This is a genomic window from Alteriqipengyuania halimionae (assembly GCF_009827575.1).
GTDB classification, from domain to species: domain Bacteria; phylum Pseudomonadota; class Alphaproteobacteria; order Sphingomonadales; family Sphingomonadaceae; genus Alteriqipengyuania_A; species Alteriqipengyuania_A halimionae.
Genome location: NZ_WTYR01000001.1, coordinates 849,634 through 905,627, shown reverse-complemented (window position 1 = coordinate 905,627; position 55,994 = coordinate 849,634). Strand labels below are relative to the sequence as shown.

52 protein-coding genes, 3 tRNA genes, 1 other RNA gene and 1 pseudogene (2 of these 57 only partly in view) are annotated in these 55,994 nt (G+C 63.7%); 24 read left to right on the top strand and 33 right to left on the bottom strand.

Features of this window, described 5'->3' with window-relative positions:
* Positions 1-920, bottom strand: partial view of a putative DNA modification/repair radical SAM protein gene (locus GRI68_RS04380; RefSeq protein ID WP_160616106.1) — the 5' portion only. 325 nt of this gene lie to the left of the window's left edge; 920 of the gene's 1,245 nt are visible here — the first part of the coding sequence; it begins with the start codon at positions 918-920; its stop codon lies off the left edge, out of view.
* A 147-nt stretch (positions 921-1,067) separates the two neighbouring features.
* Between GRI68_RS04380 and GRI68_RS04375 the strand changes: the two genes are divergently transcribed.
* Entirely contained in the window at positions 1,068-1,553 is a 486-nt protein-coding gene (locus tag GRI68_RS04375) for a pyridoxamine 5'-phosphate oxidase family protein (protein ID WP_160616105.1), read from the top strand.
* A gap of 58 nt (positions 1,554-1,611) precedes the next feature.
* Here GRI68_RS04375 and GRI68_RS04370 read toward each other — a convergent pair whose 3' ends face one another.
* Complete coding sequence (locus GRI68_RS04370; RefSeq protein WP_160616104.1) at positions 1,612-3,174, bottom strand: amino acid permease; 1,563 nt, start codon at positions 3,172-3,174, stop codon at positions 1,612-1,614.
* Positions 3,175-3,291: 117 nt separating this feature from the next.
* Positions 3,292-4,731: a sodium-dependent transporter gene (locus GRI68_RS04365; protein WP_234028712.1), complete on the bottom strand. Its 1,440-nt coding sequence runs from the start codon at positions 4,729-4,731 to the stop codon at positions 3,292-3,294.
* A gap of 99 nt (positions 4,732-4,830) precedes the next feature.
* Between GRI68_RS04365 and panB the strand changes: the two genes are divergently transcribed.
* Positions 4,831-5,703: a 3-methyl-2-oxobutanoate hydroxymethyltransferase gene (gene panB / locus GRI68_RS04360; protein WP_160616103.1), complete on the top strand. Its 873-nt coding sequence runs from the start codon at positions 4,831-4,833 to the stop codon at positions 5,701-5,703.
* A 5-nt stretch (positions 5,704-5,708) separates the two neighbouring features.
* Complete coding sequence (locus GRI68_RS04355) at positions 5,709-6,773, top strand: DUF475 domain-containing protein (protein ID WP_234028711.1); 1,065 nt, start codon at positions 5,709-5,711, stop codon at positions 6,771-6,773.
* On the opposite strand, the gene GRI68_RS04350 is transcribed toward GRI68_RS04355, so the two are convergent.
* The 6 genes from GRI68_RS04350 to GRI68_RS04325 form a co-directional block, all read right to left on the bottom strand.
* Positions 6,733-8,565: a tetratricopeptide repeat protein gene (locus GRI68_RS04350; protein ID WP_160616102.1), complete on the bottom strand. Its 1,833-nt coding sequence runs from the start codon at positions 8,563-8,565 to the stop codon at positions 6,733-6,735. The genes GRI68_RS04355 and GRI68_RS04350 overlap by 41 nt on opposite strands.
* Complete coding sequence (gene prsR / locus GRI68_RS04345; RefSeq protein ID WP_160616101.1) at positions 8,549-9,910, bottom strand: PEP-CTERM-box response regulator transcription factor; 1,362 nt, start codon at positions 9,908-9,910, stop codon at positions 8,549-8,551. Before prsR ends, GRI68_RS04350 begins: the two co-directional genes overlap by 17 nt.
* The gene (gene prsK / locus GRI68_RS04340) at positions 9,907-12,018 is read right to left on the bottom strand and encodes an XrtA/PEP-CTERM system histidine kinase PrsK (protein WP_160616100.1); all 2,112 of its coding nucleotides are present in this window, start codon (positions 12,016-12,018) and stop codon (positions 9,907-9,909) included. The genes prsR and prsK overlap by 4 nt, the downstream gene beginning before the upstream one ends.
* Positions 12,015-13,394: a TIGR03013 family XrtA/PEP-CTERM system glycosyltransferase gene (locus GRI68_RS04335; protein ID WP_160616099.1), complete on the bottom strand. Its 1,380-nt coding sequence runs from the start codon at positions 13,392-13,394 to the stop codon at positions 12,015-12,017. Before GRI68_RS04335 ends, prsK begins: the two co-directional genes overlap by 4 nt.
* A gap of 107 nt (positions 13,395-13,501) precedes the next feature.
* Positions 13,502-13,786 (bottom strand): hypothetical protein, encoded by a 285-nt coding sequence (locus tag GRI68_RS04330; RefSeq protein WP_160616098.1) that lies wholly within the window; start codon positions 13,784-13,786, stop codon positions 13,502-13,504.
* Positions 13,787-13,842: 56 nt separating this feature from the next.
* Entirely contained in the window at positions 13,843-15,246 is a 1,404-nt protein-coding gene (locus GRI68_RS04325) for a helix-turn-helix domain-containing protein (RefSeq protein ID WP_160616097.1), read from the bottom strand.
* 141 nt (positions 15,247-15,387) lie between these two features.
* Between GRI68_RS04325 and aceA the strand changes: the two genes are divergently transcribed.
* Positions 15,388-16,668: an isocitrate lyase gene (gene aceA / locus GRI68_RS04320; RefSeq protein WP_160616096.1), complete on the top strand. Its 1,281-nt coding sequence runs from the start codon at positions 15,388-15,390 to the stop codon at positions 16,666-16,668.
* On the top strand, positions 16,665-16,850 hold the full coding sequence (locus GRI68_RS04315) for a hypothetical protein (RefSeq protein ID WP_234028710.1): 186 nt from the start codon (positions 16,665-16,667) through the stop codon (positions 16,848-16,850). Before aceA ends, GRI68_RS04315 begins: the two co-directional genes overlap by 4 nt.
* Positions 16,851-16,917: 67 nt before the next feature.
* Here the strand turns inward: GRI68_RS04315 and GRI68_RS04310 are convergent, their stop codons facing one another.
* From GRI68_RS04310 to efp, 5 genes are all read right to left on the bottom strand, one after another.
* Positions 16,918-18,237 carry an amidohydrolase gene (locus GRI68_RS04310; protein ID WP_407643328.1) on the bottom strand — a complete coding sequence of 440 codons (1,320 nt, stop codon included), beginning with the start codon at positions 18,235-18,237 and terminating at the stop codon, positions 16,918-16,920.
* 133 nt (positions 18,238-18,370) lie between these two features.
* Positions 18,371-20,179, bottom strand: coding sequence for an SLC13 family permease (locus GRI68_RS04305; protein ID WP_160616094.1), 1,809 nt, complete (start codon positions 20,177-20,179; stop codon positions 18,371-18,373).
* 25 nt (positions 20,180-20,204) lie between these two features.
* Positions 20,205-20,290, bottom strand: a tRNA-Leu gene (locus GRI68_RS04300).
* 129 nt (positions 20,291-20,419) lie between these two features.
* Positions 20,420-21,259: an inositol monophosphatase family protein gene (locus GRI68_RS04295; protein ID WP_160616093.1), complete on the bottom strand. Its 840-nt coding sequence runs from the start codon at positions 21,257-21,259 to the stop codon at positions 20,420-20,422.
* A 6-nt stretch (positions 21,260-21,265) separates the two neighbouring features.
* Positions 21,266-21,829: an elongation factor P gene (gene efp, locus GRI68_RS04290; RefSeq protein WP_160616092.1), complete on the bottom strand. Its 564-nt coding sequence runs from the start codon at positions 21,827-21,829 to the stop codon at positions 21,266-21,268.
* 112 nt (positions 21,830-21,941) lie between these two features.
* Between efp and GRI68_RS04285 the strand changes: the two genes are divergently transcribed.
* Complete coding sequence (locus GRI68_RS04285) at positions 21,942-22,298, top strand: hypothetical protein (RefSeq protein ID WP_160616091.1); 357 nt, start codon at positions 21,942-21,944, stop codon at positions 22,296-22,298.
* An 11-nt stretch (positions 22,299-22,309) separates the two neighbouring features.
* Here GRI68_RS04285 and GRI68_RS04280 read toward each other — a convergent pair whose 3' ends face one another.
* The 3 genes from GRI68_RS04280 to thiE form a co-directional block, all read right to left on the bottom strand.
* Positions 22,310-22,960 (bottom strand): M23 family metallopeptidase, encoded by a 651-nt coding sequence (locus GRI68_RS04280; protein ID WP_160616090.1) that lies wholly within the window; start codon positions 22,958-22,960, stop codon positions 22,310-22,312.
* The gene (locus GRI68_RS04275) at positions 22,960-24,183 is read right to left on the bottom strand and encodes a L,D-transpeptidase family protein (RefSeq protein WP_160616089.1); all 1,224 of its coding nucleotides are present in this window, start codon (positions 24,181-24,183) and stop codon (positions 22,960-22,962) included. The genes GRI68_RS04280 and GRI68_RS04275 overlap by 1 nt, the downstream gene beginning before the upstream one ends.
* 82 nt (positions 24,184-24,265) lie before the next feature.
* Positions 24,266-24,943, bottom strand: coding sequence for a thiamine phosphate synthase (gene thiE / locus GRI68_RS04270; protein ID WP_234028709.1), 678 nt, complete (start codon positions 24,941-24,943; stop codon positions 24,266-24,268).
* A 39-nt stretch (positions 24,944-24,982) separates the two neighbouring features.
* On the opposite strand from thiE, the gene GRI68_RS04265 reads away from it, so the two are divergent.
* Entirely contained in the window at positions 24,983-25,384 is a 402-nt protein-coding gene (locus GRI68_RS04265; protein ID WP_160616088.1) for a hypothetical protein, read from the top strand.
* 37 nt (positions 25,385-25,421) lie between these two features.
* Here GRI68_RS04265 and GRI68_RS04260 read toward each other — a convergent pair whose 3' ends face one another.
* Entirely contained in the window at positions 25,422-26,315 is an 894-nt protein-coding gene (locus tag GRI68_RS04260) for a fructose bisphosphate aldolase (RefSeq protein WP_160616087.1), read from the bottom strand.
* A gap of 144 nt (positions 26,316-26,459) precedes the next feature.
* Between GRI68_RS04260 and GRI68_RS04255 the strand changes: the two genes are divergently transcribed.
* Positions 26,460-27,890 (top strand): amidohydrolase family protein, encoded by a 1,431-nt coding sequence (locus tag GRI68_RS04255; RefSeq protein WP_160616086.1) that lies wholly within the window; start codon positions 26,460-26,462, stop codon positions 27,888-27,890.
* 19 nt (positions 27,891-27,909) lie between these two features.
* On the opposite strand, the gene GRI68_RS04250 is transcribed toward GRI68_RS04255, so the two are convergent.
* The 4 genes from GRI68_RS04250 to tkt all read right to left on the bottom strand — a co-directional run bounded on the left by GRI68_RS04250 (position 27,910) and on the right by tkt (position 32,713).
* Positions 27,910-28,368, bottom strand: a complete 459-nt coding sequence (locus GRI68_RS04250) for a PaaI family thioesterase (protein ID WP_160616085.1) — start codon at positions 28,366-28,368, stop codon at positions 27,910-27,912.
* Positions 28,365-29,564, bottom strand: coding sequence for a phosphoglycerate kinase (locus tag GRI68_RS04245; protein WP_160616084.1), 1,200 nt, complete (start codon positions 29,562-29,564; stop codon positions 28,365-28,367). The genes GRI68_RS04250 and GRI68_RS04245 overlap by 4 nt, the downstream gene beginning before the upstream one ends.
* A gap of 137 nt (positions 29,565-29,701) precedes the next feature.
* Complete coding sequence (gap, locus tag GRI68_RS04240; protein ID WP_160616083.1) at positions 29,702-30,709, bottom strand: type I glyceraldehyde-3-phosphate dehydrogenase; 1,008 nt, start codon at positions 30,707-30,709, stop codon at positions 29,702-29,704.
* Between the two features lie 15 nt (positions 30,710-30,724).
* A complete protein-coding gene (gene tkt, locus GRI68_RS04235; RefSeq protein ID WP_160616082.1) occupies positions 30,725-32,713 on the bottom strand; it encodes a transketolase in 1,989 nt (662 codons plus the stop codon).
* Between the two features lie 162 nt (positions 32,714-32,875).
* Between tkt and GRI68_RS04230 the strand changes: the two genes are divergently transcribed.
* The 5 genes from GRI68_RS04230 (at position 32,876) to GRI68_RS04215 (ending at position 34,366) form a co-directional block, all read left to right on the top strand.
* The gene (locus GRI68_RS04230) at positions 32,876-33,067 is read left to right on the top strand and encodes a hypothetical protein (RefSeq protein WP_160616081.1); all 192 of its coding nucleotides are present in this window, start codon (positions 32,876-32,878) and stop codon (positions 33,065-33,067) included.
* A complete protein-coding gene (locus GRI68_RS04225; protein WP_160616080.1) occupies positions 33,064-33,363 on the top strand; it encodes a cell division protein ZapA in 300 nt (99 codons plus the stop codon). Before GRI68_RS04230 ends, GRI68_RS04225 begins: the two co-directional genes overlap by 4 nt.
* Before the next feature lie 11 nt (positions 33,364-33,374).
* Positions 33,375-33,543, top strand: a non-coding RNA gene (gene ssrS / locus GRI68_RS14055) — 6S RNA.
* A gap of 26 nt (positions 33,544-33,569) precedes the next feature.
* Positions 33,570-34,139, top strand: a complete 570-nt coding sequence (locus tag GRI68_RS04220) for a 5-formyltetrahydrofolate cyclo-ligase (protein WP_160616079.1) — start codon at positions 33,570-33,572, stop codon at positions 34,137-34,139.
* Complete coding sequence (locus tag GRI68_RS04215) at positions 34,139-34,366, top strand: DUF2842 domain-containing protein (RefSeq protein WP_160616078.1); 228 nt, start codon at positions 34,139-34,141, stop codon at positions 34,364-34,366. Before GRI68_RS04220 ends, GRI68_RS04215 begins: the two co-directional genes overlap by 1 nt.
* Positions 34,367-34,369: 3 nt before the next feature.
* On the opposite strand, the gene GRI68_RS04210 is transcribed toward GRI68_RS04215, so the two are convergent.
* From GRI68_RS04210 to thyA, 6 genes are all read right to left on the bottom strand, one after another.
* Positions 34,370-35,047, bottom strand: a complete 678-nt coding sequence (locus GRI68_RS04210; protein WP_160616077.1) for a glutathione S-transferase family protein — start codon at positions 35,045-35,047, stop codon at positions 34,370-34,372.
* A gap of 93 nt (positions 35,048-35,140) precedes the next feature.
* Positions 35,141-35,217 (bottom strand) — tRNA-Asp (locus tag GRI68_RS04205).
* A gap of 93 nt (positions 35,218-35,310) precedes the next feature.
* Positions 35,311-36,594, bottom strand: coding sequence for a dihydrolipoamide acetyltransferase family protein (locus GRI68_RS04200; protein ID WP_160616076.1), 1,284 nt, complete (start codon positions 36,592-36,594; stop codon positions 35,311-35,313).
* A 67-nt stretch (positions 36,595-36,661) separates the two neighbouring features.
* The gene (locus tag GRI68_RS04195) at positions 36,662-37,663 is read right to left on the bottom strand and encodes an alpha-ketoacid dehydrogenase subunit beta (protein WP_234028850.1); all 1,002 of its coding nucleotides are present in this window, start codon (positions 37,661-37,663) and stop codon (positions 36,662-36,664) included.
* A 74-nt stretch (positions 37,664-37,737) separates the two neighbouring features.
* Positions 37,738-39,042 (bottom strand): 3-methyl-2-oxobutanoate dehydrogenase (2-methylpropanoyl-transferring) subunit alpha, encoded by a 1,305-nt coding sequence (locus tag GRI68_RS04190; RefSeq protein ID WP_160616074.1) that lies wholly within the window; start codon positions 39,040-39,042, stop codon positions 37,738-37,740.
* A 105-nt stretch (positions 39,043-39,147) separates the two neighbouring features.
* Positions 39,148-40,116, bottom strand: coding sequence for a thymidylate synthase (gene thyA / locus GRI68_RS04185; protein ID WP_160616073.1), 969 nt, complete (start codon positions 40,114-40,116; stop codon positions 39,148-39,150).
* A gap of 99 nt (positions 40,117-40,215) precedes the next feature.
* Between thyA and GRI68_RS04180 the strand changes: the two genes are divergently transcribed.
* A tRNA-Pro gene (locus GRI68_RS04180) sits at positions 40,216-40,292 on the top strand.
* Positions 40,293-40,580: 288 nt separating this feature from the next.
* Here the strand turns inward: GRI68_RS04180 and GRI68_RS14000 are convergent.
* A pseudogene (locus tag GRI68_RS14000) lies at positions 40,581-40,970 on the bottom strand (GNAT family N-acetyltransferase); the annotation flags it as partial.
* A gap of 592 nt (positions 40,971-41,562) precedes the next feature.
* Between GRI68_RS14000 and ilvD the strand changes: the two are divergent.
* Genes ilvD through leuB form a run of 8 tightly spaced genes read left to right on the top strand, consistent with a single transcriptional unit; the run spans position 41,563 to position 50,861 of the window.
* Complete coding sequence (gene ilvD, locus GRI68_RS04170; protein ID WP_234028708.1) at positions 41,563-43,260, top strand: dihydroxy-acid dehydratase; 1,698 nt, start codon at positions 41,563-41,565, stop codon at positions 43,258-43,260.
* Positions 43,261-43,264: 4 nt separating this feature from the next.
* Entirely contained in the window at positions 43,265-44,272 is a 1,008-nt protein-coding gene (gene ilvC, locus GRI68_RS04165) for a ketol-acid reductoisomerase (RefSeq protein WP_160616072.1), read from the top strand.
* A 22-nt stretch (positions 44,273-44,294) separates the two neighbouring features.
* Complete coding sequence (ilvG, locus tag GRI68_RS04160; protein ID WP_160616071.1) at positions 44,295-46,001, top strand: acetolactate synthase 2 catalytic subunit; 1,707 nt, start codon at positions 44,295-44,297, stop codon at positions 45,999-46,001.
* Positions 45,991-46,281: an ACT domain-containing protein gene (locus GRI68_RS04155; protein ID WP_160616070.1), complete on the top strand. Its 291-nt coding sequence runs from the start codon at positions 45,991-45,993 to the stop codon at positions 46,279-46,281. The genes ilvG and GRI68_RS04155 overlap by 11 nt, the downstream gene beginning before the upstream one ends.
* The gene (locus GRI68_RS04150) at positions 46,265-47,815 is read left to right on the top strand and encodes a 2-isopropylmalate synthase (protein ID WP_160616069.1); all 1,551 of its coding nucleotides are present in this window, start codon (positions 46,265-46,267) and stop codon (positions 47,813-47,815) included. Before GRI68_RS04155 ends, GRI68_RS04150 begins: the two co-directional genes overlap by 17 nt.
* A 1-nt stretch (position 47,816) precedes the next feature.
* Positions 47,817-49,256 carry a 3-isopropylmalate dehydratase large subunit gene (gene leuC / locus GRI68_RS04145; protein WP_160616068.1) on the top strand — a complete coding sequence of 480 codons (1,440 nt, stop codon included), beginning with the start codon at positions 47,817-47,819 and terminating at the stop codon, positions 49,254-49,256.
* Complete coding sequence (gene leuD, locus GRI68_RS04140) at positions 49,246-49,827, top strand: 3-isopropylmalate dehydratase small subunit (RefSeq protein WP_160616067.1); 582 nt, start codon at positions 49,246-49,248, stop codon at positions 49,825-49,827. Before leuC ends, leuD begins: the two co-directional genes overlap by 11 nt.
* On the top strand, positions 49,824-50,861 hold the full coding sequence (gene leuB / locus GRI68_RS04135) for a 3-isopropylmalate dehydrogenase (RefSeq protein WP_160616066.1): 1,038 nt from the start codon (positions 49,824-49,826) through the stop codon (positions 50,859-50,861). Before leuD ends, leuB begins: the two co-directional genes overlap by 4 nt.
* Here leuB and GRI68_RS04130 read toward each other — a convergent pair.
* The gene (locus GRI68_RS04130) at positions 50,858-51,754 is read right to left on the bottom strand and encodes a hydrogen peroxide-inducible genes activator (RefSeq protein WP_160616065.1); all 897 of its coding nucleotides are present in this window, start codon (positions 51,752-51,754) and stop codon (positions 50,858-50,860) included. The genes leuB and GRI68_RS04130 overlap by 4 nt on opposite strands.
* A 102-nt stretch (positions 51,755-51,856) precedes the next feature.
* On the opposite strand from GRI68_RS04130, the gene GRI68_RS04125 reads away from it, so the two are divergent.
* Together GRI68_RS04125 and nhaA are read left to right on the top strand one after the other, a co-directional pair.
* Positions 51,857-52,066, top strand: a complete 210-nt coding sequence (locus GRI68_RS04125) for a YdcH family protein (RefSeq protein WP_160616064.1) — start codon at positions 51,857-51,859, stop codon at positions 52,064-52,066.
* 67 nt (positions 52,067-52,133) lie between these two features.
* Positions 52,134-53,330: a Na+/H+ antiporter NhaA gene (nhaA, locus tag GRI68_RS04120; RefSeq protein WP_160616063.1), complete on the top strand. Its 1,197-nt coding sequence runs from the start codon at positions 52,134-52,136 to the stop codon at positions 53,328-53,330.
* Between the two features lie 28 nt (positions 53,331-53,358).
* On the opposite strand, the gene GRI68_RS04115 is transcribed toward nhaA, so the two are convergent.
* The 3 genes in view from GRI68_RS04115 to recG are tightly spaced (at most 41 nt apart) and all read right to left on the bottom strand, a layout consistent with a single transcriptional unit that may run on beyond the window.
* Entirely contained in the window at positions 53,359-54,564 is a 1,206-nt protein-coding gene (locus GRI68_RS04115; RefSeq protein WP_160616062.1) for an amidohydrolase family protein, read from the bottom strand.
* Positions 54,561-55,850, bottom strand: coding sequence for an amidohydrolase family protein (locus GRI68_RS04110; protein ID WP_160616061.1), 1,290 nt, complete (start codon positions 55,848-55,850; stop codon positions 54,561-54,563). Before GRI68_RS04110 ends, GRI68_RS04115 begins: the two co-directional genes overlap by 4 nt.
* A gap of 41 nt (positions 55,851-55,891) precedes the next feature.
* Positions 55,892-55,994, bottom strand: the end of a protein-coding gene (gene recG, locus GRI68_RS04105; protein WP_160616060.1) for an ATP-dependent DNA helicase RecG. 1,958 nt of this gene lie beyond the right edge of the window; only the last 103 of its 2,061 coding nucleotides appear in the window; its start codon lies beyond the right edge, outside the window; it ends in the stop codon at positions 55,892-55,894.

Genomic DNA, 55,994 nt, shown 5'->3' with positions numbered 1-55,994 from the left:
TCGGCCTCGGTCGCCTGCATCACCTCGCTTGGCTGGTAGCCGTAAAACCGCATCAGCCAGTCGGACTGGTAGAGCCGGTGCTCGCGGATGAGCGGCGGGCGCTTTAGAGGCAGGACCGCGCTCGCATCGGGGATCGGCGAAAAAGCGCTGTAATAGACCCGGCGCAGACGGAAATTGTCGTAGAGCCTGCTCGCCTTGCCGACGATATCGGCATCGGTCGCGGCGTCTGCACCCACGATCATCTGGGTCGACTGTCCAGCGGGCGCGAAGCGCGGCGCGTGACGGAAGCGTTTCTTCTCGTCCTTCGCCTGACGGATCGCCATCTTCATACCCCCCATCGCGCCTTCGATCTGTTGCGCGTTCTTGTCGGGCGCGAGTTTCACCAGGCCGCTATCGGTCGGCAGTTCGACATTGATCGACACGCGATCGGCATAGAGCCCCGCCTGATGCACGAGCTCGGGATCGGCCTCCGGAATGGTCTTCAGATGGATGTAGCCGCGAAAGTCATGCTCCTCGCGCAGGATCCGCGCGGTTTCGACCAATTGTTCCATCGTGTGGTTCGAGCTTTTGATGATGCCCGAGGAGAGGAACAAACCTTCGATATAATTGCGGCGATAGAAGCTGAGGGTGAGGTCGACGATTTCCTGCGGCGTAAAGCGCGCGCGCTCGACATTCGAGCTCTTGCGATTGATGCAGTAGTGGCAATCGAAAATGCAGTGATTGGTCAGCAGCAGCTTCAGCAGCGAGATGCAGCGCCCGTCCGGCGCATAGGCATGACAAATCCCCATCCCCTCGGTCGAGCCGATACCCTTGCCGCCCAGACTGTTCTTCTTGGCGGTGCCCGACGACGCGCAGGAGGCATCGTATTTCGCGGCATCGGCGAGGATGGCGAGGCGATCGATGATGGATTTTTGCGACACGTGTTCTGTATATGTTCTGGCTTTCGGTTTGGCTAGTCCTTTGTTTCCCGGTCGCTTCGACCTTCCGCACACTCGCTCCACCAACCGGCATGGAACATTGCGGCCCCATGGTGTGTTTCAAATACACATTCAAACGGAGACACATTGATGAAGACCGAACAGGGCAACCCCGACGAACTGAAGAAAGCTTTCTGGAAATCGCTCGCCGATTCGCCGTTCCTTTTCCTTCAGCGCAAGAACGAGAGCGGCACTGCCGTTCCGATGAGCCCACAGCTCGACAAGGATGCGAACAGCTCGATCTGGTTCTTCACCCACATCCACAGCGATTTCGCCAAACTGGGCGCGGTGGAAGCGACCTTCCAGGGCAAGGGCCATGACATGTACGCCCGTTTCGACGGCACGCTGACGAAGGAAACGAGCCAAGAGCGTTTCGACCAGTTCTGGAGCAATTTCGTCGAAGCCTGGTACGACGGTGGCAAGGATGACCCCGAACTGCTGTTCCTGCGCATGGACCTCGGCGATGCCGAGATCTGGAGCGGCGAGATGGGCCTCCTCAATGTGGCCAAGATGGCGCTCGGCATGAACGTCCACGACGACGCCGAAGAGAAGCATGTCGACAAGGTCGACCTCTGATCCAAATTACTTTCTGAGTCAGAAAAAGGGCCGCGAGACGATCGCGGCCCTTCTTGTATCAGCTGAGCGGACCTTCCGGCTCGATGTCGGCAAGCTCGGTTTCGGGCACTTCGATCGTGCCCAACCCAAGATGGCTGTGTCGGCGGCTATAGCCGAAATAGATCAGCATCCCGAGCGCCGACCATATCGGCAAGACGAGCATCGCCGCCACCGGAAGGTTGAAGAACAGGAAGACGCAGCCGATCACGGTCGCCGGACCGACCAACCAAAGGGCAGGAACACGGAACGAGCGTTTCCGCTCCGGATCGGTCCGTCGCAGCACCATCACGGCTACCGCGACCATCAGAAACGCGTAGAGCGTACCCGCATTGGCAATGTCGGCGAGCTGTCCGACCGGGAAGAATGCCGCCGCAATCGCGACGATCGTTCCGGTCATCGCGGTGACGACATGCGGTGTCTTCCACTTGGGATGCACCCGGCTCAGCCTTTCGGGCAGCAGGCCGTCGCGGCTCATCACGAAGAAAATCCGGGTCTGTGCGAACAGCAAGACGAGGATTACCGACGGCAGCGCGAGGAATGCGGCATAACCGAGCGCATTGCCGATGCCCGAATAGCCGATGGCGCGGAGCACATGGGCGAGCGCCTCGTCCGAACAGACCAGCGCACCGGCATGGACCGGCAGCGCGCATTGGCGCGCAAGTTCTTCCGACCCGGCCGGGAACGGCAGTCCGTTGGGTCCCATGATCGGTTGTCCGCCGATGGTCCCGATCGCTCCTGCCGCGACCAGGATGTAGAACACGGTGCAGAACAGCAGTGACCCGACCAACCCGATCGGCACGTTGCGCTGCGGATCGCGGGTCTCCTCGGCGGCGGTCGACACTGCGTCGAAACCGACATAGGCGAAGAAGATCGTCGCCGCTGCTCCGACTGCACCAACCCCGGTACCGAAGCCGCCGAACACCCCGGCGGGCAGGAACGGGTTGAATTTCGCGGCATCGACTTGCGGCAGCGTCAGAGCGATGAAGATGGTCAGCGCCGTCACCTTGATCGCAACCAGGATCGCATTCACCTTGGCGCTTTCGCTGGTGCCGATCATCAGCAACCACATAACGAGCAGGGCGATGATCGCCGCTGGCAGGTTGATAAGGCCACCCTCGGCCCCGCCCAAGACAAGCGGCCCGGCGGCGAGCCACGGCGGCAGATGGATGCCGAGCGTTTCCCCAAGTATCGAGCCTGCGAAATAGCCCGACCACCCCACCGAGACCGCGCTGGCCGCGATGGCGTATTCGAGCACCAGCGCCCAGCCCACGGTCCAGGCGAGGAATTCGCCCATCGTGGCATAGGTATAGGTGTAGGCAGAGCCCGACACCGGCACGGCAGCTGCGATCTCGGCATAGCAAAGCGCGGCGACGATGCAGATCGCACCGGCGATCGCAAAGGCCAGCATCAGCCCCGGACCGGCCTTCTGCGCACCCGCAGCGGTAAGAACGAAGATGCCGGTGCCGATAATGCAGCCAATGCCGAACAGCATCAGTTGCAGAGGACCCAGCGATCGGTGGAGCGACTTCTTTTCAGCCGTCTCGAGAATAGCGTCGAGCGGCTTGACCCTTCCCAGCAACATAGGCGGCAAGACCCAGGCGGACCGTGCCGTCGGGACCTACCCGACTCATCGTCCGCAACGACGCGATGTACGCCCGTTTTGATCGGGCGCAATTGCAATTCGTCACGCGGCGCGCGTTTAGCCCAGGATGGCGGGGAACAGTCCCGTTAGCAGTATGATCGCCACCGCAATCGGGCACAGCCATGCGAGCAGGAAGCGCCACAGCACAAGCATGCCATTCGAAAGTCCGGTGGTTTCGGCCACCATCTTGCGATCGGCCTTCCAGCCCACGAACACGGCCACGAAGAACGCCCCGAGCGGGAGCATGATCTTGCCGGTAAATCCGTCGACCGTATCGAGGATATCGAGATCGGCGAAAATGTCCCAGAAGCCGAGCGGATGCACGTCCTTCCAGACATTGTAGCCGAGCAGGCAGGCGATCCCGACCAGGAACGCGGCGCCGCCGAAGATCAGGGTCGATTTGGGTCGGCTCCAGCCCCGCTCGCCCACACCCCAGGCCGTCGGCACTTCGAGGATCGAGATCGAGCTGGTGATAGCCGCGACGAAGATCAGGATGAAGAACAGCATCCCGATCAGGGAACCGGCCGGCATCGACTGGAACGCGAAGGGCAATGTCTGGAACACCAAGGTCGGCCCGGCGGCGGGATCGAGGCCGACCGACAGGACAATCGGGAAGATCATCAGGCCTGCGAGCAGTGCGACGCCGGTATCGGCCACCGCGATGAGCGCGGCGGTCGATCCGAGCTTGGTGCCCTCGGTGATGTAGGAGCCGTAGGTGATGATCCCGGCGATGCCGAGCGAGAGCGAGAAGAGCGCCTGACCGAGCGCGGCGTTCATGACTTCGGGCGTCAGCTTCGACCAGTCCGGCGTGAACAGGAAGGCAAGCGTATCGGTCATGTCACCGACGACGGCTCCGTAGATGACGATACCCACCAGCAGCACGAAAAACAGCGGCATCAGCCAGGTGGCGGCTTTCTCGATCCCGCCGTGCACCCCGCGACCGACGATGAAGAGCGTCAGGCCCATGAACACCGCATGCATGCCGAGCATCAGACCTGGATTGGCGAACATGTCGCCCAGGCGTTGCTGGATAGCCGCTTCGTTTTCACCCGCCAGCGCACCGCGGAACGGTTCGCCTGCCATCAGGGCGCTGCCGAAGTCTCCGGCGAAGACACCTACATAGTAGAGCACCCACCCGGCGACGACCGAATAGAAGGAAAGGACGAGGAAAGCCGCGACGGCGCCAAGCCCGCCGACCCAGCCCCATTTGCTGCTCGCCCGCGAATGCGCCGCGACGTTGCGGATCGATCCGACCGCGTCGGTCTGGCCGGCGCGGCCGATGAAGATCTCTGCCAGCAACAGCGGAAGGCCCAGCAGGAACACACAGCCGATGTAGAAAATCACGAAGGCCCCGCCTCCGCTTTCCCCGGCAAGCGTCGGAAAACGCCAGATATTACCGAGCCCCACCGCCGCGCCGATCGCGGCCAGGATAAAGGCCGAGCGCGAAGACCAGCCTTCGCGTTTCTCGATACCGTGCATGTCGGTCGCTGCAACCATTCCCAAATTCCTCCCTTTGCCCCCTCCGGGCACATGTGCTGGCCGTGCTAGCAACCACTTACCCCTCGCGTCGAGAGCACAATTTGCTAGAGGGTGCGCATGTCCACGACTTTCCAGCTCGATACCGCGACGTCTCGCGCCAATCCCACCCCCGCCCCGATGAAGCGCCTGACCGTGCCGAAAATCCGCGCCCACAAGCAGGATGGTAAGGTCGAGGAGCCGCTCGTCATGCTGACGGCCTACACCGCCCGGCAAGCGCAATTGCTCGATGAGCATTGCGACATGCTGCTGGTCGGGGATTCGCTTGCGCAGGTCATCTACGGCCTGCCATCGACGATTCCCGTCACGCTCGAGATGATGGCGAACCACGCCGCCGCGGTCGTGCGCGGGAGCTACCATGCCGTCGTCATCGTCGACATGCCGTTCGGCAGCTACGAGCAATCGAAGGAACAGGCGTTCGAGAGCGCGGCTTACCTGCTCAAGGCCAGCGGGGCGGCAGCGGTGAAGCTCGAAGGCGGCGAAGCGATGGCGGAAACGGTCGCTTTCCTCAACCAGCGCGGCATCCCGGTGATGGGCCATGTCGGGCTCACCCCGCAGGCGGTCAACGTGCTGGGTGGCTATGGCGCGCGTGGGCGCAGCGATGCGGAAGCGAAAAAGATCGTTGGAGACGCCAAGGCGCTCGATAAGGCCGGAGCCTTCGCCATCGTGATCGAAGGCGTGGTCGAGCCGATCGCGATCGAGATCACCGAGAACGTCGCCGTTCCCACGATCGGCATCGGCGCATCGGGCCGATGCGATGGCCAGGTCCTGGTCGCCGAAGACATGCTCGGCATGTTCGAACGGGTCCCTCGCTTCGTGAAGAAATACGGTGATATCGCCGAGACGATCTCGGCAACCGCCGCACAATATGCGAGCGAGGTTCGCAGCCGGGCTTTCCCCGGCGACGAGCAGACCTACCAACCGAAAAAGTAGACCCCATGCAGACCATGCTTCGCTTCTACGGCTTCTCGCTGATTTTCACGCTCGTCTGCCTTGGCCTGGGAGCTTGGTACGGTTGGGCCAGCACCGGCAATTTCGTGGGAATGCTCGAGGTGCTGTGGATCATTGTGATCCTGTCGGTTCTCGAAATCTCACTCAGTTTCGACAATGCCGTGGTCAATGCCTCGGTTCTCAAGAACATGGACGAAGTCTGGCAGCGACGCTTTCTGACCTGGGGTATCGCGTTTGCCGTCTTCGGCATGCGGATCGTCTTCCCGCTTGCCATCGTCGCGATTGCCGCGGGGCTTGGTCCCTTGGAGACCATCCGTCTTTCGCTCAACGACCCGACCGAATACGAACGGATCGTCAGCGGGGCGCAGATCGGCATCGCCGGCTTCGGCGGCGCGTTCCTCGCCATGGTCGGCCTTAAGTTCTTCTTCGATGCGGACAAGGACGTGCACTGGATATCGGTGCTCGAACGCTATCTGGCGAAGTTCGCTGCACTTCCGGCTGCCGAGATCGCAATTCTCTTGCTGGCGATCTGGGGCATTTCCACCCAGCTTCCGGCGGAGGACGCACTCACTTTCGTAACCGCCGGTATCCTCGGCCTCGTGACGTTCATTGCGGTGGAGGGGATCAACACGATCCTCGAAATGAAGGAAGAGGCAGCCCGTTTGCAGGGCGCCGTGGTGCGCTCAGGCCTGGGCGGGTTCCTCTATCTCAACGTGCTCGACGCCTCGTTCAGTTTCGACGGCGTGATCGGTGCCTTCGCCTTGTCGAACAATATGGTGATCATCGCGCTGGGTCTGTCCATCGGGGCCATGTTCGTGCGATCAATGACGATCCATCTCGTGCGCAAGGGCACGCTGGCGCAATATCGCTTCCTCGAACACGGAGCCTTCTGGGCGATCATCACGCTGGGCGGCATCATGCTGTTCAGCGCGCTGGTTCACATTCCCGAGACGATCACCGGCTTGATCGGTGGCGCGCTGATCGGTTTGTCCTTCTGGTGGTCGGTGCGGGTCAACCGCCGCGCGCCGCCGCAGCCTGTCGCAGTAGACTGAGCGCACGCGGAAATCGGCTTCCGTCGGGATGAATCCCGGCGCGCCGATCGGCTTCGTCCTTCGTTTTCCCACTCTGCTGGAGCGCAAGCGAATAGCTGGTCGCGGCGAACATGTTCGACGGTTGCAATTCCATGGCCCGGCGCCCGAAGCGCTGCGCATCGTCGTGGCGACCGACATAGCTCTCGGCGCGCGCGGCCAGCGCCAGCAACACCACATCGCGCGATCCCGGACCGGCGAGCAGGTAGCGCAGCAGTTCACTCGCGAGCGCCCAGTCGCCGGCTTCGGCCGCTTTCATCGCTAAAATCCGTGACGCCAGAGCATTGCCCGGACGATTGGCGAGATAGGTTTGGGCCTTCTCACGTGCATCGCGCGATCGCCCGAGCCGATCGAGCGTGTGCGCCATTCGCAGCAGCAAGCGATCGGACTGACGGATTTGCGCCGCGCGCGAATAATGTCGTAGCGCCTTGGCATTGGCCCCGCTCGCAAGAGCTGTGTCGCCCGCGAGCATGCTCGCTGCGCGCGTTGTGGGGAATTCCTCCGCAAACCAATCGGCAACCCTCGCGGCATCGACCGCGCGATTGTCCGCGATCAGCCCCGCCACAAAATCCCGCGTGGTATCGAAATTGCGCGGGTTTCGCTCGTAAGCGGCCCCGGCGACGGCCGCTCCGAAACCGGGCACAACCGTGAAACCCGAGGAATTGCTGCGACCGGCCTGGTCGAGCAGACGGCCGGCGCGGTCACGCTGCCCTAGCTTCTCGAAAGCACGGCCCACTGCGACCTTGAGGTACGGCTCGGCGCCATAGGCCTCGGCAGCGTTACCGAATATCGAGACGATAGCCTGGTTCCGATCATCCAGCGCGAGAGCCCGCAGGTAGAGCCGGTTCACAACCGGATCATCCGAAACGCGATCGTGGAACCGGGCAAGCGTCTCCTGCGCGTTTCGCAGATTGCCGAGCTCGATGTCGATGATCGCTCGCAGGATCTCCGCGCCCTGGCCACCGATGCCCTGCGGTACCCGCTCCATCAGCGTACGCGCGGTTTCGAAATCTCCCGCCCGCGCCGCCAGAACCGACTGGAGATACAACCCCATGTTCTGGCCACCGCGACCGATGGCGGCACGCGAAGCAGCGAGGAAACCGGCTCCCTGCCCGGCCTCGCCGAGTGCGGCGGTGTATTCGAGAAGCAGGCCGAGATCGCCGGGTCCTGCGTCAATTGCCTGGACGAACAACGGAAGGGAGGGCAGCAACCCGTCGCGCTGGCGAATCACACGCGCGCGCATTGCAAGAGCGCGCGGCGATGCCGAATCGAGCCGCAGGGCGTGGGCAAGCGCCTGATAGGCCAGCGCCTCCTCGCCCGCCCAATAGCGGAATTCGGCGATATCGACCCACAGATCGGCATTGCGTTCGTCGAGCGCGAGCGCCTGGTCATAGGCGTTGGCCGCGGCCTGCGGATTGCCGGCATCGCGTTCAACCCGCCCCAGCAGCTGAAACCCTCGCACGGCCTCGCCCTCTGCAAACTCGCCCGGCGCGAGCCACCGACGCGCGCAATCGAAATCATAGGCGAGCAAACAGGCCTCGCCCCACAAAGCGGCAACCGCGCGGTCCGTTGCCCCGTCGGCAGTGGCGCGTTCGAGTGCCACTTCGGCAGAGACCGCATCGCCCCGTGCAATCGCATCGCGCGCCGCTTGCAACTGTCCGGGAGCCGCAATCGCGGTCCCGCCCAGCGCTACGCCGATGGCGAGGCCCGCCAGCAGCAGACCGCGCCGGAAAGGACGATCAGTGCTGAAGGTCATACTGCTTGAGGAGGTCGTAAAGCGTGGGACGACTGATTCCCAGCAGCTTGGCTGTGCTCGAGATATTGCCGTCCGTCCGCGACAGCGCACGGCGGATGATCTTGCGATCGGTCTTTTCTCGCGCCGCCTTCAGATTGAGGACATCGGCATCGTCCTCGTCTTCGGTCAGGTCGAGATCCTCGGCACCCACCAGCTTTCCATCGGCCATGATCACCGCGCGCTTCACCCGGTTTTCGAGTTCGCGCACGTTTCCCGGCCAACCCCATTCATCGATTGCCTGAAGCGCGTCGGGCGCAAAGCCTTTGACCGACGGGTTCATGTCGGCGGCAAATCTGGCCAGAAAGGCCTTCGCAAGCAGCGTCGCATCGCCCGGTCGATCGGCCAGGCCCGGGATCTTCACCACGATCTCGGCGAGGCGATAGAACAGATCCTCGCGAAAGCTCCCCGCCGCAATCATCGCCTCAAGATCCTGATGGGTCGCGCAGACGATCCGCGTATCGACCGCGATCGACTTTCGGCTGCCGATCCGCTCGATCACGCGCTCCTGCAGGAAGCGCAGCAGCTTCACCTGAAGCGGCAGCGGAATGTCACCGACCTCGTCGAGAAACAGCGTGCCGCCATTGGCCTGCTCGATCTTACCCTCAGTGGTCTTGATCGCGCCGGTAAACGCCCCCTTCTCGTGTCCGAACAATTCGCTTTCGAGCAGGTTTTCCGGGATCGCCGCGCAATTGATCGCGACGAATTCGCCATCGGCGCGGTCGCTGGCATCGTGCAGGCCCCGCGCCAGCAATTCCTTGCCCGTCCCGCTCGCGCCGAGCAGCATGACCGAGACGTTGGTGTTCGCCACGCGCTCGATCGTCCGCGCCACGCGGACCATTTCTGGCGCGGCGGTGATCATCCGCCCAAGAACCTTGTTATCGTCGTCGGCGCGGATCGCGAGCTTGCGGTTTTCCTCCTCGATCTGGTGGAGACTTAGCGCGCGGCGCACAATCAGGCCGAGTTGCTCGATATCGACCGGCTTCTGATAAAAATCGTAGGCCCCCTTGGCGATTGCATCGAGGGCGCTCTCCCGTGCGCCGTGCCCGCTGGCGACGACCACCTTGGTATCGGGCTTCAGCGCCATGATCTCGTCAAGCACGGCGAAGCCCTCGCTGGTCCCGTCCGGATCGGGCGGCAATCCCAGATCGAGCGTCACCACAGCAGGGCTTTCGGCCCGCAAGGCCGAAATTGCCGAAGCGCGATCGGTCGCCGCGATGACGTCGAAGTCTTCATAGGCCCATTTGAGCTGCGCCTGCAGGCCGGCGTCGTCCTCGACGATCAGGAGTTTCGGTTTGCTATCGGTCATTCATTTGCCCCTGCGCGGCTGCGCTCACGCTGTTCATACAATTCGGAGATATCCACGAGCGGGAGTTGCACGGTGAAGCGCGACCCCAACCCTTCCCGCGATTCGACTTCGATCCGCCCTCGCATCGCCTTCACCAGCTCGCGCGCCTCGAACGCACCGATACCGAAGCCGCCCTTCTTCGAGGATACGAACGGTTTGAACAGACTGCTGCGAACGAATTCGGCGCTCATACCGGCACCGGAATCGCGCACTTCTATCCGCCCGTACATGCCGTCGCGATCGAGGGTCATGACCACCGAGGTTTCGTCTTCGGTCGCATCGATCGCGTTCTGCAACAGATGCGCGAGGACCTGTTCCAGCGCGTGGGCATCGGCCTGCACCGCGACCTTTTCCTTGATCGTCAGTTCGACCGGATGTTGTATTGCGAAGCGCTGGCGCAATTGATCGAGCAACACCGCAAGATCGACCGGCGCCGACGCAGCTATCTCGCCCGCGTTGTAGCGTCCGAGCCGCGCCAGGAGCGCATTCAGCTTTTCCGCCGAATTGCGCAGTGTGACGAGCATATCGGTTCGGAATTCCGGTTTCTCGGCATGCTTTTCGGCATTGCGCGCCAGAAGCGTCAGCTGGCTCGCAAGGTTCTTGATATCGTGCATCACGAACGCGATACGGCGATTGAACTCGTCGAATTGCCTGGCTTCGACCAAAGCTTCCTGGCCCTCGCGCTCGGCAAGATAGCTGGCCAACTGGCGCCCGGCGACCTTGAGGAGATCGAAGTCCTCCCAGTCAAGCTGGCGGGCATATTGCGGCCGCATCAGTACCACGAGGCCGGTCAGGCGCTCGTAATGGACCAGCGGCACGAGCGCCCATGCGCGTTCGGCCTCGACCATCCACTTGGGTACGAAAGCGCGCTCGCGTTCCTGCGACATGCCCGAACGCATTGAATCGAGATCGACCACGAACCCTTCGCGGGAGAAAAAGCTCGCCTGCTGCGGATCCATCGCCATCGCGGGCACATCGAGCGTCTGCCAGTTCCACCGCGCGGCCAGTTCCAGGCCGCCGCCGTCCGTCGGAACGAGCAAGAGGCCGCCGGGACTGTCGGTGATATCTGATATGGCGTGGACGGCCCGTTCGTGCAGCGGGGTATCGGATTCCGCTGCGCGCCCGATCGTGCGGGTGAAGCGCAGCCACTCCTCGCGATAATCGTAGCGATGCTGGAACAGGTGCTTGGTCAGCGTCACCTTCAGCCAGCTGCGCAACTTGGTAGATGGCAGGAAGATCAGCGCGATCACCGATGCCGTGACCACGAAGGCCAGCTGAAGCGTGCGCGCAAAATCGCCGCCGAGATAGGCCAGCCACTGGGCGATCCCGACCATCGCGACCAGATAGGCGCCGATGACCAGCAGCGAGAAGCTCTGGAACGCCACGGAGCGCGACGGCGCCAGTTTGAGCGCGCGCCCCGAAAGAGCGGCGCCCGGGATCAGCATGACCGCCATCATCAGCGGAATGATCCCGCGCAGGGCCGCGAGCGACGAGGGAATGTCGCCGGTCAGATAGGCGATGGTGAAGAAATTGAGATCGTAGACCCACATCAGCGCAAGTGCGCTGGCCGGCCAGCGGAGGAGTTTGCGGGCCGAAGCACTGGCACCGACATAGAGATTGTGGACCAGCACCAGTGCACCCACCGCTACCATCAGGCGAAACAGCGCAAGCAGGCTGAACACCATCCTCGCATCACCGCCTGCCATCGCAAGGCCGGGCGCAAGCGTGCCAAGGCCGAGCTGGAGCAGTTCGACGAAACACAGCGCAATCGCCATGGGCCGGATCGGTCGCAGACTTTCGTCGCGGCCATCGATGGAAAAAAGGCGATAGGTCGCAAATAGCCAGGCGAGGTGCGTGGCGCTGAACGCAGCCCTTCCCGCGATATATATCTCGTTTGCAGTCAGCGCGACGACGGCCCAGATTGCCGAAATTATCAGGGCGGCAACGATCGGCCCGCCCGCACGCCCATAGCGATCGCGCCGCGGGTAAATCCACGCTGCGACCGCAGCGGAGCACGCCGCTGCGATGATATAGACGAAGTTGGTGAGTGCCTGGGGGAGATCGATCATCGCGCTCCCTCGTTCCACAGCACGACCCGCAGCGTCTGCAACAGGATCAGGAGATCGAGGAACAGCGAATAATTCTTCGCATAATAGAGATCGTATTCCAGCTTGTGCCGCGAATCATCGAGCGAGGCCCCGTACGGATAGTTGATCTGCGCCCACCCGGTGATGCCCGGCTTCACGATGTGTCGTTCCGAATAGAACGGCAGCTTCTCGGCCAGCTCGGCGACGAATTCGGGGCGCTCGGGACGCGGGCCGACAAAGCTCATATCGCCTTTCAGTACGTTCCAGCATTGCGGCAGCTCGTCGATGCGGGTGAGCCGGATGAACCGCCCAATGCGGGTGATACGCGGATCCCGTTCCTGGGCAAATTGCGCGCCGTCCTTTTCCGCATCGGTCCGCATCGAGCGCAGCTTCATGAGACCGAATTCGACCCCGAAATGGCCCACGCGGGTCTGACGGAAGAATGCAGGGCCTGAGCTGTCGAGCTTGACCAGCAGCGCGAACAGCAGGATCACCGGTGCCGTCACTAGCAGGGCAAGCCCGGATACGATGATATCGAAGGCGCGCCGCACCACGATCGAGACCGCACGACCGGACGAAAAACCGTCCGAAAAGATCAACCAGCTGGGATTGACGGTGTCGAGATCAACCCGTCCGGTTTCGCGTTCGACGAAGCTGGAGAAATCGTTGACCCTGACGCCTGCCATCTTGATCCGGAGCAGGTCGTCGAGCGGTAGCGAGTTGCGCCGCTCCTCGAGCGCGAGCACCACTTCGCCTGCGTCTAGATCATCGACATAGTCCGCCAGATCGGTGATGTCCTCGCGCGGTGTCGCCGAAGCGATGGTCGGATTGTCCGTCATCGATACGAAAGCGACGATCCGGCAGCGGCTCTCGGGACGCTGCGACATGGCGTGCATCCGAACGGCGCGCGAGCCTGCGCCGAGCACGACCACCCGTCGCTGGAAGCCGGCCACGTCGATCCGGTCGACGATCAGCCTCAGGATCAACATCGACAGGCCTGACAGAAAAAGCGCAGACATCAGCGTCGAACGCCAGAAAGTCGCGCCGGGCAGCCAGAAGCCGACCGCAGCGATTGCAATCACGGTGAACGACAAACCGACCAGCAGGCGCGCCAACGCAAAGCGGGGCGATCGCAGTGCTTCGGCGCGGTACAACCCGACGGCCATCAATGCAGTGATCGCTACTACGGCATAGATCACCAGGCTGCCAAGCCGGTCGTCAAACGGACCCAGATCGATCCCCGCCTGGGCCGCGCGCAGACGCCACCCGGCCTCGCCGCAAATCAGCAGCAGCAAAGCGTCGATCGCACCGAGCACGAGTACGGCAGGCGAAACGTAATGTTTGAATACGCGGATCATGGTCCAAGTCTCTTGCTTGGAGAGGCCTATAACCCGCGTTTTATGAAATGTCGGTAAATTTTACAGTGTCGGCTCGCCTTACGCTGTCAAGCGAGCCGACACTCCAATCAATTTTCCTCAAGCCGTTCGCTTGCATTATCGGCGGCATTGCCGACGCTTTCGGCTGCTCCCTGAACGGCATCGGCGGCGCCTTCGACTGCCTGATCTGCAGCTACTTGCGAATTGGTCTGCTGGGTAAAGAACCAGATTCCGGCGATAACTGCTACAAGAAGGATCAGAGCGATGATCCAGCCCGAACCGCCACTGCGCGGCGCATCGTCATGAACCACGGTCGTGGTGGTGTGGGTCGAACCATCAGGCTCCTCGACCCGGGTGGTGCGTTCTTCGGTCATTATGCATCTCCCGATACGGACTGGTCGCACAACCGGCCACGCTACGAGAGGTTCCCCTATCCGGCAATGGGAGGTTCGAGCGGAAACGGAGTTGCGGCCGAGACGTGTCGCTCGAAATGGAGGATGCGGCCCGTGGGGGCGAGCGAACGCTGGAGGCATTGTTCGCGTGGGCAGCGGACACAGCCCGGCCCGATCGGCGCGGCCTTCCCATCATTAAGGGCAAGTCCCCGGCTCGCCGCCAGCGTTCCGGCGAGATTGGACGCAATTCCGAGCCCGATCACAAAGTCACCGGGCTGATCCTGATTGGCACTGCCGCGCTCGACCGCACGGGCAAAGGTGACCCATCGGCTTTCGACGCCGTCGAGCCGGGCCATCTCGACCTGTTGGACGAGCATCCGGCCGCCCGCTTCGAACGCGTGGTGGAGCTTCCATAGCGGGCAACTGCCCTGGCCATCGAGAAAGTCTGCTTCGCTCGCCCCCACATAACGCTTCGAAAACTGCCCCGCGCGATCGGTTCGCACCATGAAGAAGGGCAGGCCTCGCTGGCCAACCCGTTGCAGCGTCGTCAGCCTATGAGCGAGCTGCTCGAAACCGACACCGAACCGCCGCTCGAGAACCGCAAAATCGTAGCCGGTGGCCTCGCAGGCGCGCAGGAAGCGGCCATAGGGCATCATCACAGCGGCCGCGAAATAGCCGGCTAGGTGCCGGCGATAGAGTTCGCGGGCCTGGTCGCTCGAGAAATCCGCCCCATCGGCGAGCGCCGCCAATTGGTCTCGCGCTTCGGTCTGCGCCAGCTGGATCGCGAGCTGGAACGTCCGCGAGTGCGGCGGAAGCATTTCGGACAATTGCAACTGGCGGGCATGCAGGTCGAGGCGCCGTATGAGACCGGGAATGACTTCACCCGGGACGATCCGCACCGAAAGCTGGTGATCTTCGCGCAACCTGTTTGAGAGCGCCGCGAACAGATCCGCGTTGGAGAGCCGCAATTCGTCGGCCAGTTCCTCGGCTGCGCGGTCGAGATCGGCAAAATGGTTGCGCCAGCGTTCGATCTCGCGCCTGACTTCCAGCGCCGGAGAGGTCGTAGGCTCGGCGGCATCCTCGCCTCCCGCATCGAAGACCCGGGCGAAAGCGATTGCTGCTTGCGGAGCGGCGGACAGCCATTCGACGATATCCTCGCGGTCGATCGCGAGATCGGCGAATCGCTCGTCAGCCAGCCTCCGCCTCAGTCCGTCGACCCCGCCGACGAGCTCGTCGTGACGGAGTTCGCGGGGATCGAAATCGAACCTCTCGGCCAGCGCGACCATCAGTCTTGCCGACAGCGGGCGGCGATTGCGCTCGAGCAGGTTGAGGTAACTCGGCGAGATATCGAGCCTCTCCGCCATCGCAGCTTGGGTGAGCCCTTCCCTACGGCGAAGTCGGCGCAACGCCGCGCCGGCGAGGACTGAAGAAGGTTCGACCATGCGTGTAACTTTCTTTACAACGTTACAGGGCTTATGGCTGAACCAGGCGCCATAAGACAAGTTTGTTTGTAAATTCTTCTCCACTTTAGCGTTGGGCAGCGGCATCATCCTTGCATCAGTTTCAGTTAGAAGGACTGCCCGATGACCGATTTCTCCAAACTCGTTCCCGCCTCCGAAGGCCGCTTCGACGGTATCGACCGTCCGTACGACGCCGCCGAAGTTGCTCGCTTGCGGGGTTCGATCACGGTCGAGCACACGCTCGCTCGCCGCGGTGCGGAGAAATTGTGGGAGCTCCTAAAGAACGAAGACTACGTCAACGCCCTCGGCGCGCTGTCGGGGAACCAGGCAATGCAGATGGTTCGCGCCGGTCTGAAGGCGATTTACCTGTCGGGCTGGCAGGTTGCTGCCGACGCCAATACCGCCGGCGCGATGTATCCCGACCAGTCGCTCTATCCGGCCAATGCTGGGCCTGAACTGGCGCGCAAGATCAACAACACGCTGATGCGTGCCGACCAGATCGAACATGCCGAAGGCGATGTGTCTCGCGACTGGCTCGTTCCGATCGTTGCCGATGCCGAAGCCGGCTTCGGAGGCCCGCTTAACTGCTTCGAAATCATGAAAGCCTATATCGCGGCCGGCGCTGCGGGCGTTCACTTCGAAGACCAGCTTGCCGCCGAAAAGAAGTGCGGCCATCTGGGCGGCAAGGTCCTGATCCCGACACAGGCGCATATCCGCAACCTCAACGCCGCGCGTCTCGCCGCCGATACGGCCGGCGTCCCGACTGTCCTGATCGCTCGCACCGATGCCGAGAGTGCGCGCCTGATCACCTCGGATGTCGACGAGCGCGATCATGAGTTCCTGACCGGCGAACGCACGCCCGAAGGCTTCTTCCGCCTGAAGGAAGGCACCGGCGTCGATCACTGCATCAAGCGCGGGATCGCCTTCGCGCCGCATGCCGACCTGCTGTGGTGGGAGACCAGCAAGCCCAATCTCGACGATGCCAAGCGCTTCGCCGAAGCGGTGCAGAAAGCGCATCCTGGCAAGATGATGGCGTATAACTGCTCGCCCAGCTTCAACTGGGAGGCCAATCTCGACAAGCCCACGATCGCCAAATACCAGCGCGAGCTGGGGGCGATGGGTTACAAGTTCCAGTTCGTCACCCTGGCCGGCTTCCACCAGCTCAACCACGGCATGTTCGAGCTTGCCCGCGGGTACAAGGATCGCGGCATGGCCGCCTATTCCGAGCTGCAGCAGGCCGAATTTGCCAGCGAAGTCGATGGCTACACCGCCACCCGCCACCAGCGCGAAGTCGGCACCGGCTATTTCGACGCTGTTGCCACCGCACTCTCTGGCGGGGCCAGCTCGACCACCGCATTGTCCGAATCCACCGAAGCAGACCAGTTCAAGAAGGAGGCTGCATGATGACCACTGCCACGCTCAAGAACCCGACCGGCGAACCCACCGCCGCCCGAGCGCTGCTCTCTAACGCCGACTTCCGGCTGATCCGCGAAGCGCTCGCCAGCCACGCCAAGACGCTGGATGACGAAGCCGAACTGGCCAAGGTCTCTGCGCTTCACCACCGGCTCGGCAGCTACCAACGCTGACAGATACTCCTGGGGAGGAGTAGGCGGTCGCCGGTCTGTCCCGGCGGCCGCCATTTTATTGGCGGCTCTACTTGCGCGGCATCAAGCGCAGCGATTCGGCCGCAAGCGCTTCGGCAGCCGTCGCGATGACCTTTTCGGCATCTGGCGCCCAGAAGGGGCTGTGAAGCGACGGCAGGCTCGCTTCTCCACGGGCGGCCGCATCGAGACGCTCCTGCGGGACGCCGCCGACCCAGAAGATCAGCGATTTCATGTCGTCATCGCCATTGCGCAGGAACTGGCCGAAATCCTCGCCGCCCATCACGCTCGGCACCTGCATCACGCGATCTACACCGAAGCGCGCGCGCATCGCCGTCATCGCCGTCTCGGTGTAGTCGGGCGAGTTGTAGGTGCTCGGCGTGTATGGATCCTCGACCGTGACGGTCGGCATCTTGTCTTCGGGCATGCCCGCCGCGATCGCTTCGCCGCGCGCCACGCGGGCGATCCCGTCGAGCAGGAGCTTGCGCGATTCGTCCGAATAGGAGCGCACGGTCAATTGCAGCCTGGCTTCGTCGGAGATGATGTTGTGCTTGGCCCCCGCATGGAAGCTGCCGACGGTTATAACCGCCGGATCGAGCGGCGAGCTTTCGCGGCTGACCAGCGTCTGAAGCTTCATCACGACCGCGCTCGCCAGCACGATCGGATCCTTGGTGGTGTGGGGATAGGCCCCGTGACCACCGACGCCGGGGATCACGATATCGACGCTGTCGACATTGGCGAGCGCATAGCCGGGTGAATAGCCGATCGTTCCGGCCGGGAACTGCGCCGCATCGTGGAAGGCGATCGCATAATCGGGAGTGGGAAAGCGGGTGTAGAGCCCGTCTTCGAGCATGGCGAGCGCGCCGAGGCCAATCTCTTCGGCAGGCTGGAGGATCATCACCAGCGTGCCCGACCATTCGTCCTTGCGCTCCGCCAGCAGTCGCGCCGCCCCGATGAAGGCGGACATGTGCGTGTCGTGCCCGCAGGCATGCATCACGCCGGTTGTAACGCCACTGGCGGGCGTGGCCTTCTGCGTGGAAGCGTAAGGCAAGCCGGTCTGCTCGACCACCGGCAGCCCGTCCATGTCGGCCCGGATCATCACCGTCGGCCCTTCGCCATTGCGCAGCACCGACACGACGCCGGTCTGGCCGACGCCTTCGGTCACGTCGAAACCCTCGGCGCGCATCAGTTCGGCGAGCTTTGCCGCGGTGCGGGTTTCCTCGAAGCTCAGCTCGGGGTGGGCGTGGAGATCCTTGTAGAGCTCCATAAGCGCCGGCATCTTGTCGTCGAGACTTTCGCGCAATTCGTCGGCCATGGCGGGCGTGGCGAGCACGGCGGCTCCGGCTGCGAGCGTGGCGATCAGGCGTTTCATCGGCATTTCCCCCCTGCCGGCCATGCGAGACATGGACCGGGTGTTACACTGTCCAGACAAAGGAATCTCCGGCCCCGGACATTCCCGTGATTGCGGCGCAAGCTGGCACATCGCGGGCAGTTAGGAAAGCGCCCTAGATGCCGTAGCTCCACACCAGCGCGATCGAGAGCGTGGTGACCATGATCAGCACCAGGGGCACCCCGGTGCGGACATAATCGCCGAACTTGTAATTGCCCTCGGACATGATGAGCATATTCGTCTGATAGGCGATCGGGGTCGCGTAGCAGAGGTTGCAGCCGAACAGCACGGCCAGCACCAGCGGTTCTGCAGGTAGGCCGAGCTGGTTGGCGATGCTGAAGGCGATCGGGGTGCCGACCGTGGCCGCCGTCGCGTTGGAGGCGAAATTGGTGAGGAAGGTGACGAAGATCATAATCGCCGCCAGCGTCGCTGCGGGGGTCAAATAGACGAGGCCCAGCGATAACGTCTGGCCGAGCCAGTCGGCCGCCCCGCTTTCGTCTATCACGCGGCCCAGCGTAATCGACGCCGCGACGAGCACGATGACCTGTGCGGATAGGGCCATTCCCACCCGGTCGAACTTCACGCAGCCGGTCACGAACATCAGGATGGCCCCGGCCAGCGCCGCGACCGCAATCGGAAACAGGCCGATCGCGGCTGTGATGACCGAGCCGAACATGATCGCTGCCGCCAGCACCGCTTTCGACCGGCGCGGCACTTCGCGCATGCCCTCGAGCACCAGCAGGCTGTCGCCGCGCGCGAATTTGCGCAGGTCTTCCTCGAGCCCCATCACCAGCAGCACATCGCCTTCGACGAGGCGGTGATCGCCGCCGGGGCCCTCCGCGTCATGCTGGCCGAGCAGGCGCGGGGGATGGTGGATGCCAAGCACCGCGACCTGGTAGTGATCGGCGATCCCGCTGCCCGGCAGCGTGCGCCCGACGAGGCGCGAATCCGCGGTCACCGTCATTTCGACGACGAGAATGTCCTCGCGCAATTCGTTGGCGGTGCGCCGGATACGATCGAGCACCCAGATCGGGGCCGATTCGCCCTTGAGCACGCGCATCGCTTCTTCGAGATCGTCGTGCGTACCCGAGACGAGCAGGCGCTGCTGCGGTTTGAGCTTGTCTTCGGTGGCACCATGGAAATCCAGACCGGCAGGCATCCGCGCGATCAGATCTTTCATGTCGGTGCCGACGAGTTCGCTCTCCTCGCGGATGCGCAAGCGCGCTTCGAAACGGCGGGCGGTGACTTCGTCCTTGGTGCGGTTGTCGCGCAGCAGGCGCGGCATCACGAGCCAGACATAGGGCAGCGCCACCACCGCCGCGACCAGCACGATCGGGGTAAAGTCGAACACCCCGATTTCGCGCATGCCCAGATCGGCGGCGATGGAGACAACCAGAATGTTGGTCGACGTGCCGATCGTAGTCGCAACCCCGCCGATCAGCGACGCGGCGTTGAGGGGGATGAGCGTCTTGGAACTGGGCAGCGCCCCGCGCGAGGCGAGCGCGGCGAAGATCGGCAGCATCAGCACCAGCACCGGCGTGTTGTTGACGAACATCGACAGGAAGAAGGTGATGACCAGCGATACGAGCAGGCCGATCTGCAGATTGAACTTGAACACCCGCTCGAGGAAACGGGCCGCCGGATCGAGCGCGCCTGTCACCACCAGGCCCCGCCCGAGGATCATCAGCGCGCAGATCGTGATCAGCGCGTAATGGCCGAAACCCGAGAAAGCGAGCTGCAGCCCATCGGTCGGCTGCATGCCCGCGAGCGGGAAGAAATAGAGCCCGACCGCGATCACCGCGATCGTCAGCAGCGAGATGATCTCGATCGGCATCTTGCCGCGCGCAAAGCCGATGAACATCGCAATCGTCACCGTAATGGCGGCGAGCGCGTGGAAGCTTGGCATGGTGAGAACGGGTGTCATCGCTTAGCGCACATGGTAGCGATAATGGTGCCCCTGGCCAGACTCGAACTGGCACTTCACATGGAAACTCGATTTTGAGTCGAGCGCGTCTACCAATTCCGCCACAGGGGCCCCTCCAGCGTTGGAGCGCTGCATTAGAGGCGGGATTCTGCGAGGGCAACAGGCAAACGCCTGCCCCCCTCACGAAACCCGGAAACTTTTAGAAAATCGAGCGTGACCCCGGCTTGCGCCGGGATGACGTCAACCTGCGGAAGTCTTCAGCGTCTTGCGGGCTTCGACAACCAGCTTGTGGACCTTGGAATGCAGCACGTCGTTGCCGGCGAGCACTTCCTTGTCGCAGATCGGCAGCGAGCGTCCGCGATAATCGGACACGAAGCCACCGGCCTCGCGCACCAGGAGGCACCCGGCCGCGGTATCCCACGGCTTGAGGCCGCTTTCCCAGAACGCATCGTAGCGTCCGGCAGCGAGCCAGGCGAGATCGAGCGAGGCTGCACCGAACCGGCGGATACCGGCGATTTCGGGCGCGAGCTTGTTGTAGATCGCGGTCCATTCGGCGGGATCGCCAGCGCCTGCAAAGGGAATGCCGGTCGCGATCAGCGATTCGTCGAGCCGCTTGCGACCCGAGACGCGCAAGCGACCGTCATGCAGCCAGGCGCCGTTCGACTTCTCGGCCCAGAACGTTTCGTCGGTGACCGGATTGTAGACGATGCCACTGCTGACCTCGCCCCAACCGCCGCCGCCCAGCTTTGGCTCCTGCACCGCGATCGAGATTGCGAAATGCGGGATTGCGTGGATGAAATTGCTGGTTCCGTCGAGCGGATCGATGATGAAGCGCGGCTTGTCGGGATCGCCTTCGATCGTGCCCGATTCCTCGAGTACGAAACCCCAATCGGGGCGGGCATGCTTCAGTTCGTCCCACAGCGCGCGCTCGGCACGCATGTCGGCCTTGGAGACGAAATCGGCCGGTCCCTTGCGACTGACCTGGAGGTGTTCGACTTCACCGAAGTCGCGCCGCAAACGGCCGCCCGCCTTGCGCGCGGCCTTTTCCATGACGCGGATGATACCGGGTAGTACGGGCATGACGGTTTATCCGGCCTTCCCGACATAGGACTGTTCGTAGACGTCGACCACGATCCGGGTGCCGCTTTCGATATGCGGGGGAACCATGATGCGCACGCCATTGTCGAGCACGGCGGGTTTGTAGCTGGAAGACGCGGTCTGCCCCTTCACCACTGCGTCGGCCTCGACGATCTCGGCTTCGATCTGCGAGGGAAGCTGGACCGAGATCGGCTTTTCTTCCCACAGTTCGAGCTGGACTGTCATCCCGTCCTGCAGGAACGGGCGCGCATCGCCGAGCAGGTCCGAAGGCAGGTGGATCTGCTCGTACGTGTCAGTGTCCATGAAGACGAGCATGTCGCCTTCCTCGTAAAGGAACTGGTAGTCCTTCGTATCGAGGCGAACCTTCTCGACCGTGTCGGCGCTGCGGAAGCGCACGTTCGTCTTGCGGCCATCCTGCAGGTTCTTCATCTCGACCTGCATATAGGCCCCGCCCTTGCCGGGCTGGGTATGCTGGATCTTGGCAACCTTCCAGATGCCGTTTTCGTATTCGATGATGTTGCCGGGGCGGATGTCGACGCCGCTGATCTTCATGGGAAATGCCTTCGTATGGAGATGGCGCGGATTTGCCCCGCGCGAATGCGTGGCGCGCCTGTAGACGCTGGGCGACTTGGCGGCAAGCGGTGCGAGGTGTAGGGGCGTCGCGATGCGCATGCTGATCGCCCTCCCCCTGCTTGCTTTGCTGGCTGCTCCGGCCGCGTCGCAGGAACGCGAGTCGGGCAAGATCGGCGTGCTGGCGCAAGGCAAATGGTCCTGCGCGGTGCCGGGGATCGCCAGCGCCGAAGCCCGCTTCCTCCAGACCGATCGCGATTTCGAAACGATCCGCGGCTCACGCTACAAGGTGGGCGATGTCATCGGCACCTATCTGCGGCTCGGCGACACGATCACCATGACCAGCGGCGCGTTCGAAGGACGGACCTACCGCGCGGCCAGCGAGAAACGTCTGCGCGAGACCGAGGACGGGGCGGACACCGCCGTTCGCTGCATCCACGTCCCTACCTGATTTCGATCGGCCTAGTTTCCTTTCAGCAACGGATAGGGATTGATCGGGGTCCCTTCCCACCAGTCGTCGCCCGCAGCCAGTTCCATCACTGCATAGTGCAGGTGCGGAGCGTCGTCGCGCGCATTGCCGGTCGATCCGACCGTGCCGATCACTTCGCCAGCAGCGACTTTCTGCCCTTCGGCAAGCCCCTCGGCATAGCTGTCGAGGTGCGCGTAATAGTGCATCCGCGCGTCGTCGGGCCCGCGGATATAGACGGTCAGACCGCCCTTGCGGCTGTCGAACAGCTTCTCGACAGTGCCTGCCGTTGAGGCCAGCACTGGAGTGCCGCGCGCGGCCATGATGTCGATTGCGTCGTGCCGCCGAACGCCCCCATCGCGTGCCTGGGCATAGGTATCGACGAGCTCGTCCGCTGCCACGCCCTGCACCGGGATCGCATAGGAACCGGGCGGTAGCGGCGTCGGACGGGGCTCGTCGATCTCCGGCACGTTCTCCGGCGCGGGCATGGCATCGCCAGCAGCCACGGACGGCGCGCCATCCCGCGCATCTGCGGTAGCCGTCGCACCGTCATCGTCTGCGAACACCATCGGCCCCGCCACGATCCACCCGGCCGAAACCAGGGTGGCAGTAACGAGAACGGTGATGATCCGGTCGAGACTCCCCATCAGGAGACGAACTCGACCTTCGTGCTTTGCGACACCATTTGCGCAAGACGCGCTGCATCCCAATTGGTCAGGCGAACACAGCCCGACGATTGCGCGCGACCGATGGTTTCGGGATCGGGCGTACCGTGGATGCCGTAATGCTCTTTCGACAGGTCGATCCAGACCACGCCGACCGGACCGTTCGGACCGGGCGGAAGCTGGTGGACGTTGTCTTCCGAATCCGCATTGCCGAGCACTTCGGGATCGTAGCGATAGGGCGGGTTGTAGGCCTTGCCGACGATGTCCCACTCGCCGAGCGGCAGCGGAAATTCGCTCGAGCCCGAGCTGACGGTGAACATCGCGACCAGCTTGTCGCCATTGAACGCCTTGAGCGTCTTGCCCGCCTTGCTGACGACGATGCGATCGACCGAAGGCTGATCGCTGCCGATACCGAGCGACGTAAGCGTACGCTCCCAATCGGCGTCTTCGACCGTGCCCGAAGCGATCTTGTCGTTCCCGATATTGGGGACGCGCACCTGCTGGCCCGCAGTGAAGAAGCTCTCGCTTTCGGTCGCATCGTCGGGCGAAGCCGGGGAAGTCGGGGTGGGCGATGCGCTGGCGGTTGCCGTGGGCGACGGAGTTCCGCTGGGCGATGCACTGGCTTCAGGCGCGGCATCGGCACCTGCCGGGCGGCCATTGGGATTGAGCTGCTTCAACACTTCGACCGTGGTGTGAAAACGCTCGGCGAGCCGCTCGTCGAGCGATTTGTAGCCGAGGCGATCGAGCTTCGCCTTGGCCGCGGTATCCTCCGGCATGTCGGTGTAATCGGTTTGCGCCCAATTTTCGGGGATTGTCACCACGCGGGTGGCGGGGATCCTGTCCCACTCGGCCAGCGCTTTCTTGGTCGCTTCATCGAGCTTGCCGGTCTGTTCGAGATCGTTGGCTTGCTGGAAGCCATTCAACGCGTTCTCGGTCGACATGCCCATCTTACCGTCGATCACGCCCGGGGTGAAACCCTGGCGATCGAGCACGACCTGCGCCTGCATGATCGGGCGGTCTTCGGGATCGGCGATCCCTTGCGACAATTCCTCTTCACTCGCCTCGTCGTTCGACGCGAGCGGATCGGGCGCGGTGGTGTCGGCCTGTTGCTGTTCGGCGGCTTGGCGTTCGGCTTCGTCGGTATTGTCCGCGCCGCAAGCGGCAAGCGCCGCCGTGGCCAGCAGAATGGTGAATTTGCGTATCATGAAGGCTCCCCTCGCCCGCGCGGAAAAGCGGGCGTTGCCAGAGAAACCTGCGGACGCGGGCGCGGTTCCGTGCGGTGTAAACTCAGCCGAGTTTATCCGCGAATGCCTTGACCGCCGCCACCTCGTCTCCGCCCCATACGGCATGGCTGACGGCGAGGAAGTCGATCCCCGCCTCGATCAGCGGACCGCAATTGTCGGGCGTGATCCCGCCGATTCCGACACTCGGGATTTCGACCATTTCGGCCCACCATTCGATCATCGACAATTCGGGGCGATGCTCGCTTTGCTTGGTTTCGCTGGGAAAGAACGATCCAAAGGCGACATAATCGGCCCCCGCCTCTCCCGCTTCCAGAGCGAGATGGCGGCTGGCGTGGCAGGTCACCCCAATCTGCACGTCGCGACCAAGCTCATCGCGGGCCTCGCGCACGTCGAGAATGCCTTCGGGGCCGTCCTGCTGGCCCAGATGCACACCATCGGCCCCGAGACGCTTCGCCAGCGCGACGCTGTCATTGACCACGAACGCCACGTCATGCGCGGCGCAGATGGCCTGCAGAGGCTCGGCGAGACGCGCGGCTTCGTGCTGGTCGACATCCTTCACCCGGAACTGGAAGGCCGCGACGGGCCCGCCTTGTCCCGAGGCCTCGAGCGCACGTTCGAGGCGTTGGGGAAACTCGCCCGAAACGTCGAGCGGCGAAATCAGATAGAGCTGGCAATTGGACATGGCGGTGCTGCTAACGTGATGCGCGCCATTCGTCGACATTCATGCGTGCGTCAGGGGCATGGGCGCTAGGCAAGCGTCATGACGAAACTCGCTCTCTTCGCCGCACCGGCGCTCGCTATCGCTCTTTCCGCCTGCGCCACCGTGCCGACTTCGCCCGTGGTCGATTCGGATCGCGACATCCTGTCTCGCGATGCGCTGGTGCCGTTCAACCAACCCGTCTGGGTGTCGAACGCCCTGATCGCCACGCCGACGGGGCTCATCGAAGACAGTCGGTGCCCGGAAAACGCCCGCTGCATCCATGCCGGACGCGCAGTGGTGGAAACCCGGCTCGACGGGATTGGCTGGCGCCAGACCGTGGAGCTGGAGCTAGGCAAGCCCTACACCGTGCGAGGCGAGACCGTCATGCTGGCAACCGTGCAGCCTGAAAACCAGGCGGATCGGCAGACCCCCATGGCGGATTACCGCTTCGCTTACGAATAAGCGCAGCGACGACCTAGCCTCGCAAAAACAAAGCGGTCTACTCTCCGGTGCTGGCGCAGGCGATCTCGTCGATCGCATTGCCGAGCGCCTGGTCGAATTGCTGGTCGTCCATCTTGGCGTTCAGCACTTCGAGCAGCGCACGGCTGAAGCTGGCGATCATGCCGTCGTTCTTCGCCAGTTCGCGGCAGGCATCCTCGCGGCTGTAACCGCCCGACAGCGCAACCACGCGCAGCACCTTGGGGTGATCGATCAGCGGCTTGTAGAGATTGGGCTCCGAGGGAATCGTGAGCTTCCACATCACCTGCTGGCCCTCCGGCACGCGGTTGAGCTGGTCGAGCGCGTTCGACAGCACCAGCGCTTCGGCCTGCGCGCGCGAAGTGCTCTTGAGGCTGACTTCCGGCTCGAGGATCGGGACGAGGCCGTTCGACAGGATCTGAAGACCGAAATCCATCTGCTGCTCGATATTGGCGGCGATGCCTTCTTCATTCGCCTCGTTGATGACCGAGCGCATCTTGGTGCCGAACACGCCAAGTTCCTTGGCGCGGCCGCAATCCTCGTCGAGCGTCGGCATCGGCTTCATCAGCTGCACGCCGTTTTCCTCGTCATGCATGCCCTTGTCGACTTTCAGAAACGGCACGATCCCGCGACGCGAGAGCAGTTCGGGGATCGGCGAACCGTCGCCACTGCAACCGTTCATGGTCTTTTCGAACAGAATGGCGCCGAGGACCTTGCCGTTCGAGAAGCTGGGTGAATCGACGATCCGGCAGCGCATCTTGTGGATCTGGGCGAACATTTCCTCTTCGCCGTCCCACTCCCCGTCTTCGACACCGTAGGAAGCCAGGGCCTTGGGGGTCGAGCCGCCCGACTGGTCCAGCGCGGCAATGAAGCCCTTGCCGGTCGCCATGCGCTGTTTCATCTCGTCGAAATTCATGGGAGCCTCACGTCTTTCTGGAATTCGGAAAACTGTGTCCGGGCGCTTAGCCAGCCAAACCAGTACTCGCAAGGCAGGTGCATTTTATCGCACTCTCCCGCTCGCATTCTTGCTCGCCCAGACGGCGCTGTCTAAGCGCCCGTGATGTTTTTCAGACCTGGAGCATATCTTGCCCTTGCCGGCGCGAGCGTCACCTCCCTGCCCGCCTGTACGACCGCTGCCGATGCGCAGATTGCGCGCCTGACCGTCAGCGAAGAGCAGCGTCCGTTCGTGACCGTGGACGAAGCGAAAATCGCCATCGTCGGCGCAAGCTTGATCGACGGTTCCGGCAGCGCGTCGAGGGACGATCAAACGATTCTGATGGAAAACGGGAAGATCGTGTGGGTCGGCGAAACCGCCGATGCGCCGATCGACGGGCATCGCCGGATCGATGGACGCGGGGCGACGGTCATCCCGGGTATCGTCGGCATGCATGACCATCTGCATCGGCCCGGCACGCCTTTTACCGCCTTTTCTTCCACACGGCTCTGGCTGGCCGGAGGCGTTACCACCGTGCAGACGGCAGGCGCCGCACAGGCGGAACGCGAACTGGGCCTGGCGCGTGCCATCGATGAAGACGGGGCGCTTGGGCCCGAGATCTTCCCCAGCGCGCCCTACGTTACCGGGCCGGGCGGAAATGGCCCTATGAACAAGTCGACGAGCGAGAAAGAAGCCCGTGCCTTCGTTCGCGAATGGGCCGCAAAGGGCGTCAGCTGGTTCAAGCTGTACCGCCATACCGAACCGTCGATCGCGTCCGCCATCATCGACGAAGCGCATCGGCTAGGCCTGCGAACGACCGGACACTTGTGCAGTATCTCTTACGGCGAAGCGGCTGAAATGGGGATCGACCGGGTGGAGCATGGCCTGAACGCCATGGCCGATTTCGTCCAGGGCCGTTCGGAAGGGGAATGCCTTTCGAACCGCGCCGCGATCGACGCGCTGGAGATGGACGATCGGCGCCTGATCGCGCTGGTTGACACGCTGGTCCGCAACGATGTGGTGGTCGGATCGACCCTGCCGATCATCGAAAGCGGCTATCCGGCGCGATTCCATATCGATGCGCGCATCCTCGATGCTTTGAGCCCGGAGCAGCGAGCGCGGGCCGAAGCTGCGCGCGAGGCGGGACGGAGCATTACGGACGAAGAACGCAAGCGAACCGAACGCTACACCAAGATCGTCGCATTCGAACGGCTTTTCGCGCAGCGTGGCGGTACGCTGGTCACCGGGCCGGATCCGGGCCGCCACATCGTGCCCGGGTACGGCAACCAGCGCGCGGCGGAGTTGCTTTACGAAGCAGGTTTCACGATGCCCGAGGTGATCCGCATCATGACCGCGAACGGCGCCGAAACGCTGGGCGCAGGGCACAGGATAGGCCGCATCGCCGTAGGCTACGAAGCGGACATCGTCTTGCTGGAAGGTAATCTCGCGAAGGATGCCAGCGCGATCAATCGCCCGCACATCGTGTTCAGCAACGGGCTCGGATACGATCCAACTGCTCTCGCTCGCGCGGCGAGCGGCCAGGTCGGCATACGGTAGTTTCGCCCAGAGCCTGCGCTCAGCCGCCCCCGCTCAGCCTGCGGATGATGCCGTTAAAACTGAGCACTGGCTTGTCGTCTGCCGTCACCATGCCGGCGACGTAGATGGTCTTGCCCCCTGCGCGCACGACCTTGCCACGCGCTTCGATCAATTGGCCAGGGCTTGCCGGGTCGAGGAAATCGCCCGCCAGATGCATGGTCACGCCATGCGATTCGCCCAGCGCGTCGGTCGCGATCGTAAACAAGGCGCTGTCTGCAAAAGTCATCAGCAAGCCGCCGTGCATGAAGCCCGCCCCGTTCATGTGGCGGTCTTCGGCGCGGAAGGCGGAGACATGATCGCCTTTATCGTCACGGCGCTGGTAGAAGGGTCCGGCTCGCTGTTCGAAGGCGTCGCTTTTCCACGTGCTCCATCCTGCGAATTCACCTTCGGTCACAAGCACCGGACCACCGGGAGCGCCGACGGCTTCGTCTTCGCTCATTCGCTCAGAGCCGCCACGCCGGGCAGCTCCTTACCTTCCATCCATTCGAGGAAAGCGCCGCCAGCGGTTGAAATATACGTGAAATCATCGGCAACGCCCGCATGGGCGAGTGCGGCAACCGTGTCACCGCCACCCGCGACCGACGTCAGCGAACCGTCCTGCGTGAGCGCGGCGGCGGTCTTCGCCAGCGCAACCGTAGCCTCGTCGAAGGGCTCGGTCTCGAACGCGCCGAGCGGGCCATTCCACACCAGCGTGCGGCAGGTCTTGAGCACATCGCCCAGCGCCTCGACCGCCTGCGGTCCGATATCGAGGATCATCTCGTCCGCAGCGACTTCGTGCACGTTGCAGACGCGCTTGCTCGGCGGGTTTGCAGCGAATTCCTTTGCCACCACGACGTCATAGGGCAGGTGCACGGTGCAACCTGCCTGGTCCGCCGCATCCATGATCGCATTGGCGGTATCGGTCAGGTCATGCTCGCACAGCGACTTGCCGACATCGACCCCGCGCGCGGCGAGAAAAGTGTTGGCCATGCCGCCGCCGATGATCAGGTGCTGGACCTTGTGGACGAGGTGTTCGAGCACGGCGAGCTTGGTCGAGACCTTGGCCCCGCCGACCACCGCCGCCACCGGCGCTTCGGGGTTGCCGAGCGCGGCATCGAGCGCTTTCAATTCGGCTTCCATCGCGCGGCCGGCATAGGCCGGAAGCAGATGCGCCACGCCTTCGGTCGAGGCATGCGCACGGTGCGCGGCAGAGAAAGCATCGTTGATGTAGAGATCGGCATGTTCGGCCATGCCGGCGGCAAAGTCGCGATCGTTCGCCTCTTCACCCGGCCAGAAGCGTACATTGTCGAGCAGGCCGATATCGCCATTGCCCAGAATACCGATCGACTGTTCGACCACCGGACCAGAGACTTCGGAGATGAACATTACCTCCTTGCCCAAAACATCCTCGACGTCGTCCTGCACGAAACTGGTCGACATGGTCGAATGCCGCTGTCCCTTGGGGCGACCATAATGCGCCAACAGCAGAACCTTTGCGCCCTTGTCGGCGAGTTCGAGGATGGTCGGCGCGACCGCTTTCACGCGGGTGAGATCGGTCGCCCGGCCATCCTTCATCGGCAGGTTCAAATCGACGCGCACGAGCGCGACCTTGCCGGCGATATCGCCGAGGTCATCGAGGGTTTTGAATTGCGGCATAGATCGCTCCTGCTCCCCTTCCATCCAAGGGAGGGGTTGGGGGTGGGCATGGAGCGGGCCGAGCCCACCCCGCTGCGACTAGGCCCACTGCGTGGCCCAAGTCTCGCTGCCCCTCCCGCGAGCGGGAGGGGAGGAAATCAGATCAGTCCCGCCATCACGCCGGCGGTGTCGATCATGCGGTTCGAGAAACCCCATTCATTGTCGTACCAGCTGACGACGCGGGCGAGCTTGCCTTCGAGAACGGCGGTTTCGAGGCTGTCGACGGTCGAGCTGGCCGGATAGTGGTTGAAGTCCGAGCTCACCAGCGGCTGGTCGGTATAATCGAGCACACCCTTCAGCGCGCCGTCGGCGGCCGCTTTGAGCGCGTCGTTCAGTTCCTCGGCGCTGGTATCGCGGCCGGGGGTGAAGACGAGGTCGATCAGGCTGACATTCGGTGTCGGTACGCGAACCGACGAGCCGTCGAGCTTGCCCGCGAGCTCGGGGAGCACGAGGCCGACCGCGCGCGCCGCGCCGGTGGTGGTCGGGATCATGTTCTGCGCCCCGCCGCGGGCCCGTCGCATATCGCCATGCATCTGGTCGAGCATGCGCTGATCGTTGGTGTAGGAGTGGATCGTGGTCATGAAGCCACGCTCGATGCCAACGGTTTCGTTGAGCACCTTGGCCACCGGAGCCAGGCAATTGGTGGTGCAGCTGGCGTTCGAGACGATCACATCGTCCTTGGTCAGCGTGTCGTGATTCACGCCGTAGACGACGGTGGCCGACACGTTCTTGGCCGGAGCGGAGATCAGCACGCGCTTGGCGCCCGCTTTCAGGTGCGGTTCGGCGGCTTCATGGCTCTGGAAGAAGCCGGTGCATTCGAGGACGATGTCGATGCCCTGTTTGCCATGCGGCAAGTTGCCGGGATCGCGCTCGTTTGTCACCGCGATCGATTTGCCGTTCACGATGATCGCATCATCGCCGACCTCGACCGTGCCGGGGAAGCGGCCGTGGGTGCTGTCATACTGGAACAGCAGGGCGTTCGACTTGGTGTCGGCGAGATCGTTGATCGAGACCAGCTCGAGATCGTGATCGTCACGTTCGAGGATCGCGCGCGCCACCAGGCGACCGATGCGTCCGAAACCGTTGATTGCAACTTTGGTCGCCATGTGAAGAACTCCTGCTTAGTCGTTGAGTTTGTTCATGATCTGCGGGACGATAGCGTCCACGGTGAAACCGAATTTTTCGAACAGGTCCGGTGCCGGTGCGGAAGCGCCGAAACGATCAAGCCCGATCTGCAAGCCATTGGCCATGGTATAGCGTTCCCAGCCCAGCGTGGCGCCCGCCTCGATCGAGACGCGCAGGACCTCGCTCGGGCTCACATCGGGCAGAAGATCAGCCTTGTAAGCGTCATCCTGCGCTTCGAACAGTTCCATCGACGGCATCGACACGACGTCGGCGCCGACGCCCTCCTCCTCGAGCGCCTTGGCGACGTTGATCGCCAGGTGCACTTCGGAGCCGGTCGCGATCAGGATCACCTTGCGCGCCGCCTCGGCGGATTTGAGACGGTAGGCGCCCTTCTCCGACAGCATCTCGCCCTCATGACGAAGCTGCGGCAGGCCCTGGCGCGACAGGCACAGCACCGACGGCGTGTCCTTGTCTTCGAGCGCGAGCTGCCAGCATTCGGCGGTTTCGATAATGTCTGCCGGGCGGAACACGTTGAGATTCGGGATCAGGCGCAGACTCATCACCTGTTCGATCGGCTGGTGGGTCGGCCCGTCTTCGCCCAGACCGATGCTGTCATGCGTCATGACATAGATGACGCGCTGCTGCTGGAGCGCCGAAAGCCGGATCGCATTGCGGCAATAGTCGCTGAAAATCAGGAACGTGCCGCCATAGGGGTTCACCCCGCCATGCAGCGCCATGCCGTTCATCGCCGCGGCCATGCCGAATTCGCGGATCCCCCAATAGAGGTAGCGACCGGCGTAGTCGTCTGCGGTGAACGGGCCGATCTCGCCGGCCTTGGTGTTGTTCGATCCGGTCAAGTCCGCGCTGCCGCCGATCGTTTCGGGCACCACCGGGTTGATGACGGCGAGCGCCATTTCCGAGGCCTTGCGGGTCGCCACCTTCTGGTCGCCCGAGAGCCACTCGGCGAATTCGCTGCGGATCGACGACAGGTCCGGAAGATCGCCCGCCATCCGACGCTGGAACTCGTCGGCCTTGGCATGACCCGAAAGCCGCTCTTTCCATTCGCCGTGGGTTTGCTTCCCGGCTTCTCCGGTGCTGCGCCAATCGTCGAGAACGTCCTGCGGGATCTCGAACGCCGGGTGGTCCCAGCCCAGTTCGGTGCGCGCGGCGGCAATTTCGTCTTCGCCCAGTGGCGCGCCATGGGTGGCGCTGGTGCCCTGCTTGTTGGGCGCACCCTTCCCGATCACCGTCTTGCAGACGACCAGCGAAGGCTTCGAGGTTTCGTCGCGCGCCGCGGCCAGCGCCTGTTCGATCTCGGCGAAATCGTGGCCATCGCATTCGACGACGTGCCAACCGGTGGCGCGATAGCGGGCCGGTATGTCTTCGCTGGTGGAGAGATCGGTCGAGCCGTCGATCGTGATCGCGTTCGAATCCCACAACACGTTGAGGTGGCCGAGCTGGTGGTGCCCGGCGAGACCGATCGCCTCGTGGTTGATGCCTTCCATCAGGCAGCCGTCGCCGGCGATCACCCAGGTGCGGTGATCGACCAGGTCGCTGCCGAACACGGCGTTGAGATGGCGTTCGGCCATCGCCATGCCGACGGCCATCGCAAGGCCCTGACCCAGCGGGCCGGTGGTGCATTCGACACCGTCGAGCAGGAAGTTCTCGGGGTGTCCGGCACACGGGCTACCCAACTGGCGGAAATCCTTGATCTCCTGCAGCGTCGGATGGGCGTAGCCGGAAAGGTGCAGCAGGCTATAGATCAGCATCGAGCCATGGCCGGCCGACAGCACGAAGCGGTCGCGATCGGCCCAATCGGGCGCGCTGGCATCGAATTTCAGGAACTTGGACCACAATACCGTGGCGACGTCTGCCATGCCCATCGGCATGCCGGGGTGCCCCGAATTCGCCGCCTGCACAGCATCCATCGAAAGCGCGCGAATGGCATTGGCCATCGGCGCGAGGCGGGAAGAATCGAGGCTCATATGGGGTCGGCTCCGGACAGGCTGGCGAGTCGGTTTGCGCCGAACCCCCTCGCAACAGCGCTCGGGCGCGTCAAGCTGTCCGAAAGCGCCTTTCTTGGGATAAGCCCTTATCAAACCGTTCCAACCCCTTGCTTTGTCCGCGAAACGGGTTAGCCGGAGATCATGGACAGCTCCACAGATGCGCTTTCCAGGATCGATGCCGCGCTTGCGCGGATCGAACGCGCTTTGCCCAAACGCCTCGCCGAACGCGACCTGGCCGCTACGCGGCACGAGCGGCTGCGCGAGGAAGTCGAAGCCGCGCTAGGCGATCTCGACGCGCTGATCGACGATGCCGCCAGGGAGAACGAGGCGTGAGCAACGTCACGCTCTCGATCGGCGGCCGCGATTTCCGCGTCGGATGCCGCGACGGGCAGGAAGACCAGATCCGCAAGCTCGGTACGCTGATCGACGACGTAGTGCGCGACGCGAATGTCACCGGTCGGGCTCCGGCGGAAATGCTGCTGTTTGCTTCGCTGCTGCTCGCCGACCAGGTCAAGGATGGCAAACAGGCCGCTTCTGCCGGGGCAGACGCAGGTGCATCGCTCGATCAGATCGCCGATCGGCTCGAAAGTCTCGCATCGCAGCTTGAGCAGGCGGACTCGAACACCTAGATAGGTGTCAGGCGGGACTGCCCGGCACGAGCCGTTGAATATCCCTGAGGCTATAAGCAATCCTAGGGAGCTGTCCCTGCCCTGGTCCACCAGTTCGGCTGTGGGGTCGGGGTATACGGCGCCCACCTGACGTTTTGGCGTCAGAGGATTTCCCTGGCAACGACCCATGGTGGTTCCGCCGCTACCATACATTCGAGGGGGCAATCTTGAACAAGAACGCATTGCGCAACCGCTTGCGCCAAATCCGCCGGGCCGAATTCGAAAGCCACGACGAAGGCACGGCGGCGCTGCGCTTCCTACGCCCGCCCGAAGTGTTGGTGAAGAAGTTGCCCGAAGGCGCCGCAATCGGATTTTACCGTTCACGCACCAGCGAGGCGCCGACGATCCGCTATGCCGAGTTCTTCCACGAGCGCGGCCACACCCTCGCCCTGCCCTGGGCTGCGCATGCGCGCGACGGCATCACCTTCCGCGAATGGAAAAACCCGTTCGACGACGAGGAGCTCGAAAAGGATCCCTATGGCGGTGTGCAGCCGACATCCGATGCCAAGGAAATGATCCCCGCGGTCATCTTCGTTCCCGGCCTGGGATTCACCGCCAATGGCGACCGGATCGGGCGCGGCGGCGGACACTACGATCGCTGGCTGGCGGAAAACCGTGACACCATCGCGATCGGCATGGCGTGGGACCCGCAAATCGTCGACAGCCTGCCGCTCGACGAGCATGACCAGCATATGGATTACATCATTACTCCGACCAAGCTCTACGAGCGCAGCTGATGCGCACCAAGCCGACCTGGCGCATCCCGATCGGGATACTCGCGCTGCTGGGCGCGCTGGCGCTCTATGGCATTGCGATCGCCACTTGGATCGCGCCAGCGATCGCAGGCTGGAACGCGCTGTTACAAACCATCGTCTACCTCATCCTCGGGGTGATCTGGTTGCTGCCGCTGCGGCGCTTTCTGATCTGGATGGAAACCGGGCGCTTCTCACCGCCCGACGAGTGATTCTCAGAAACTGAACACGATCGTCTCGCGCCCGTCCTTCTCGGTCGCGCGCTGGAACGAGGGCGTCTTGCGCACCTGTGCGATCCAGCGGCCGATATTGGGCCGGTTGGCATCGATATGGCCGCGATCTTCGGCCGAGAAGATCGAATAGACGAGCGTGATGTCGGCGGCGGTCATGGTATCGCCGGCAAGCCACATGTGACGGCCCAGGTCTTCCTCCATCAGGTCGAAGATGCGTTTGAGCCGCGGACGGACCAATGCATCGCGCACCTTCGATGTGACCGCCTTGATCATCGGGCGCATCAGCGCGGGAGAGCGCGCTTCCATCATGGTGAGAATGCCGTTCATGAACTGCATCGGCATCAGGCTGCCATTTCCCGCATGGAACCAGAACAGATAGTCCGCACGTGACGGATCGCCGGCGCCGGGGCGCAGCGGGCTGTCGGGGTACGAATCGAGGATATAGTCGATCGCGGCGTTGCTCTCGGCAAGGACGAGGCCGGCGTCGTCGGTGACGACCGGCGCGGTGCCCAGCGGCGACAATTGTTTCAGGTCGTCCGGAGCAAGCCGCGACTTCGGGTCGCGGTCGTAGCGCTCGAGCAGGTAGTCGGCGCCCAGCTCCTCGAGCAGCCAGAGGATGCGGAAGCTCTGCGAATATTCGAGGTGGTGAAGGGTCAGCATTGGTGCGCTCCGTAACGGGTAAAGCGGCCTGCTTTGTCGCAGGCCCCCGAGGGGGGAATCAAGCACATTCGATGGTGGAGAAAATTACCCAAGTGGCGCGAGTGACGGGACTTGAACCCGCGACCTTCGGCGTGACAGGCCGACACTCTAACCAACTGAGCTACACCCGCGTAGCCACTTGGGAGCCGCGCAACTACGGGCCGTCCGGCCCCTTGTCAACGCGCGAATTGGACAAAATTCAAACTTTGTCCGCTACCCCTCCTTCAAGCGGCCAAAATGTTGGCCGGAGCCTCGATCAGGCGCTTCAATTGCTGGATGAAGCTGGCCGCATCCCACCCGTCGACGACGCGGTGATCGCAGCTGATCGAGATATTCATGAGCTTGCGCTTTTCGATTCGCTCGGTGCCATCGGGCCCCTTCACGAACATCGGTCGTTCGATGATGCGATTGGGGCCGATAATGGCGACCTCGGGTCGATTGATCACCGGTGTGGTCGCCACACCGCCGAGCGGGCCGAGCGAGGTAACGGTGAGCGTCGAGCCCGACAGTTCTTCGGACTTCGCCTTGCCTTCGCGTGCCGCTTCGGCAAGCCGTAAAATTTCGTTGGCGAGCTGCCACAGGTTCTTCGACTGCGCGTCCCTGATGACAGGGACCATCAGTCCCGCATCGGTCTGCGTCGCCATGCCCAAATGGATCGAACCGTGGCGCGTTACCACGCCGGCCTCGTCGTCATAACGCGCGTTGATCATCGGGAAGTCGGGGATCGTCTGGCAGATCGCGCTGATCAGCAGCGGGAGCATGGTCAGCTTGGGCTTGTCGCCCTTGTTGGCGTTGAGCTGCGCGCGCAGCTCTTCCATCGCGGTGACGTCGACTTCCTCGACATAGGTGAAGTGCGGAATATTGCGCTTCGAGGCGGACATGTTTTCGGCGATGCGGCGGCGCATCCCGATGACCTTCTTTTCCTCGTCGGCGCGCGCCTTACCGGCGGAATATCCGCCATTGTACGACAGGAACGCGTCGAGATCGCCATGGCGGATGCGGCCGTCCTCGGCAGGCTTCACCTGGCCCAGATCCACGCCGAGATCCTTTGCGCGGGCGCGCACGGCGGGGGAGGCGAGCACCTTGGCCGGTTCGGCAGGCTCGGGTGCGGGCGTGGGTTCGGGCCTGGGAGCCGGATCGGGATCGGCGGCGATCGCATCGTCGGCGTCGGACGCGTCCGAGGTTTCGACCTCGATCCGCTCCTCGACTTCCTCTGCCTTGGGCGCGGGTGCCGGGGCGACTTCCTCTTGCTCGACTTCCACGTCGCCTTCGGTCTCGATTACGACCAGCATCGATCCGATCGCGATCGTGTCGCCGGCCTCGCCCGCGACTTCGACGATCTTGCCCGCGACCGGACTTTCCATTTCGACCGTGGCCTTGTCGGTCATCATGTCGGCCAGGCGATCGTCCTCGTCGACCGTATCGCCGACTTTCACGTGCCAATCGACGATCTCGGCCTCGGCAATGCCTTCGCCGATATCGGGGAGGTTGAAGGTGTACTTACCCATCGTGGTGATCCTTCATCGGTTCGCCGGTGCGGGGGCCGGGCCACCCGCCTGCGCGAACATCAAACGTTCAAATATCCGCCATCAGGCGGTCGAGGGCCTGTCCGATGCGGACGGGGCCGGGAAAATACGCCCATTCGAGGCTGTGCGGATAGGGCGTGTCGAAGCCCGTCACGCGCTCGATCGGCGCTTCGAGGTGGTAGAAGCAGCGCTCCTGCACCAGCGCGGAAAGCTCTGCGCCGAAGCCGGACGTGCGGCTCGCCTCGTGGACGATCAGACAGCGCCCGGTCTTCTCGACCGAAGCTTCGATCGTCTCGATATCCACCGGCACGAGCGTGCGCAGGTCGATCACTTCGGCATCGACGCCCTTCTCTTCGCACACCTTTTTCGCGACGTGGACCATGGTTCCGTAGGCCAGCACGGTCAGCGCCTGCCCTTCACGCACCACGTTCGCCTTGCCCAGTTCGATCCGGTAATAGCCTTCGGGCGTGATCGAAGCGTCATGCGAGCGCCATGCGGCCGCGGGCTTGTCGTAATAGCCTTCAAACGGGCCGTTATAGATGCGCTTGGGCTCGAAAAATACGACCGGGTCGTTGTCCTCGATCGCCGCGATCAGCAGGCCCTTGGCATCGTAGGGCGTCGACGGAACGACGGTCTTCATGCCCGAGATGTGGGTGAACAGCGCCTCGGGGCTCTGGCTGTGGGTCTGCCCACCGAAAATCCCGCCGCCATAGGGCGAACGGATCGTCATCGGCGCGATGAACTCACCGGCAGAGCGATAGCGCAGCCGCGCCGCTTCTGACACGATCTGGTCGTAACCGGGATAGATATAGTCGGCGAACTGGATTTCGGGGACCGGACGCAGGCCATAGGCCCCCATCCCCACAGCGACCGCCATGATCCCGCATTCGCTGATCGGCGCATCGAACACCCGGCTCGTGCCGTATTTCTCCTGCAGGCCCGCAGTGCAGCGGAACACACCGCCGAAATAGCCGGCATCCTCGCCGAAGATCACGACATCGTCATCACGCCCGAGCATGGTGTCGAGCGCGTCGTTGATTGCCTCGATCATGTTGAGGCGGCGTTCGCCATCCTCGCCGGGCTTGGCTTTCTTCTGTTTCGCTTCGGGAGCGCTTGTATCGGTGGTCATTGCGCCTCTCCCGGGTCTTTCTTGCCGAACTTGATTTCCTTCTCGCGCAGCGATTGCTCGCGCTGTTCGGCCAGGTGCCAGGGCACGTCCTCATAGACGTCTTCGAACATGGTTTCGAATGGCTGGTGCATGCCATGGCCCAGCGTGCCGAGCTTCTGCGCTTCGGTGTTCGCCGCCTTGACCTGTTCGGCCGCTTCGAGGTCCATCTTGGCCTGCCCGTCCTCGTCCCACTCGCCGAGCGCGATGAGGTGGTTCTTCAGTCGCATGACGGGATCGCCGAGCGGCCATTCCTCGCGTTCCTGCGCGCTGCGATAGCCGCTGGGATCGTCTGAGGTCGAATGCCCTTCCGCGCGATAGGAGAAGAACTCGATCAGCGTCGGCCCCGCATTGGAGCGGGCGCGATTGGCAGCCCAGCGCTCGGCCGCATAGCAGGCCAGCGGATCGTTGCCGTCGACGCGCAGGCCGGCAATGCCGTACCCTATCGCGCGCGCGGCGAAGGTCGCGTTCTCGGCACCGGCAAAGCCGGAGAAGCTCGAAATCGCCCACTGGTTGTTGACCACGTTGATTACGACCGGCGCCCGATAGACGCTGGCGAACGTGCAGGCGGCGTGAAAATCGCCCTCGGCCGTCGAACCGTCTCCGACCCAGGTCGCGGCGATCTTGGTGTCGCCCTTGATCGCCGAAGCCATGCCGAAGCCGACGGCCTGCGGCACCTGCGTCGCGAGGTTGCCGCTGATCGTGTAGAACGAATAATCGCGCGCCGAATACATGATCGGCAGCTGGCGGCCCTTGAGCTTGTCGCCCTCGTTCGAATAGATCTGGTTGATCATCTCGATCAGCGGATAGCCGCGCGAAATCAGCGCGCCCTGCTGGCGATAGGACGGGAAGATCATGTCGTCGTCCGCCAGCGCCATCGCGGTGGAGATGCTGGTCGCCTCTTCACCGGTGCACTTCATGTAAAAGCTGGTCTTGCCCTGGCGCTGCCCGCGGAACATGCGCTCATCGAAGGCACGGGTGAGCGCCATCGTCTGCAGCATGCGGCGCAGCGTCTCGGGATCGAGCTTGGGATCCCAGGGGCCGTGCGCCTTGTTGTCGTCACCCAGGACGCGAATCAGGTCGTTGCACAGCGGATGGGTCTCCCCCGCTTCGCAATTCTCGTCGGGGCGCGGCTGCGCTCCGGGTTCGGTCACTCCGATATGCGAGAAATCGACCTCGTCGCCGGGTCTGAATTTCGGTTCGGGCACATGGAGCGACAGCGGGGGCAGATTGCCGCGCGTATCGGTATCGCCGTTTCCGGCCATGGAACTCTCCTCCTTCCGCGCCAACGCATGGGCGCGGATTTTGGGCGCGTGTTATTTTATTGCGCCCGCTTTGTGAAGGGAAGTTTATGCAGTTTGTTCAGGAGGTCAGACCGCGACGGGCGCCTTGATCGGCGGATGCGGATCGTAGCCGGTAACGCTGAAATCGTCGATCGTGTAATCGAAGATCGAATCGGCCTGCCGCAACTCGAGCCGGGGCGTGCCCGCCGGCTGACGCGACAACTGTTCCTCGATCAGATGCGCATGGTTCAGATAAAGGTGGGTATCGCCCCCCATCCACACCAGCTCGCCCGGTTCGTGCCCGGTCTGCTGCGCCATCATCCGCAGCATGATTGCGGCACCCCAGAGATTGAACGGGAGGCCAAGTGCGACATCGCAGGAGCGCTGGTATAGCGCCAGGTTGAGCCGCTCGCCCGCGACATGGAATTGGTAGGTCTTGTGGCATGGCGGAAGCGCCATCGAATCGAGCTGGGCGACGTTCCACCCTTCGATGATATGGCGGCGGCTGCCGGGGTTGTCCCTCAGCGAGCGGACCACTTCGGCCACCTGGTTGATGCCTTCGCCCTTGCGAAAAAGTGCGCCCTGCTCGTCTTCCCCGGCCTGTTCGTAGGTCGGCCAATCGACCCATTGCTTACCATAGACCGGGCCCAGATCCCCCCATTGTGCGGCAAAGGCATCGTCCTCGATGATTCGCGCGACGAAATCGTCGAGCGACATCCGGTCGCCGGTTTCCAGCAGGTAGCGCGCATGCGGCCATTCGTTCCAGATCTTCACGCCTTGCAGCACGAGCGGGCGGATATTCGTGCTGCCGGTCAGGAACCACAGCATCTCGCGCGTCGCCGTCTTCCAGTAGACGCGCTTGGTGGTGATCAGCGGCATCGCGCCATCGGCCAGGTCGAATCGCAGGATGGCGCCCATGATCGAACGCGTGCCCACGCCGGTGCGATCCTGTCGTTCGCTGCCCTCCTCCCAGATGCGCCGCATCAGATCGAGATACTGGTATTCCCAGTGGTTTGGATCGGGGCGGGAATCGTCACGGAGAAAGGTGCTGGCCATGGCGGGGCAATAAAGCGGAAAATGCGCGCTTGCCACCCCGCCAAGTGCCTCCTATAGGGCGCGCCTGCCTCGACGCACCGCTCCGGCGGCGCGCTCGGTCGGGGAGTAGCTCAGCCTGGTAGAGCACTGTCTTCGGGAGGCAGGGGCCGGAGGTTCGAATCCTCTCTCCCCGACCAACTTTCGTCGTTTTCGACAACACGCCGCAGAATTCCGCCGATATCCTTCGACCAAGGAGATCGGTCAGGAATCCTGCGCGCCGATGCGCCTGGGCATCGCCCGCCGCGCCAACGCAGTGCCGACGACTCAGTCCGCGGCGAAAGAGGATGGCGGCCATTCTTTGCGCAGGATAGCGTATTGCACTGTGTTCTCGTAGATCGGCTCTCCATCCGGGTCGTTCTTGAACGACACAAACTCCATGAAGAGCCCTTCGCGACGCATTCCCAACCGCTCGCACAGAGCCGTCGCGAACCGACATTGTGGTCCTCGACATAGGCGTAGAGGCGCCGCGCGTTCCTGACCGTGAACAGGTCGTCGAACAGTGCCTGTGCCGCCTCGTAAGCATAGCCCTGCCCGCCGATATCGGTGTTGAAATTCCACCCGACCGAAACCGTATCCTTTTCGGGAATGGCGAACTGGTCGCCAATCACGCGGCCCGTCTTTTTCAGACAGACGGCCGGGTACTCATCGCTCTCAGCTCGCTTTTCGGCCTCGGCTTGCGCCGCTGCGAAATTCGCGAGCTTCAAAGATAGGAAGCAACTCGCCACCGGATCCTTGAGGTAGGCGAAGAGATCGGCGGCGTCTGCCTTGCGAAACCTTCTGAGGACGAGCCGGTTCGTTTCGATCGTGTTGGCCATTGCGGTTGCGATGCTTCCCATTTCTCAATGTCATCTAATTCGTTGGATCCGTGAGTGGATTTCATGGTCGCATTGCGTCGCCAAGTCCGCCCGATCATTCTCGGGTTCGTCTAGCCCGGCATAGCCGAGAGGGAACAAGCGGGTGCTGCTACAGCGAAATCCCGATTTTTGTCGACTGGAATGCCAGTAGGACGAACGGTGCCGGGGGGCGAATTTATATCGCCGTCTTTCAGGCCCTTCTGCGTGCATTTACCTTATTCCATTCAAGAATGTGGTTGCACTTGAAACAATCGAAAAGCGCGAATCAGAATTTGCGTAACATTTTAGGTTGCACTGCAACACTCGGCCTGTATGAACGCGGTGATCGAATTACGGATCAGCCGGAGAAACCCGCCCAGTGACCCAGTCCAACGCCTTTGCCATCGACACGTTCGATCGCGCTTTTGGCGTGCGCGTCCTCCTGCCCGTATTTCTTGTACGTCTTATTAGCGGGGAAAGGTGCCCATAGGCTGACAACGCCAACAGGACCCCTTTCAACCCCGCTTCCGACCACGAAGCGGGGTTTTTTGTTGGGGTTCGCAGGGACGAGCGAATGATGACCGATATCAAGCCCAAGATTTCAGACGCGATCACCAAGGGACCGGCCAAGGCCCCCGCCCGCGCGATGCTGCGCGCGGCCGGTTACGACGACGAGGCGATGGCGCGGCCGATGGTGGCCGTGGTCAATACCTGGTCGACGGTGACGCCGTGCAACATGCATCTCGCCGACCTGGCCGAGCCGGTCCGCGAAGGGCTGCGCGAAGGCGGTGCGACGCCGGTCGATTTCAACACCATCGTCGTGTCCGACGGAATCACCATGGGCGGCGAAGGCATGCGCGCCTCGCTGATCAGCCGCGAGGTGATTGCCGACTCCATCGAACTCGCCGTGCGCGGCCATTCGCTGGACGCGGCCATCATCATGGTCGGTTGCGACAAGACCATTCCTGCCGCCGCCATGGCCCTCGCCCGGCTCGACATCCCGGGGCTCGTTTTCTACGGCGGGACGATCCTGCCCGGCTGCCTCAACGGCAAGGACCTGTCCATCCAGGATGTGTTCGAAGCGGTCGGCGCCCATGCCAAGGGCGATATCGACGATGCCGAGCTCGACGCGGTCGAGCGGCACGCCTGCCCCGGCGCGGGCGCGTGCGGCGGCCAGTTCACCGCGAACACCATGGCCATGGCGCTGACCATGATGGGCATTGCGCCGATGGGCGCCGCCGATCCGCCCGCCGTCGACGATCACAAGCCCGATGAGGCACGCCGCTGCGGTCGCCTCGCCGCGAAGCTCGCGCAGGAAGGGATCTCGGCGCGAAGCTTCGTGACCAGGGAATCGCTGCGCAATGCCGCGACCGCGGTCGTTGCCAGCGGCGGATCGACCAATGCGGTGCTTCACCTGCCCGCCATCGCGGCCGAGGCCGGCATCGCCTTCCCGATCGAAACCTTCGATGAATTGTCGCGCGAGGTTCCGGTGATCACCGATCTGAAGCCTGGTGGGCGTTTCCTCGCCCGCGACCTGTTTGCCGCCGGCGGCATCCGCCTGTTCGGCCAGCGCCTGGCCGAGGCGGGGATGATCGCCGATATCCCCACCTGCACCATGCGTTCGCTCCATGAAGAGCTGGGCGATGCGCAGGAGTCGGCGGGTCAGGAAGTCGTCAAATCGCCTGCCGATCCGGTCAAACGTACCGGCGGCCTATCGATCCTCTATGGCGATCTGGCGCCCGAAGGCGGGGTGCTCAAGACCGCCGGCTACGGCACCAAGAGCTTCACCGGCCCGGCCCGCGTGTTCGAAGGCGAGGAAGCGTGTTTCGCCGCCGTCTCCGCGCGGGAGATCAAGGCCGGCGATGTCGTCATCATCCGCAATGAGGGGCCCAAGGGCGGCCCCGGCATGCGCGAAATGCTGGCGGTGACCGCAGCGATCGCGGGCCAGGGCCTGGCCGGCCAGGTCGCGCTGATCACCGATGGGCGTTTCTCGGGCGCGAGCCATGGCTTCGTGATCGGCCACGTCTCGCCCGAAGCGGCGGTCGGCGGACCAATCGCGCTGGTCGAGAACGGCGACGAGGTGACGATCGACACCACCACCCGCCGCATCGACGTCGCGATCGACTGGGACGCGCGGCGCGAAAACTTCTCCCCACCTCCCCGCAAATCGATGGGCGGTGCCTTCGACAAATACGCCCGCCTCGTTTCCTCCGCCGCTTACGGCGCCACCACCATCCCACCCGTCCGGCACGACCAAGAACAAGGAAATTGATCCCATGCAGGTTTTCACTGACAACGACGCCAAGCCCGCCTCCGTTCGCGACCACAAGGTCGCGATCATCGGCTACGGCAGCCAGGGCCGCGCCCACGCGCTCAACCTCAAGGATTCGGGTTGCGATGTGATCATCGGCCTGCGCGAGGGATCGTCGACCACGGCCAAAGCACAGGCCGCAGGCTTCACCGTGATGTCGGTGGCCGAGGCGAGCAAGGCGGCAAAGCTCGTCGCGATCCTGACGCCCGACATGAGCCACGAAGCGATCTTCGATAGCGAGATCGCACCCAATCTCGAAGCGGGCGACGCACTCCTGTTCGCGCATGGCTTCACCGTGCTTTACGAACGCGTCAAACCCGCAGACGACATCGACGTCATCATGGTTGCGCCCAAGGGGCCGGGCGATCTGGTCCGCCGCGAATACGAACGCGGCGCTGGCGTGCCTTGCCTGTTTGCCGTGCACCAAGATGCCAGCGGCGAGGCGCGCGACAAGGCGCTCGGCTATGCCGCATTGATCGGCGGCACGGTTGCCGGGGCGATCCAGACGACCTTCCGCGAGGAAACCGAAACCGATCTGTTCGGCGAACAGGCGGTGCTGTGCGGCGGCGCGACCGAACTGGTCGTGGCCGGGTACGAAACGCTGACCGAAGCTGGGTACGCGCCCGAAATCGCCTATTACGAATGCCTTCACGAGCTGAAGCTGATCGTCGACCTGCTCTACGAAGGCGGCCTCACCAAGATGCACGAGTTCATCTCAGAGACCGCGATCTACGGCGACCTCGTTTCCGGCCCGCGCGTCATCAACGACGAGACCCGCGCGCGGATGAAGGACGTGCTGACCGACATCCAGAACGGCACTTTCGCGCGCAACTGGGTGGCCGAGAACGAAGCGGGCAAGCCGAAATACAACGCCATGCTCGAAGCCGACATGAACCAGCCCATCGAAGAGACCGGCAAGCGCCTGCGCGCGATGATGCCGTGGCTCCAGCAGAAGCGAAAGAACGCCGCCTGAACGCGGCGCGAGGACCAGACCGATGACCACCGCCGCTGCTTCCATCCCGCCCGCCGAGCGAACGGCCCCGCGTTCCGGGGCGCAAATCGTGGTGGACACGCTGGAGAAACTCGGCGTGGAGACGCTGTACGGCTATCCCGGCGGGGCGATCATGCCGGTATACGACGCGCTGGCGCGCGGAAACTTGCGCCACATCCTCGTTCGCCATGAACAGGCCGCCGCCTTTGCCGCAGATGCGCATGGGCGGCGGACCGGGCGCGCGGGCGTGTGCCTCGCCACCAGCGGTCCGGGCGCGACCAACCTCATCACCGGCATCGCCAATGCGTTTCTCGATTCGGTGCCGATGGTCGCGATCACCGGCCAGGTCGGCCAGCCCTTGATGGGCACCGATGCGTTTCAGGAGACCGATATTTTCGGGATGACCCTGCCGATCGTGAAGCACTCGGTCATCATCCGCGATCCGAGCGAGATCCAGGCCGCGATGACCGAGGCCTTCATCATCGCCGAAAGCGGCCGCCCCGGCCCGGTGCTGATCGACCTGCCCAAGGATGTCCAGCAGGCGATCTACGACGGCGAGCAGGTCGGGACGCGCAGCCGGGCGAAGGGTTCGACCGTGTCGCGGGATGCCGCCGCCGCGGCCGAAGACCTGATCCGTGGCGCGAAACGGCCGCTCTTCTACCTCGGCGGCGGCATCGCCCGCAGCGGTGCGACGCGCGAAGCACGCAACGCGATCGAAGCGAGCGGAATTCCCTCGGTCGCGACCTTGCAGGGTCTCGGCGTGCTGCCGTCCGACCACGAGCAGATGCTCGGAATGCTCGGCATGCATGGCACCCGGGCGGCGAATATGGCCGTGCAGGAATGCGACCTGCTGATCGTGTTCGGCGCGCGGTTCGACGATCGCGCGACCGGTCGTCTCGACCAGTTCGCGCCCCACGCCAAGGTGCTGCATTTCGATACCGATGCCGCGGAAATGGGCAAGTTGCGCCATGCCGACGCGGCGATCGGCGGCAATCTGTCGACCGCGATCGAACATGTCGACTTCACTACCTCCGACATCGCCGACTGGCAGGACCATTGCACCCGCCTCGTGGCCGAAAACCCGACGCGCTACGATGCGCCGGGCAACGGAATCTACGCCCCCGCCATGCTCCACACCCTGGCCGAACAGGTCGGCGAAGATTTCGTCGCCGCTTGCGACGTGGGTCAGCACCAGATGTGGGTGGCGCAGCATTGCGGCTTTTCCGATCCGCGCCACCACCTCACCAGCGGCGGTCTGGGCGCGATGGGCTATGGCCTGCCCGCCGCGATCGGCGCCGCCCTCGCCGAGCCGAAAAGCGAGGTCTACTGCATCTGCGGCGACGGCGGCTTCCAGATGAACCTGCAGGAACTCGCCACGCTGCGCCGCTATCGCATCCCGGTGAAGATCGTGCTGCTCGACAACGCCATGCTCGGTCTCGTGCGCCAATGGCAGGAGCTGTTCTTCGGCGAGAATTATTCGGAAGTCGATCTCAGCGACAATCCAGACTTCGTCGAAGTCGCACATGCCTTCGGGATCGAAGCCTTCGGGATCGAGCGCCGCGAGGAAGTCGACGAGGCGATCGCGCGCCTGCGCGCCGCGAAGGGCCCGATCCTGTGTCACGTGAAAATCGATCCCGAAGAGAATGTCTGGCCGCTGGTGCCGCCGGGCAAATCGAATGCTGAAATGATGGAGACCAAAGATGGCAATTGAGCACATTCGCATCCGCTTCGAGACCCGCGAGGGCATGCTGCGTCGTGTGCTCGGCCTGATCGAGGCGCGCGGCTTCGCGATCCGCTCGATGCAGCTGACCAGCGACGAACGCCATTCGGTCGCCACGCTCGGCCTGCGCGCGATCGACGACAGCCGCCGGATCGAAAAGCTGCTCCGCCTCCTCAGCCGGTTCGACGGGGTCGAGCCCGAAGCCATCGCATCCCCCACTCCTGCCCCCACTCCAACCATGTCGGAGGTGCGCCATGTCGTCGCAAACTGAGACTGCGCCGCGTCGCATCCGTATCTTCGACACGACCTTGCGTGACGGGGAGCAAGCCCCGGGCTTTTCGATGACGCCAGAGCGCAAGCTGGACGTGGCACGCGCGATTGCGCGCCTGAATGTCGATGTGATGGAAGTCGGCTTCGCCGCCGCCAGCCCCGGAGATGCCGAAGCGATCGCCATCATCGCAGGCGAGATCGACGGCCCGGTTCTATGCTCGCTCGCGCGCACCGTGCCCGGCGATATCGAAGCGGCGGAAAAGGCATTGCAGGGCGCGAAGCGCAAGCGCTTGCACACCTTCATCGGAACCAGCCCTCTGCACCGCGAATTCAAGCTGAAACTGGGCACCGACGAAGTGCTGAAACGCATCGAGGACAGCGTGCGCGGCGCCGCCGGGCGCTTCGACGAGATCGAGTTCTCGGCCGAGGACGCGATCCGGACCGAACGATCGTTCCTGATCGAGGCGCTGCAATGCGCCGTCGATGCAGGTGCCAACGTGCTCAATATACCCGATACCGTCGGCTACACATCGCCCGAGGAAATCCACGAATTGTTCAGCGACCTGATCGCGCGAATTACCGCGCCGGAAGGCACGATCTTTTCCACCCACAACCACGACGATCTCGGCATGGCCGTCGCCAACAGCTTGGCAGCGGTCCGCGCCGGTGCCGGCCAGGTCGAATGCGCGCTCAACGGGATCGGCGAGCGGGCGGGAAATTGCGCGCTCGAGGAAGTGGTCATGGCGCTGAGCACGCGCGCGGATCATTATGGTGCCGACACCGGCATCGTGACGCAGGAACTTTACGCGGCGAGCGATTTGCTCGCCAAATCGACCGGCAATGCTCCTCCCCGAAACAAGGCGATCATCGGGCGCAATGCGTTCTCCCACGAAGCGGGAATCCACCAGCACGGTGTGCTCGCCAATCGCGAAACCTACGAAATCATGCGGGCCGAAGACATCGGTATGCCCGCCAACTCGCTCGTCCTCGGCAAGCATAGCGGCAAGCACGCCTTGCGCGCTCGCCTGGCCACGCTGGGATACGAGATCGGGGACAACCAACTCGCGGAGGTCTTCGAGACCTTCAAAACCATGGCAGATGAAAGGCGCGAAATGACCGATAACGATCTGATCGCATTGATGGCAGGCGGAGACACGATCTGGACCTGGCATCTGGTACGCGCCGAATTGCGAACCGGGACGAAGGCGATGAACCGCCCGACCGCCAAGCTGGTGCTCGACCACAAGACGCGCGGACGCCTGACGACGATCGGCCATGGCACCGGGCCGTTCGAGGCGTTGACCGATGCATTCTGCATTGCTGCAGAAGTCGAAGGCACGCTCGACGCAATCGACGCACACCAGTTGAATCGCGAGATGGATATCGAAGTCGGGCTGACGCTCGATGGCGATTACATCACCGGGCGCAGCTCGAACACCGATGTGATCGTGGCCGCTGCCGAAGCGCTCCTCGCCGCGTTCAACAATTACGATCGCCGCGCCCGGTCGCAGGCCGACGCCAGCGAAGCCGCCTGACATGGACCGCGTATCCGAACGCGCTTCGCCGCGCACGCTGTTCGATCGGTTGTGGGATCGTCACGTTGTCGTGTCCGAGACCGAGGATCATCCGGCGACGATCTATATCGACCTGCATCTGGTTCATGAAGTGACGAGCCCACAGGCCTTTTCCGTGCTTGCCGAGCGCGGGCTGAAGGTGCGGCGCCCCGACCTGACGATGGCGACCATCGACCATTCGGTGCCGACCCTGCCCGCGCGCCCCGATGGCACCCTGCCCTATGCCACCGAAGCGGCCGCGCGGCAGGTCGAGCAATTGCAGGCCAATTGCGCGCAGCATGGCATCCCGCTGCTCGACCTGGGCGATACGCGGCGCGGCATCGTCCATGTGATCGGACCCGAGCTCGGCCTGACCCTGCCGGGCAAGACGATCGTGTGCGGTGACAGCCACACCTCCACCCACGGAGCTTTCGGCGCGCTCGCCTTCGGCATCGGGACGACCGAGGTCGGCCATGTCCTTGCCACCCAATGCGTGCTGCAGCGCAAACCCAAGACCATGCGCGTGACCTTCGATGGCGCCCTGCAACCGGGCGTCGGGGCGAAGGATATGGCGCTGGCCATGCTTGCGACGATCGGCGCGAATGGCGGCCAGGGGCACGCAATCGAATTCGCCGGTGAAGCGGTGCGCACGCTGTCGATGGAAGGGCGCATGACGCTGTGCAACATGGCGATCGAGGCAGGGGCGCGGGTGGGCCTGATCGCGCCCGACGAAACCACCTTCGCATGGATCGAGGGCCGCGAATTCGCGCCCGCCGAAGCCGATTGGGACGCTGCCATAGCCGACTGGCGCACGCTGCGTTCCGACGAGGATGCGACTTTCGACAAGGAAGCACGGCTCGATGCCGCGGCGATCGAGCCCATGATCACCTACGGCGTCTCGCCCGATGCCGCCGCCGCCGTCGGCAAGGCTGCGCCGCCCTCCAACGATCAAGGCGCGCGCGACGCCGCCGACTATATGCAGATCGAGCCCGGGCAGGCGTTCGCCGAAACCGCCGTCGATCGCGTGTTCATCGGCAGCTGCACCAATTCGCGCCTGTCCGATTTGCGCGAAGCCGCCCGCGTCATGCGTGGCCGCAAGGTGGCGGACGGGGTCGTCGCACTGGTCGTCCCGGGCTCAGAACAGGTCCGACGCGATGCCGAGGCCGAGGGGCTCGACCGCATCTTCCTCGCCGCCGGAGCCGAATGGCGCGAACCGGGCTGTTCGATGTGCATCGCGATGAACGGCGATCAGGGCGCGCCGGGAGAACTCGTCGTTTCCACCTCGAACCGCAACTTCATCGGCCGTCAGGGCAAGGATGTCCGCACCGTGCTCGCGGGGCCCGCCACAGCCGCCGCCTGCGCGATCGCCGGACACCTCACCGATCCACGCCGATACATGGAGGAGATGCGCGATGTCGCGTGACCGTTTCGAACGGCTGACCGCCCGCACCCTTGTCGTGCCGCAGGCCAATATCGACACCGACCAGATCATCCCCGCGCGCTTCTTGACCACCACCGCGCGCGACGGTTTGGGCAAGGCGGCGTTTTACGACTGGCGCTACACCGCCGACGGGACGCCGAAGAACAGTTCTCCCTTCCCGCCCGACGGCCCCGGTGAGCGGCAGATCCTTGTCGCCGGCCCCAATTTCGGCTGCGGATCGAGCCGCGAACATGCGCCCTGGGCGCTGCTCGACTACGGTTTTCGTGTGGTGGTCAGCTCGGACATTGCCGATATCTTCAAAAGCAATGCGGTGAAGAACGGATTGCTGCCGGTGGAAGTGCCCGCCGACATCCACGCCCGGCTGCTCGCGTCACCGGGCGCGACGGTTTCGGTGGACCTGGAGAGCAATCAGCTGGTGATGGAGGACGAGACGACCGTCGCCTTCGAAGTCGAGCCCTTTGCGCGTCACTGCCTGCTCGAAGGGATCGATCCGCTCGGCCATCTCCTGTCGCAGGACGCGGCAATCGCAGCGTTCGAAAGTGAAGCGGCATGACGACGAAGATCGTGTTCCTGCCCGGCGACGGCGTCGGCCCCGAGGTGATCGGTGCGGCCGAAGCGGTGCTCGCCAAAGTCTCGGAGCAAGAAGGTTTCTCCTACGCTGCCGAGCATCATGCCTTTGGTGGCGCGGCGATCGATAGCCATGGCGACCCTTTCCCCACCGAAACCAGAGCCGCCTGCCTTGCCGCCGATGCGGTGATCCTTGGCGCGGTCGGCGGACCGAAATGGGCCGGCGGATCGGTGCGGCCCGAACAGGGGCTGCTGGCGATGCGCAGTGAACTCGGCACCTTTGCCAATCTGCGCCCGGCCACGATCATGCCAGGGCTCGAAGCCCTGTCACCGCTGCGCCCGGAACGCGTAACGGGTTGCGACCTGCTGATCGTGCGCGAGCTGACCGGCGGGCTCTATTTCGGCGACCGCGAGGAAGGCTCGGAGGCCGCGCTCGACACCTGCCGCTATTCGCGCGACGAAGTCGAACGGATCGCCCGCATCGCGTTCGACGCGGCGCGCGGGCGGCGCGGCAAGCTGACCTCGGTCGACAAGGCCAACGTCCTTGCCACCAGTCGCCTGTGGCGCTCGGTCGTCGATGACATGGCCACCGATTACCCCGACGTCACGCTCGACCACATGCTGGTCGATGCGGCGGCGATGCGGCTGGTCAGCGCGCCGACCGATTTCGACGTGATCCTGACCGAGAACCTGTTCGGCGATATCCTGTCCGACCAGGCATCGGCGGTGGCCGGATCGATCGGGCTGGCTCCCTCGGCATCGCTTGGAAGCGGCAAAGGCGGCATTTTCGAACCGATCCATGGCTCCGCGCCGGACATTGCCGGTCAGGGCAAGGCCAATCCGGTCGGCACAATCCTGTCGCTGGCGATGGCGCTGCGTCATTCGCTCGACCAGGAAGCCGCGGCCGTCCGGATTGAAACCGCCGTCTCGAAAGCCCTCGCCGATGGCCACGGAACCTTCGATCTGGGGTGCAGCGATTCGACCAAAGAGATGACCGCTGCGATCTGCGAACGGCTTTAGGCCGACCGGCCTTCCTCGGCGATGATCCGGGCGACTTCTCCATAAAGCTCCGCATAGGCGGCCTTGGAACGCCAGGCGGCGGCGATGCTGCGATGGCGCTTCCAGCCTTCGGGTTCGGCGATCTGCACCACCTTGAAACCGCCGGCTTCGGACAGGAGGTAGAATTGCGGCAGGACCGCGAGCCCCACGCCCGAGCCGACCATCTGTTGCAGCGCGTCGAGGCTGGTGCCCTGGTAATCGCCGAGGATCGTCGCCCCGAGCTCTTCGCAGATTTCTTCGAGTTGGCGGTGGTAATGGTGGCGATGGTCGAGCGTCAGGAAGGTCCGCCCCGCGAGATCGCTCGCCGAGATATCGCCTTTGACGACCAGCGGGTCGTCCGGTGGCGCGACGATGCGAAGCGGCTCGCGAAACAGCGGTTCGATGTGCAGCCCTTTCCCGCGCACGGGAATAGGGGAGAGGATCATGTCGAGTTCGCCTGCCACCAGCTCCGCCTGCTGGCGATCGGGAATGCCCTCGCGAATAAACAGGCGCAGCTCGGGATAGCGTTCATGCAGGACGCGGATCACCCGCGGCATCAGATAGGGCCCGAGGGTCGGGCTGACGCCGAACCGGATTGAACCGGCGTGCCGTTTCAGCACGTGATCCGCCGCGTCGCGGAAATCGCGCGAGGCCGAAACGACGGCTCTTGCATCGTCGACCAATTGCCGACCTGCGGGGGTCAGCTCCAGCCCCTTGGGAACGCGATCGAACAGTTTGAGGTCGAGCCGGGTCTCGAGCGCGCGCAACTGCTGGCTCAATGCCGGTTGGGTCAGGCCGAGTGCGACTGCCGCCTCTCCCATATTGCCGGTGTCGGCCAGCTTCACGAAGATCGCCATCTGCCTGAGCGTCGTCATGGCATCGCTATTAGGTTATCTTATGGGATATAGGCAAGTATTCGAATTGGATTATCAAGTGCCTGAGTGCCATCTCTCTCATCACACACGATGGAGAGAATGATGAGCAAGCGATCCCCCGAACAGACGATCATGATCCCCTATCTGCGCCGTCTCATACGCGAGCACCGCGCAATCAATCGCCTGATCGACTCGACCAAATCGGTCGCCGCGAGCGAGAACCTCAAGACGCTGAAGCGCGCCCGTCTCCGCCTCAAGGACAAGATCGCCGCGCTGCAGCGCCATTATTACGGCCGCAGCCTCGCCCGCTGACGGCTCGGGCGAAGGTCCGGTAATTCCCTCTTCCCCCCAACCGGATCTTCGCCCACACCCTGTTGTCATGACCCGTTTTTCCGCCACACAGCGCCTGCGCGCCTTCATCGCCAGCGAAAGCGCTGGCGGAATCGTGCTGATCATTGCCGCCGCGATCGCGCTCGTGATCGCCAACTCCGCCTTCCTCGGCGGCTATCAGAGCCTGCTCGATACGCCCGTCGTCTTCTCGGCGGGCGATCTCGTGTCGATCGACAAGCCGCTGTTGCTGTGGATCAACGACGGGTTGATGGCGCTGTTCTTCTTCCTGATCGGACTGGAAGTGAAGCGCGAGATTGTCACCGGCCAGTTGCGCTCGTGGAAGCAGGCATCCTTGCCAGTGTATGCCGCGCTGGGCGGCATGATCGTGCCCGCTCTGGTGTTCGTGGCGATCAATTCCGGTTCGCCCGAGAATGTCCGCGGCTGGGCGATCCCCGCCGCAACAGACATCGCCTTTGCGCTCGGACTGTTGGCCCTGCTCGGCAAGCGCGTGCCGGTGGCGCTCAAGGCGCTGCTGCTGGCGATCGCGATCATCGACGACATCGGTGCGATCGCGATCATCGCCCTGTTCTATACCGAAAACATGAACCTCGCCGCGCTCGCCCTCGCCCTGGTCCCTGCGGCAGGCATGTTGTTGCTCAACCGCGCGGGCGTCGCGCGCACCATTCCCTATTTCCTGCTTGGCGCCTTCCTCTGGGTATGCGTGCTGAAGTCGGGCGTCCATGCGACGCTGGCGGGTGTGATCACGGCGATGTTCGTGCCGATCGAAACCGGCAAGGAGCGTCCGCTCGAACGGCTGGAGCATGCGCTCCATCCGTGGGTGGCGTTCCTGATCCTGCCGATCTTCGCCTTCGCCAATGCCGGCGTGTCGTTTGCCGGCGCGGGCCTCGACGCCCTGCTCGCCCCGCTCTCGCTCGGTATCGCTGCGGGTCTTGTCGTGGGTAAGCAAATCGGCGTCTTCGGTGCCTGCTGGCTCGCGGCAAAGACCGGCCTCGCCACGATACCGCGCGAGGTCAGCTGGCGGCACATTTACGGCCTCGCATGCCTTGCCGGGATCGGCTTTACGATGAGCCTGTTCATCGGCGGCCTCGCTTTCATCGATCCGGCACAGATCGATGCGGTGAAGATGGGCGTGCTGAGCGGCTCGCTGATCTCGGCGATAATCGGGATGGTCGTGCTGGCCACCGCTCCGCGTGGAGCGATCACCGCCAAGCGGATCGCGGCCTAGAGTCGCGCGGTTCCCCGAGGGGGAGCCATCAGTACGCCTTGCGGCTGACCACCTCGCCATCGATCACCACGGCGGTCGCATGGGTGGTGTATTCGAAGGGATCGCCGTCGAACAAGGCGACGTCGCCATCCTTGCCCGGCTCGAGACTGCCCACCCGATCGTCCATGCCGATGATCCGCGCTGCGTCGATCGTGATCGTGCGCAGCGCATCCTCGGCAGCGAGGCCGTTGGCGACCGCAAAGCCCGCTTCCCACAGAACCAGGCGGGTCTTGGGCACATAGGCCTCGTACCCCGATTGCAGCGCGAACGGGATGCCCGCCTCGCGCAACGTCCTGGCGGTGGTGAAGCTGGCATTGGCATAATCGCCATATTGCCGCGTCATCGTGGGGTGGAGGATCACGGAGACGCCCGCCTCACGCAACTCGTCGAGCAGGAGATAGGCTTCGGCAGCGCCGTCGATCACGAGATCGAGGCCGAATTCTTCCTTCAGCCGCAGCGCGCCCATTATGTCCTGCGCGCGATTGGCGGTGATCATCAGCGGAAGCTGGCCCGCTACGACATCGCGCAGCACCTCATTCGTTAGATCACGCTTGGCCTTGCCTTCCTTGTCGGCGGGCGCTTGCGCCTTGATCAACGCTTCGCGCAGCATCGCGATCTGTTTCGATCGGGTGCCGGGAGACTTGCCGCCACTGCCGAGCGCGCCGGGGCCGATATTGCCCGCCACCATCGCGCGCGGTTTCACCATCGCATCGTCGACCGTGAGGCCGGTGGTCTTCACCACCATCGTCTGGCCCGAAACCAGCGCGCCGGTGCCATGCCCGGTGTGGAGCGTGGTAACGCCGAAACCGCGGACCCATTCGACGAGCCGCTCGCCCGGATTGTACGCGTCGATGGCGCGCAATTCGGGCTGGATCGGAGTCGATTCCTCGAGGAAATCCTGCTCGTCGGGCTGGTTCGAATAACCGGTGAGGCCGACGACCGTATGCGCGTCGACCAGGCCCGGCGTGACGACCCGCGCACTGAGCTGTTCGTATCCCTCAGGCACCTCGGTGGAAGCCTCGGGCCCGACCGCGACGATCTTGCCATCCTCGATCACGACCACGCCATTGGCGATCGGCGCACCGGCCATGGTGTAGACCGTCTCGCCTTTCACCACGACGTCCTGCGCGAAGGCGGGTGCGGTGAGCGCGCTCGCGCAAAGCGTTGCGGCGACAATCGATTTCAGCGCGTTCATTGGCTGGCTCCTCCGCCGTGATCATAGACTTCGTCGGGCAGCGTATCCTCACCCGCGCCATAGCCGCCGGTGGCATAGATCGCCTGTTCCGAATCGGTCAGGTCGAACAGTTTTTCGCCTTCCACCCAGGTCTCGCGGACATCGGTATAGACCGACAGCGGATCGCCGGTGAGGACGAGGAAATCGGCGTCCTTGCCCGGCTCGAGACTGCCCACGCGATTTTCCAGTCCCAGCATCCGCGCGCCGTTGATGGTTAGCGCGCGCAGCGCACCGTCGGGGCTCATGCCGCCGCGCACAGCCAGTCCGGCCTCGCGGAACAGCAGGCGGGAATCGATGATGCCGTCGTCCGAATGAAGGGCCGTCAGCACGCCCGCCCGTTCGAGCATCCCGCCGGCCTCGAGGGTGGCGTCCATCGCTTCGAGCTTGCCGCCCGGGGAGTCGATCAGAATTGCAGAAACCGGCGTATCGGCCGCTGCGATCCGGTCGGCGACCTTCCACGCTTCGATCCCGTGCTGGAGCACCAGGCGGAAACCGAACTCGTCGCGCAGCCGCATCGCAGTCATCACGTCGTCGGCGCGGTGGGTGTGGAAATGGACGATGCGCTTGCCGTCGAGCACTTCGCACAGCGCCTCATTGGCAAGGTCGCGTTTCTCGCGCTTGCCCTCGCAATATTCCTGCGCCGCTACGAAGCGCGTGCGCACGATCGCGGCAGACTTGGCGCGGGTGCCGGGAAAGCCGGCGGTCGAGCGAATGGGATTGGTCCCGTTCGCCATCTTCATGCCGCCCATCACGCTGCCATCGTCCCAGAAATAGGCGATGTCCTCGATCGTGTCGCCGTCGCGCAGCTTCATGTAGAAGGTCTGCCCGCTCATCAGATGGCCGGAGCCCGGCATGACATTGGCGGTGGTGACGCCCCCTGCCCGCGCCTTTGCCAGGCGCGAATCGCGCGGATTGATCGAATCCATCGCGCGGGTTTCGGGCTGCATGGGAGAGGAACTGTCGGCACCGGCCACGCCGCCGATATGCGAATGCGTGTCGACGATGCCGGGCATGATCACCATCCCGCTCATGTCGCGGCGCTCGGCCCCGGCGGGAATGTCGACGGTCGCGCCGACGCTCACGATCTTGCCGTCCTCGATGACGAGCGCGCCGTTCTCGATCGGGTCGCCGGACATGGTCAGGATGGTCGCGCCCTCGAGCACGATCGGGCGTTCCTGCGCCGCCAGCGGTGTCGTGAAAGCGGCCAGTGCGCAAGCGCTCGCCAGCGCGGTTCGGATCGATGTCATGCAGTGATTCCCCTCGTCTTCGAAAGGACGATGCGCGAATGTCAGCCGCCACGCAAGAGTTGCACGCCCCAGTCCCGCTCGAACAGATAGAGCAGCGTTCGCGCCGCCTCGCCGCGCGTGCCGGTGAGCCCCCCATCGCGCTCC

Excerpts from the sequence above, each read along its gene's own strand:
- GRI68_RS04210 (WP_160616077.1), bottom strand. The coding sequence starts at position 35,047 with ATGCTGACCCTTCACCACCTCGAATATTCGCAGAGCTTCCGCATCCTC.
- GRI68_RS04115 (WP_160616062.1), bottom strand. The coding sequence starts at position 54,564 with ATGAACGCGCTGAAATCGATTGTCGCCGCAACGCTTTGCGCGAGCGCG.
- GRI68_RS04335 (WP_160616099.1), bottom strand. The coding sequence starts at position 13,394 with ATGATCCGCGTATTCAAACATTACGTTTCGCCTGCCGTACTCGTGCTC.
- leuD (WP_160616067.1), top strand. The coding sequence starts at position 49,246 with ATGTCGCGTGACCGTTTCGAACGGCTGACCGCCCGCACCCTTGTCGTG.
- panB (WP_160616103.1), top strand. The coding sequence starts at position 4,831 with ATGTCCACGACTTTCCAGCTCGATACCGCGACGTCTCGCGCCAATCCC.
- GRI68_RS04230 (WP_160616081.1), top strand. The coding sequence starts at position 32,876 with ATGGACAGCTCCACAGATGCGCTTTCCAGGATCGATGCCGCGCTTGCG.
- GRI68_RS04200 (WP_160616076.1), bottom strand. The coding sequence starts at position 36,594 with ATGGGTAAGTACACCTTCAACCTCCCCGATATCGGCGAAGGCATTGCC.
- GRI68_RS04325 (WP_160616097.1), bottom strand. The coding sequence starts at position 15,246 with ATGGTCGAACCTTCTTCAGTCCTCGCCGGCGCGGCGTTGCGCCGACTT.
- GRI68_RS04275 (WP_160616089.1), bottom strand. The coding sequence starts at position 24,183 with ATGATACGCAAATTCACCATTCTGCTGGCCACGGCGGCGCTTGCCGCT.
- prsR (WP_160616101.1), bottom strand. The coding sequence starts at position 9,910 with ATGACCGATAGCAAACCGAAACTCCTGATCGTCGAGGACGACGCCGGC.
- GRI68_RS04315 (WP_234028710.1), top strand. The coding sequence starts at position 16,665 with ATGATGACCACTGCCACGCTCAAGAACCCGACCGGCGAACCCACCGCC.
- GRI68_RS04305 (WP_160616094.1), bottom strand. The coding sequence starts at position 20,179 with ATGACACCCGTTCTCACCATGCCAAGCTTCCACGCGCTCGCCGCCATT.
- GRI68_RS04125 (WP_160616064.1), top strand. The coding sequence starts at position 51,857 with ATGAGCAAGCGATCCCCCGAACAGACGATCATGATCCCCTATCTGCGC.
- GRI68_RS04375 (WP_160616105.1), top strand. The coding sequence starts at position 1,068 with ATGAAGACCGAACAGGGCAACCCCGACGAACTGAAGAAAGCTTTCTGG.
- GRI68_RS04330 (WP_160616098.1), bottom strand. The coding sequence starts at position 13,786 with ATGACCGAAGAACGCACCACCCGGGTCGAGGAGCCTGATGGTTCGACC.
- ilvG (WP_160616071.1), top strand. The coding sequence starts at position 44,295 with ATGACCACCGCCGCTGCTTCCATCCCGCCCGCCGAGCGAACGGCCCCG.
- efp (WP_160616092.1), bottom strand. The coding sequence starts at position 21,829 with ATGAAGATCAGCGGCGTCGACATCCGCCCCGGCAACATCATCGAATAC.
- leuC (WP_160616068.1), top strand. The coding sequence starts at position 47,817 with ATGGACCGCGTATCCGAACGCGCTTCGCCGCGCACGCTGTTCGATCGG.
- GRI68_RS04310 (WP_407643328.1), bottom strand. The coding sequence starts at position 18,237 with ATGAAACGCCTGATCGCCACGCTCGCAGCCGGAGCCGCCGTGCTCGCC.
- thyA (WP_160616073.1), bottom strand. The coding sequence starts at position 40,116 with ATGGCCAGCACCTTTCTCCGTGACGATTCCCGCCCCGATCCAAACCAC.
- GRI68_RS04365 (WP_234028712.1), bottom strand. The coding sequence starts at position 4,731 with ATGGTTGCAGCGACCGACATGCACGGTATCGAGAAACGCGAAGGCTGG.
- GRI68_RS04155 (WP_160616070.1), top strand. The coding sequence starts at position 45,991 with ATGGCAATTGAGCACATTCGCATCCGCTTCGAGACCCGCGAGGGCATG.
- GRI68_RS04130 (WP_160616065.1), bottom strand. The coding sequence starts at position 51,754 with ATGACGACGCTCAGGCAGATGGCGATCTTCGTGAAGCTGGCCGACACC.
- tkt (WP_160616082.1), bottom strand. The coding sequence starts at position 32,713 with ATGAGCCTCGATTCTTCCCGCCTCGCGCCGATGGCCAATGCCATTCGC.
- GRI68_RS04355 (WP_234028711.1), top strand. The coding sequence starts at position 5,709 with ATGCAGACCATGCTTCGCTTCTACGGCTTCTCGCTGATTTTCACGCTC.
- GRI68_RS04280 (WP_160616090.1), bottom strand. The coding sequence starts at position 22,960 with ATGGGGAGTCTCGACCGGATCATCACCGTTCTCGTTACTGCCACCCTG.
- GRI68_RS04285 (WP_160616091.1), top strand. The coding sequence starts at position 21,942 with ATGCGCATGCTGATCGCCCTCCCCCTGCTTGCTTTGCTGGCTGCTCCG.
- GRI68_RS04110 (WP_160616061.1), bottom strand. The coding sequence starts at position 55,850 with ATGACATCGATCCGAACCGCGCTGGCGAGCGCTTGCGCACTGGCCGCT.
- GRI68_RS04260 (WP_160616087.1), bottom strand. The coding sequence starts at position 26,315 with ATGAATTTCGACGAGATGAAACAGCGCATGGCGACCGGCAAGGGCTTC.
- GRI68_RS04350 (WP_160616102.1), bottom strand. The coding sequence starts at position 8,565 with ATGACCTTCAGCACTGATCGTCCTTTCCGGCGCGGTCTGCTGCTGGCG.
- GRI68_RS04215 (WP_160616078.1), top strand. The coding sequence starts at position 34,139 with ATGCGCACCAAGCCGACCTGGCGCATCCCGATCGGGATACTCGCGCTG.
- GRI68_RS04255 (WP_160616086.1), top strand. The coding sequence starts at position 26,460 with ATGTTTTTCAGACCTGGAGCATATCTTGCCCTTGCCGGCGCGAGCGTC.
- GRI68_RS04370 (WP_160616104.1), bottom strand. The coding sequence starts at position 3,174 with ATGTTGCTGGGAAGGGTCAAGCCGCTCGACGCTATTCTCGAGACGGCT.
- GRI68_RS04150 (WP_160616069.1), top strand. The coding sequence starts at position 46,265 with ATGTCGTCGCAAACTGAGACTGCGCCGCGTCGCATCCGTATCTTCGAC.
- nhaA (WP_160616063.1), top strand. The coding sequence starts at position 52,134 with ATGACCCGTTTTTCCGCCACACAGCGCCTGCGCGCCTTCATCGCCAGC.
- leuB (WP_160616066.1), top strand. The coding sequence starts at position 49,824 with ATGACGACGAAGATCGTGTTCCTGCCCGGCGACGGCGTCGGCCCCGAG.
- aceA (WP_160616096.1), top strand. The coding sequence starts at position 15,388 with ATGACCGATTTCTCCAAACTCGTTCCCGCCTCCGAAGGCCGCTTCGAC.
- GRI68_RS04195 (WP_234028850.1), bottom strand. The coding sequence starts at position 37,663 with ATGATCGAGGCAATCAACGACGCGCTCGACACCATGCTCGGGCGTGAT.
- gap (WP_160616083.1), bottom strand. The coding sequence starts at position 30,709 with ATGGCGACCAAAGTTGCAATCAACGGTTTCGGACGCATCGGTCGCCTG.
- ilvC (WP_160616072.1), top strand. The coding sequence starts at position 43,265 with ATGCAGGTTTTCACTGACAACGACGCCAAGCCCGCCTCCGTTCGCGAC.
- prsK (WP_160616100.1), bottom strand. The coding sequence starts at position 12,018 with ATGATCGATCTCCCCCAGGCACTCACCAACTTCGTCTATATCATCGCA.
- GRI68_RS04190 (WP_160616074.1), bottom strand. The coding sequence starts at position 39,042 with ATGGCCGGAAACGGCGATACCGATACGCGCGGCAATCTGCCCCCGCTG.
- ilvD (WP_234028708.1), top strand. The coding sequence starts at position 41,563 with ATGATGACCGATATCAAGCCCAAGATTTCAGACGCGATCACCAAGGGA.
- GRI68_RS04265 (WP_160616088.1), top strand. The coding sequence starts at position 24,983 with ATGACGAAACTCGCTCTCTTCGCCGCACCGGCGCTCGCTATCGCTCTT.
- thiE (WP_234028709.1), bottom strand. The coding sequence starts at position 24,943 with ATGTCGACGAATGGCGCGCATCACGTTAGCAGCACCGCCATGTCCAAT.
- GRI68_RS04250 (WP_160616085.1), bottom strand. The coding sequence starts at position 28,368 with ATGAGCGAAGACGAAGCCGTCGGCGCTCCCGGTGGTCCGGTGCTTGTG.
- GRI68_RS04245 (WP_160616084.1), bottom strand. The coding sequence starts at position 29,564 with ATGCCGCAATTCAAAACCCTCGATGACCTCGGCGATATCGCCGGCAAG.
- GRI68_RS04295 (WP_160616093.1), bottom strand. The coding sequence starts at position 21,259 with ATGCCCGTACTACCCGGTATCATCCGCGTCATGGAAAAGGCCGCGCGC.